Here is a 55,485-nt window from a genome sequence, read left to right as displayed (position 1 = left end):
CCAATGAACTGGATCACAAACTACGTCCGTCCGCGTATCAACTCGATCTTCTCGCGCCGCGAGACGCCGGACAACCTGTGGACCAAGTGTAACGAATGCGGCACCATGCTGTTTCACCGCGAGTTGGCGGACAATCTGAACGTCTGCACCAACTGCGGCCATCACATGCACATCAGCCCGCGTGAGCGGTTCAAGGCGCTGTTCGACGGTGGCATCTTTACCGAGGTGAAGGTTCCTGCGCCCACGCCAGACCCGCTGCATTTCAAGGATCAGAAGCGCTATCCCGACCGAATGAAGGCCGCGCAAAAGCAGACGGGTGAGCATGAAGCCATGCTCGTGGTTACGGGTGAGATTGGCCGCACGCCGATTGTGTCCTGTGCGCAGGATTTTTCGTTCATGGGCGGTTCCATGGGCATGTATGTGGGCAATGCGATCATTGCCGCCGCTGAAGAAGCCGTGAAGCTGAAGCGCCCTCTGGTGCTGTTCTCCGCCGCCGGTGGCGCGCGGATGCAAGAAGGTATCCTGAGCCTGATGCAGATGCCGCGCACCACGGTCGCCGTGCAGATGCTGAAAGAGGCAGGCCTGCCCTATATCGTCGTGTTAACCCATCCCACCACCGGCGGCGTCACTGCCTCCTATGCGATGTTGGGCGACGTGCAGATTGCCGAGCCGAACGCGCTGATCTGTTTTGCCGGGCCGCGCGTGATCGAACAGACCATCCGTGAAAAACTGCCCGAAGGCTTTCAGCGGGCGGAATATCTGCTCGACCATGGGATGCTCGACCGGGTGACCAAACGGACCGAGATGCGTGATGAGTTGATCACCATCACCCGCATGCTGATGGGCCTGCCGCCCGCCGTGCGGGGTGACCTGCCCGCGCCCGAAGAAGTGGAGGTGGCCGAGGCCGCCGCCGCCGTTCAGGCCGCAGCGGAGTTGCCCGTCGATACGCCTAAGAAGAAATGAGCACGCCTTCATCGGATGTCATCCTTGAACGGATGATGGCGCTGCATCCCAAAATCATCGATCTGACGCTCGACCGGATGTGGCGGCTGCTTGACGCTTTGGGCAACCCCCAAAACGGCCTGCCGCCGGTGATCCACATCGCGGGCACCAATGGCAAAGGGTCGACCCAAGCGATGATTCGCGCGGGGCTAGAGGCGGCGGGCAAGACGGTGCACGCCTATACCTCACCCCATCTGGCGCGGTTTCATGAGCGTATTCGCGTTGCAGGGCAGTTGATCTCAGAGCCCGATCTGGCGGCCGTGTTAGAAGAATGCCACGCCGCCAATGGCGGCGAAGAGATCACCTATTTCGAGATCACAACCTGCGCCGCCATTCTCGCTTTTTCGCGCAGCAGAGCCGATTACACGCTGCTGGAGGTGGGGCTAGGCGGGCGGCTGGACGCGACCAATGTCGTCGATCCCGTGCTGACGGTGATCACCCCGGTGTCGGTCGATCACCAGCAGTATCTGGGCGAAACGCTGGCCGAAATCGCGGGCGAGAAGGCTGGCATCATCAAGCGTCTTGTGCCCTGTGTGGTCGGCCCGCAGCAAGACCCCGCGCTTGAGGTGATCGAAAACCGCGCCGCGAAACTGGGCGCGCCGCTTTTGGCCTATGGCCAGCAATGGCATGTCGCGCCCGAAGCGGGGCGCATGGTCTATCAAGATGAGCGCGGCTTGCTTGATCTGCCGCGCCCCAATCTGCCCGGCGACCATCAGATCATGAACGCGGGGGCCGCGCTGGCGGCGCTGCGCCAGCTTGGGATCGATGCAGAGGCTTGCGAGGCTGCAGTGACGCAGGCGCAGTGGCCCGCGCGGATGCAGCGGCTGTCAGAGGGGCCGCTGGCCCGCATGGCGCCCGAGGGTGAGTTGTGGCTGGACGGCGGGCACAACCCCGCCGCAGGCGTGGCGCTGGCCGCGACGTTGGCCGCTTTGCCGAAACGCCCGACGCATTTAATCTGCGGCATGTTGAACACCAAAGACATCGCCGGATACTTGCGCCCCTTGGCGGCAGAGGCGGCAAGTCTGACCGCCGTGTCGATCCCCGGCGAGGCGGCGACCCTACCTGCCGAGGCGACGGCCAAAGCGGCGCGCGATGTCGGGCTCGAGACCGCCGAGGCCGATAATGTCACCGCGGCGCTCAAGGCGATCATCGCCCGCGAACCCCATGCGCGTGTGCTGATCTGCGGCTCACTCTACCTTGCCGGTAGCGTGTTGCGTGAAAACGTCTAGTTAACCATATTTGGGTGTACCGCTGCTGCGAACTGCAGATGTGGTGTATCTTGGTCTTAGGAAGTCTCCCCTTTCGAATTTGACCGAGGTGTCCCCATGCGCAATTTCAGCCAGTCCGCGCGTCACGATCAGGACGATGCACGGAAATATCAATTTATCTTCATGGCCATAGGTGTCGCCATCATCGCAGGCGGCCTGTGGTGGCTTTATGAAGTCGAGCGGCCTTATCACCCGATTTTGCAGGGCAATGACCTGCACATGCAGCCGGTAAGTGATTCCTGATTTGGCGGCAGGGGGCGGTCAGCGCCCCCAATCTTCCCCCTGCATTTCGCGCAGGCGGGAGGCTGTGCGCTCGAACTCAAAGGTGCCTTCGCCTTCGAGATAGAGCATTTCCGGCGCGGCGGCGGCAGAGCAGATCAGCCGCACCTTGGCCTCATAAAGCGCGTCGATGAGCGTGACAAAGCGCTTGGCCTCGTTAAAGTTCGAGCGGCCGAGGGTGGGGATGTTGTCCAGCAGTAGCACCCGCACGGCCTGCGCCAGCGCGAGGTAATCCGCGGCCCCCAAGGGCTGCCCGCAAAGCGCGTGGAAACCGGCGCGGGCCATGCCGTTGTGAAAGGCTGGGATCACCACTTCGCGGCCCTTCACGTGGAGGGTCAGCGGCTCGCCCTTTGTGCCTGCCAGATCGTCCCAAACCGCATCCATCGCGGCGCGGCTCTCGGCGTTGACGGGGGTGAAATAGACCTGCGACCCGGCCAGCCGATCTTGGCGGTAGTCGGTCGGGCTGGCAAGTTCATGCACCACCATGCGCTCTTTGATGAGGTCGATGAAAGGGACAAACACCTCGCGGTTGATGCCGTTTTTATACAGGTCATCGGGCAGGCGGTTGGAGGTGGTGACGACCACGACCCCGGCGGCAAAAAGCGCCTCGAACAGGCGGCCCACGATCATCGCGTCGGTGATGTCGGTGATCTGCATCTCGTCGAAAGCGAGCAGGCGCACGCTGTCGGCCACATCGCGGGCAACGGGCGCGATGGCGTCATCCACGCCGGTCTTGCGGACCTCATGCATGGCGTTGTGGATTTCCTGCATGAAGGCGTGGAAATGCACCCGGCGCGCGGGCACGTCGGGCAGATGCGCCACGAACATGTCCATCAGCATGGATTTGCCGCGCCCCACGCCACCCCAGAGGTACAGCCCCTTGGGCGGTTCGGGCGCCTTGCGAAAGAAGCTTTTCTTCGGCGGGTTGGCCAGCGCATCGCGGATGCGGTCAAACTCCGCCATGACGGTTTCTTGGGCCGGGTCGGCCTGTAGCTTGCCCTCGGCGACAAGCCGGGCATAGGTTTCGCGCATATTGCTCATGGCGGGAGAGATAGCGTGCTGGTGGGGGAGAGGAAAGGTGGTCTTGTGGAGAGGGCCAGCGCCTGCCCGTGGGTCGGCGATCCACGGCAGGTCGCTGCCACTTTATGGCTCAACCATGATGTGCGTTTGCCAAGTCCCACCCAGCCGTACTAAATCGCCTACCCGTCCGGGCGGGCAGGCGATGGCCCGGCGCCTGCGGCTTGATTCCGGGCCGAGTGTGTTTACCAGTCCGTCGGCCCCTTCTCGGCAAATTCATGCACGAGGAAGTCGATGAACGCCCGCACCTTGGGCTGGGTGAACCGGCCCGGAGGATAGACGGCGTAGATGCCCTGCGTCTCCAGCGGCAGTTCGGGGATGGCATCCTCGACCAACCCTTTCTCCATCGCATCGGCGTAAAGAAAGCTTGGCAGATAGGCGATCCCCAGTCCCGAAATCGCGGCGTTCAAAAGGCTCTGCCCGTCATTGACCGACAGCCAACCCGCCGTGCGGACCTGCCGCTTTTCACCCGAAGGTGCGGTCAACTTCCACACATTGCCAGACGACTGGTTCGAGTAATGCAGCAGCTTGTGATTGTTCAGATCGTCGATCTTTTCCGGCCGCCCGTATTGTTCGAAATATTTCGGGCTGGCGATCATGCGTTTGGTCGTCTCGGTCAGCTTGCGCGCGCGCAGGGTGCTGTCCTCCAACTCTCCGATGCGCACGGCCATGTCGAACCCTTCCGAGATCAGCTCAACGTAGCGGTTGTTCAGCACCATGTTCACCGTGATGTCGGGAAAGTCCTGCAAGAACTCCGACAAAGCGGGCGACAGGTGATTGACGCCGAAATCCGTCGCCACCGAAATCCGCAACAGCCCCGAGGGCGCGGATTGCATCGAGGTGACCAGCGCATCGGCCTCGCCTGCGTCGTTCAGCACGCGGCGGGCGCGGTCGTAATAGGCCAGCCCGATCTCCGTGGGCGACACGCGGCGGGTGGTACGGTTAAGCAACCGCGCCCCCAAGCGGGCCTCAAGTGAGGATACATGCTTTGAGACGGCGGATTTCGAGATCCCCATCTTCTTGGCAGCATCTGTAAAGCCGCCTTGATCCACCACTGTGGCAAACGCTTCCATTTCCGTAAGGCGGTCCATTGCCTGTCCCTTCGCATTGATCTTGTTGTCCTCAGGTATGGGCGGCAATTCAGGCAGGATCGGGGCAGAGGCAAGACAGTCCCGTGGTCTTTGCAGGGATCGTTCATGGCATGGAAACGGCAGAACAATCCGTTTCCGAGGGGCTTACAGCCAGCGCAGCCATTTCAGAACCGCCAGCATGAGCGCGGCGAGGCCCACCATGGCAAGGCAAAGGACGGCAAAGGCGCGCGGATCGTCCACGCCGGGCATCCCACCAACGTTCACGCCGAAAAGCCCGGTCAGAAACCCCAGCGGCAGGAACACGGCGGCGGCGATCGACAGCACATAGCCATGGCGCGCTTGGCGTTGGGCAACTTGGTTGTCGTGTTCGTCCTGTACCGTGACAATGCGTTCTTGCAGGGCGTCCAGTTCCTCCACCACGATGGCGGTGCGGTTGGCCAACTCGCGCAGCTTCATCGAATCGACATCCGGGACCAACGGCAGGTCTAGGTCCGCCAACCGCTCCAACGCACTGCGCTGCGGGGCGAGGTAGCGTTCGAGTTTGATCGTGCTGCGGCGGGTGACGGGCAGGTCTTTGGGCGGCGGGGTGCTGAGATCTTCGAGGTCGCTTTCGTAGAAAGCCGTGCGGTCCGCCAGCCGCGCCACTTCGATCTGCACCCGTGCGGTCAACCTTGAGACCAGCGCTTCGAGGAAGGCCGAAGGCCGGGCCGGGGCATTGCTCTGGGCGGCCAGCGCGCGCAACTCATCGATGGCAAAGACCCGGCGCATCCGCACAGTAATCACCACCGCATCCGTCACCCACATGCGGACCGAGACCATCTGGTCGGCCTGCTGCCCTTCGTTCAGGTTGATGCCGCGCAGATTGAGGATCAGACCGTCCTCATATTCATCGCAGCGCGGGCGCGTTTCGGGTTGCAGCAATGCGCCTGCCGGGATCTCGGGCAGGTGTTCGGCCAGCCATGGTGCCAACGCGGGATCGGCCATGTCGAAATGCCACCAACGGTAGCGCGCAGGCCCGGTCAGTTGGGTGTCTTCGGGCACCGTGGTGGTGCCGTCATCAGATATGTCAAAGACGCAGAGGGGCATGGTCACCTATTGGCTGGCAAAAGCGGTCAGGTGATTTAGCGGGTTGCGCGCGCCGGGTGCAAGGGCGCGCGCAGTGCGGGTGTTAAAGGGCAGCAGCCAGACGTGTGCCTTGATTGATCGCGCGTTTCGCGTCAAGCTCTGCGGCCACATCGGCGCCGCCGATCACATGACAGGCGGTGCCGCTGGCCTCTAGGGTGTCGGCAAGACTGCGCTCAGAGAGTTGCCCGGCGCAGAGCACGATGGTGTCGGCCTCGATCAGCGTGGGGTTCTCCCGCGCCTCGCCAAAGGAAATGTGCAGCCCCTGTTCGTCGATACTTTCGTAGTTCGCACCCGCGATCATCTTCACGTTGCGCATAGTGAGAGAGGCGCGGTGAATCCAGCCCGTGGTTTTGCCCAAGCCTTTGCCGGGTTTGCTGGTCTTGCGTTGCAGCATGGTGATCTGCCGCGCAGGTGCGGGGGGCTGTGGCCCTTCGGGGGCCAGCCCGCTGCGATGTTCGCCCGGATCGGTGACGCCCCATTCGCGCATCCATTCTGGCAGGTTCAGCGTGCTGCTCTCGCCGTCGTGGACAAGGTGTTCAGATACATCGAAACCGATCCCGCCCGCACCGATCACGGCGACCCGCTGGCCGACCTTTGCCGTGCCGTTCAGCACATCGATGTAGCTCACGACATTGCCGCCGTCTTGCCCCGGAATTTGTGGGTCACGCGGCACAACGCCGGTGGCGATGATGACCTCGTCGAAGCCGCGAAGCGCATCGGCGGTGGCTTCGGTCTCTAGCTGTACGGTCACGTCATGGACCTTGAGCATGGTACGATACCAGTCGACCAAGCCCCAAAACTCCTCTTTACCAGCGACCTGTTTGGCGAGGTTAAGTTGCCCGCCGATTTCGCTCGCGCGGTCTATCAAGGTGACCTTATGGCCGCGCTCGGCAGCAGTAATCGCGGCAGACAAGCCCGCAGGGCCAGCACCGACCACGGCCACGGATTTCGCCGCCGCTGCCGGTTCAATCCGCAACTCCGTCTCATAGCAGGCGCGTGGGTTCACAAGGCAGGTGGAGATCTTGCCGCCGAAAGTATGGTCGAGGCAAGCTTGGTTGCAGGCGATGCAAGGGGCGATCTGGTCGGCCTCGCCTGCCTTGGCTTTGGCGAGGAAGTCGGCATCTGCCAGCATCGGGCGGGCGAGGGAGACCATATCGGCGCAGCCTTCCGCCAGCATCTCTTCGGCGACCTCGGGTGTGTTGATCCGGTTGGAGGTAATGAGCGGGATGCCTACCTTGCCCATCAGCTTTTTCGTAACCCAAGCAAAGGCCGCGCGCGGGACCGAGGTGGCGATCGTGGGGATGCGCGCCTCGTGCCAGCCGATGCCGGTGTTAATGATATTAGCGCCCGCTTTCTCGACCTCTTGGGCCAGTTGCACGACCTCATCGAAGGTTGAGCCATTGGGGATGAGATCGATCATCGACAGGCGGTAGATCAGGATGAAATCATCGCCCACCGTTTCGCGCACCCGGCGCACCACCTCCAGCGGCAGGCGCATGCGGTTCTCATAGGATCCGCCCCAGCGGTCCTCGCGCTTGTTGGTATGGGTGACGAGGAACTGGTTCAGGAAATACCCCTCCGACCCCATGATCTCTACCCCATCATAGCCCGCCTCGCGGGCGCGCAGGGCGCAGGCGGCGATGTCGGCGATCTGCTTCTCGATGCCTTCCTCGTCGAGCTCCTTGGGCGCGAACATGGAGATGGGGGATTTGATCGCGCTTGGCGCCACGCATTGGGGGGTGAAGGCATAGCGGCCCGCATGGAGAATCTGCATGGCGATTTTGCCGCCCGCTTCATGCACCCGCTGAGTGATGATGCTGTGGTTGTCCACGTCCTTCTGGCTGACCATCATTGCCGCGCCATGGGCCACGGCACCTTCGCGGTTCGGCCCGATGCCGCCGGTGACCATCAAGCCCACATCGCCCCGCGCCCGTGCCGCATAGAACTCCGCCACGCGGTTCCAGTCGCCGGTTTCCTCCAGCCCGGTGTGCATCGACCCCATCAGCAACCGGTTCTTCAGCGTGGTAAAACCAAGGTCGAGCGGGGCAAGCAGGTGGGGGTAATCGGACATGGCTTTACCTTTCTGGGTGGGCTGGGTCACTGTGACACCATCGGAAACGGCAGGGCAAGTCACGCGAAACGCGGCGTCAACGATGCCGGTGCCGAAACGTCAAAGCCGCAATGTGACCGCTTTGAGCCGCGCCGTGGTCGTGCTAACTCCCTCGTGAACGCCATTCAGGAGACCTGCCCTCATGACCCCCGAAGAGATTGCCAAACTGCCCTACCGCCCTTGCGTCGGCGTGATGCTGGTGAATGCCGAGGGCGAGGTCTTTGTCGGCCAGCGGCGCGACCGGGATCAGGACGCTTGGCAGATGCCCCAAGGCGGGGTGGACAAGGGCGAGGGCGCGCCCGACGCAGCCCTGCGCGAGTTGGAGGAAGAGACCGGCATTCCCCGCGATCTGGTGCGGATCGAAGCCGAGACCTCAGGCTGGCTGCCCTATGATCTGCCGCATGAACTGGTGCCCAACATCTGGAAAGGGCGCTACCGGGGGCAGGAACAAAAATGGTTCCTCATGCGTTTTCTGGGGCAGGACGATCAGGTCAATATCCAGACGGCCGAACCTGAATTCTCGGAATGGCGTTGGATGCCCGCAGATCAACTGGTCGCGAATATCGTGCCGTTCAAACGCGCGGTATATACGGCAGTTCTTGAAGAGTTTGAGGAGAAGTTATGACACGGATCATCGCCTGCGCCCTCGCCACCTTGGCCCCGCTGCCTGCGCTTGCGCTCAGTTGTCTGCCCCATTCGGTTGAGGCGACCTATCAACGTGCGGCTAAGGCCGAGGAAAGCTATGTCGTGGTGCAGGGGCGTCTGACCTTTGACGCTGCCGCCTTGCCAAAGACCGGCAAAGTCGGGAGCAACCCGCCCGAAGAGACGCCGCTCCGGGCGCAAATCAGCGGCAAGGCGTTGTCGGAAGGGGGCTTTGACGTGCCCTTTGACCAGCCGTTGATGCTCAACGTCCTGTGTTTCGGTCCGTGGTGCGGCTCTGCCGAGGAAGGGGACGTTCTGGCCTTTCTCGAACGCAAACCGGATGGGGCCTATGCACTGGAAAGCAACCCCTGCGGCGGCGACCTCTTTGGTTCGCCGAAGCCTGCGATGGTCGACAAGGTGATCGCTTGTTTCCAAGGGGCAGAGTGCACGCCGGTTCGGTGATCCGGCTTCAGTTTTTACCCTTCGCCGTTCCTACCCTTCGATCAGCGGCACTTGCGGCGCCGCATCGCGCGGCAGCAGGCCGGTCAGGCGCGGATCATCGTCGATCTCGACCTGACGGCGAACGGGGGTGAAGCCTGAGCGCACATAAAACCCAAGCGCCTGCGGGCTGTCGTTAGTGCAGGTGTGCAGGTGCAGCCGGGTGATCGGCTGTTCCCATGCCAGGGTGATCGCTTGGTCCATCAGATACCGCCCTGATCCGCTGCCAATCAGCGCCGAGGTCAGCCCGAAGTAGGCCAGCTCGCAGCTGCCGTCTTCGGGGAAGTTCAGCTCTAGCAGCGCCTCGTCCTTGCCATCACGGGTCAGCGTATAGAAGGCCCGCGCCGGGTCTTGCAGCACCGCGGTGAGAGCTGCGTCATCCAGTTTGAGCCGCCCGTACCAGAGCCAATCCATCCCGACGCGCCGGAAAATGTCGCGAAACCAGTCGAGCGTCGGGGTGACCTTCCGAAAGGTGACTCCCTCTGGCAGGGGCACCTCCCGCAGGCTGGGTTTGGCGTCCATTTCCAAATGGGTCACCACCACCGCAAGTTTGCCGGGGGGAACATCGTGAAAGCCGCTTTCAATCATCAAACCAGCCCTTCGGCCTTGAACAGGGCCATGATGTCAGTCTGGGGGCGGGGGCCGATGTGGCGGATCACCTCGCCTGCGCAGATGTTGCCCATGCGGCCGCAGGTCTCAAGATCGCGGCTCGTGGCGAGACCATAGAGGAAGCCCGCCGCGAATTGGTCGCCCGCGCCCGTGGCATCCACCGGCACGACCTTTTCGACCGGCACGTCGACACGTTCCTCGCCCCGCACCAAGGTGACCCCGTCGCCCGACCGGGTGCAGACCACCAGAGGGCAAATCTCGGCGGTTTTGGCCAGCGCGGCTTCGGTGTCGTCGGTCTCCCAAAGGGCGCGAATCTCGGCTTCGTTGCCGATGACATAGCCCAGATCGTTTTCGATCAGCGCGAGGAAGTCGTCGCGGTGACGCTCCACGCAGAAGGGATCGGAGATGGCGATGCCCGCCATGCCGCCACCCGCCGTCGCCGCGCGCGCGGCCTCGCGAAAGGCGGTTTTGCCCGCCTCGTGGTCGAAGAGGTAGCCTTCGAGGAACATCAGCTTGGCCTTCTCCGTCACCGCCTGCGGCACGTCAGCCGAGGTCAGCCCGGTCGAGATGCCGAGATAGGTGTTCAGCGACCGTTCCCCATCCGGGGTGACGAAGATCATGCAGCGCGAGGTGGGGTTCTCCCCCTCGGTCACCGGGGCGTTGACGAAATCAATGCCGATATCGGTCATCGCCTTGGCATAGAATTGGCCCAACTCATCATCGCGCACCCGGCCGATGAAGGCGGTCTTGAGGCCCAGCGCGCCCGCGCCTGCGACCGTATTGGCGACCGAGCCGCCCGGCGTCTGCACCCGGTCTTGCATCGCGGTATAGAGGTCTTCGGCGCGGTCGCGTTCGATCAACTGCATGATGCCCTTTTCGATGCCGTTATCGGCAAGGAAAGTGTCATCGGCATGGGAGATCACGTCGACGACGGCGTTGCCGATGCCAACCACTTCGTATTGGGTCATTCTGTCTTGTCCTCGTATTGGCACAGGTCACGGATGATACAGGTGCGGCACAGCGGTTTGCGTGCCTTGCAATGATAGCGGCCATGCAGGATCAGCCAGTGATGGGCATGGCGCTGGAAATCAGCGGGGATGTTGTCTTCGATGGCGCGCTCGACTGTGTCGACCGTCTTGCCCGGTGCGATGCCGGTGCGGTTGCCAACGCGGAAGATATGCGTGTCCACCGCCTGCGCGGGCTGGCCCCACCACATATTGAGTACCACATTCGCCGTTTTGCGCCCCACCCCCGGCAGCGATTGCAGCGCCGCGCGAGAGTTCGGCACCTCACCGTCGTAATCGTTGACGAGGATTTGGCTCAGTTTGATGACGTTCTTGGCTTTCTGACGGTAGAGGCCGATGGTTTTGATATGGTCGATCAGCCCCTCAACCCCCAGATCCAGCATCTTCTGCGGGGTGTCGGCGATTTTGAAAAGCTCGCGCGTGGCTTTGTTGACGCCCGCATCGGTCGATTGCGCGCTCAACGCCACGGCCACAACCAGCGTATAGACGTTCACATGCTCCAACTCGCCCTCGGGCTCAGGCTCTGCCTGTTGGAAGCGTGCGAAGATCTCGCGGATGGTATGATAATCAAGTTGGCGGGCCATGGCTCTGGGTATGCGATGAATGACGCGGCAGGGCAAGCGGGGGCGGGCTGCGATACATTGGCGCAAGAAATGGGTCGCGCGGGGGCAGGGGCGTGGCTAATCTAGGGGCATGACACAGATCGCACAGATATCCCCCGCGCCCGAAGATCAGGGTTACCACTATCAAGTGATGCGCCGCGCCATCGCCCTGATCGACGAGGCCGAAGACCCCAAGCAACTGGACTGGATCGCCGGGGAAATGGGCATGTCCGCCGCGCATTTCCAGCGGCTGTTCTCGCGCTGGGTGGGGGTATCGCCCAAGCGCTACCAGCAATATCTGATGCTGGATCAGGCCAAGGTCATGCTGCGCGATCACTTCACCACATTGGCGGCGGCACATGAGTTGGGGCTATCAGGCAGCGGGCGGTTGCATGACTTGTTCCTGCGCTGGGAGGCGATGAGCCCCGGTGAGTTCGCCCGCAAAGGCGCAGGGCTGACGATCTATTGGGGGTGGTTTGACAGCCCCTTTGGCCCGACACTGGTGATGGGCACCGACAAAGGCATCTGCGGCTTGGCGTTGTCGTCGGAAGTAGGAGAGGACGCAGCGATGGAGGACCTTTGCAGCCGGTGGCCGCTGGCTGAGTTCGTCGAAGCACCCGACCGGCTGCGCCCATGGGTCGATACCGCGTTTGGGATGCAAAAAGACCCCGAAGCGAAGGCACCGCTCTATCTCATCGGTGCGCCGTTTCAGATCAAGGTTTGGGAGGCGCTGTTGAGCATCCCGTCGGGGCAGGTGACCACCTATTCCGAAATTGCGCAGACCGTCGGCAGCCCCCGTGCCGTGCGCGCCGTAGGCACGGCGGTGGGGCGCAATCCGGTGAGTTGGCTGATCCCCTGTCACCGCGCGCTGCGCAAAAGCGGGGGCTTGGGCGGCTATCACTGGGGGTTGCCGGTGAAACGGGCGATGCTGGCCTTTGAATCCGCGCGGGCAGAAGCGCAAACTCCCCCATCTGGGCGGGTTTCTGCCGAATAACGGTTATATGTAATGTTCGCGGGAACATTGAGTGCCTATATTGCGTTCACATCAAGATGCCCCGCCCGAACGGGGCCCGCAAACATGAAGGCAGTAGACATGATTTCTTCGAAGATGACTTTGGCCGCCGCTCTGGCCGGCGCGATGACACTGGGTGCGTGTACGCAGCCACTGCAGCCCGGCAATGGCGATCCCAACCAGCGGACCAAGAATGGCGCTTTGATCGGTGCGGGCGTCGGGGCCCTTGCCGGTGCGATTTCCGAAGGTGACGGCAAAGGCGCCCTGAAAGGCGCTTTGATCGGCGGCACGATCGGCGCGGGCGTGGGTTACTCGCTTGATAAGCAAGAGGCCGAGTTGCGCGCCGCGATGGACAGCCGTGTGGTCATTACCAACACCGGCGACCGTCTGATCGTGACCCTGCCGCAGGATATCCTGTTCGCGACCGACAGCACCAATGTATCGCCCGCCCTGCGTGACGATCTGGCCGCGCTGGCGCAGAACGTGAACGTTTATCAGAACTCCACCCTGCAGGTCGTCGGCCACACCGACAGCGATGGCGAAGCGGCGTATAACCAGCAGCTTTCCGAGCGTCGCGCACAGGCTGTGGGCAACATCCTGCTGTCCAACGGCGTGCCGCAGCAGCGTTTGCAGACATTCGGTCGCGGCGAAAGCCAGCCGGTGGCAAGCAACCTGAGTGCCGCAGGCAAGGCGCAGAACCGCCGGGTCGAGATCGTGATCCTGCCCAACGCGCGTTAAGCCGCGACCCTTTGGGAACGGTATTGAACCCCGGCCACTGGCCGGGGTTTTTCTTTGGCCTAGAGGTTGTCTTCGACCCTAAAACCCTCGGGGATGGCATCGCGCCCTTCGAGCAGCAGATCGGCCATCACCTCTGCCACTTTGGGGGCCATACCAAAGCCAATTTTGAACCCGCCATTGGCAATATACTGCCCCGGCCTGCCGGGCCATGCGCCCAGCATCGGCGCGCGGCTGCGGCTGCGGGGGCGTAGCCCGGCCCAGCGTTCGATCACCGGCGCGTCTTGCAAGGCGGGCACCGCCGCGCGGGCCTTGGCGATCACCGCGTCAAGCTGTGCATCGGTGCTGTCGGGGCTGTCATATTCGCGTTCTGTCGTGCCGCCGACTGCCACCGTGCCGTCTAGATGCGGGATGACATGCACCCCATCGGCAAAGAGTTGCGCCGCGCCGCCTCGGTCCAGTTGCAACAGCGCGGCTTGACCCTTGATCCCTGCGCCAACCAGACGCGGGTGGCCCGCGTTCAGCGTCTCCAAACCCGCGACGCCGGTGGCCCAGAGGGTCTGGCCCGCCTCGGGGGCCTCGGCCACAATCTCAACGCCTCTCACCGCCAAGGCAGCCACCAGCGCCGCGCAGGCTTGGCGTGGGTGGACGAGGGCGCTGAGGGTGTCGTGGATCAGCCAGCCGGTGGGGCTGTGCGGGGCCCAGTCGCTGCCCTCGGCGCGGATCAACTCCCACTGGGCGCGGCCTTGCCAAAGCTCGGCTGCCGTGTCCTCCCGCTGCCGCGCCAGCGCGAGCGCCGCGTCATCCGCCACCGGCTGCAAGCGCCCGCTGCGGATATAGCCGGGCGCGCGACCGCCCACGGCCTCCACCTCGGCCCAAAAGGCTTCGGCACTGAGCAGGCTCTCAAGCTGAAAGGCTTTCTTGGCGTTCCAATTCTCTGGCACATGCGGCGCCAGCGCGCCGACGATCCCGCCCGACGCGCCTGCCGCCGGCCCGGCAGGATCGACCACCCGCACCGATGCGCCGCGCAGGACGCAGGCCCAAGCCACCGACAGGCCAAAAATCCCGGCCCCTCTTACGGTTACATCCACCATTGCCATTCCCCGCCAGCTTGCGCAGTGTCTGCGCGACTTCACTCCCCCTCTAGCAGGACGTACCGTGCCAGACCAGAATGCCCAGATCACATGGCGCGAGGGCCAAGTGCCCGTCTCGACCCAGTTCGATGATCCCTACTTCAGCCTAGAGGACGGCGCGGCGGAAACGGCCTATGTCTTTCTGGCGGGCAATGACCTGCCAGAGCGGTTTCGCCCCGGTTTTCACATCGCCGAACTGGGCTTTGGCACCGGGCTGAACCTGCTGCTGGCGTGGGACGCGTGGATGCGCGCGGGCCTTGACGGGCCGCTGCATTTCACCAGTTTCGAAGCCTACCCAATGCGGCCCGAGGATATGGCGCAGGCCCATGCGGCCTTTCCCGCGCTTGACGGGCGGCGCGATGCGTTGATGGCGGCGTGGGATGGCACCGGCGGCGTGTTGGAACTGCCCGGTCTGCGCGCCGAGATCATCATCGGTGATGCGCGGCGGGCCCTTCCCGCGTGGCAGGGGCAGGCCGATGCTTGGTTCCTCGACGGGTTCTCGCCTGCCAAGAACCCTGAGTTGTGGGGCGATGCTCTGATGGCCGAAGTCGCGCGTCACACCGCGCCGGGCGGCACCGCCGCGACCTATACCGCAGCAGGCTTCGTCCGCCGCGCGCTTGGCGCAGGCGGATTCGAGGTCACCCGCATCCCCGGCTATGGCCGCAAGCGCCACATGACCCGCGCGCGGATGCCCGCATGAGCCAGTCCAACAATATCCCGCTCGGCATCATGCTGATGATTGCCACCACGATGGTCTTTGCCGTGCAAGACGGGCTGTCGCGCCATCTGGCTGAGAATTACAATGTGCTGATGGTGGTGATGATCCGCTACTGGTTCTTTGCTGCCTTCGTCATCGCGCTGGCTCTGCGCAAGGCGGGTGGCATCCGCAAGGCCGCCGCGACCACGCAGCCTGCGGTGCAGATCCTGCGTGGCGTGCTGCTGTCGGCGCAGATATGTACGATGGTGCTTGGCTTTACGATCCTTGGGCTGGTGGAAAGCCATGCTGTCTTCACCTGTTATCCACTGCTGGTGGCGGCGCTTTCTGGCCCAATATTGGGTGAAAAGGTCGGTTGGCGACGTTGGGCCGCGATTGGTGTGGGGTTCATCGGGGTGCTGGTGATCCTGCAGCCGGGGCTGCGGGTGGTGGACCCTGCCGCCGCGATCCCGCTGGCGGGGGCGGCGATGTTCGCGGTCTACGGGCTGCTCACCCGCTATGTTGCGCGGCGTGACAATACGGCCACGAGCTTCTTCTGGACCGGTGTGACTGGCGCGGTGGTGATGACCGCCGTAGGCGTCTGGTTTTGGGAGCCGATGACACCGGGCAACTGGCTGTTGATGGGCACGCTCTGCATCACCGGGGTGACGGGCCACTGGCTGCTGATCCGCTGTTATGAGGTTGCCGAGGCGAGCGCCGTGCAGCCCTTCGCCTATACGCAGCTGATCTTTACCGTGATCATCGGCCTGTCGGTCTTTAACGAAGTGCTGCGCCCGAGCGTGGTGCTGGGTGCAGGCATGATCGTGGCGGCGGGGCTGTTCACCCTATGGCGCGAACGCCTTCAGCGTCGACCCGGTTAACTCTTCGCTAAAGGGGATCGGCAGCGGGTCTTTCCCCAGGCGGGCGCGGTAGACGGGCAGGCTTTCGGTCACCCGCATCACGTAGTTCTGCGTCTCGCGGAAGGGGATCATCTCAATCCAATCGACAATGTTGATTTCACCTTTGCGCGGGTCGCCATAGGTCGACATCCAGCGGCGCGGGCGGCTTGGCCCGGCGTTATAGGCCGCCGACATCATGGATACGTTGCCGTCAAACTGCCCGGCCATTTGCGACAGGTAAGTCGCCCCAAGCCGTGCATTGTAGTCGGGGTCGGCGGTCAGGCGGTCTGTGGTGTGCTGGCTAGAGATGCCCAGATCGCGTGCCACGTCTTTCGCCGTGGCGGGCATGATCTGCATCAAGCCCCGCGCGCCGACGCCGCTTTGGACGTTCGGGTCAAACTCGCTTTCGCGGCGCGCGATGGCGAGGGTCATTTCGGTGGCCATCGGCAGGTCTTTCTCGACCAGACTGTGCAGCGCGTAATAGGGGGCGGGCACTTCCAACCCGCGCTGCGCCGCGCGTTTGCCAATCATCACCGCAAGATGCGGCTGGCCTGCGTCGATCGCCGCCTGCCCCAGCAGGGCGATGTCTTCGGGCACCAGTTGCTCTGCCAGATGGGTCCAGAACCGCTCTGCGGTGGACAGCTCACCCGAGGCTTGCAACAGCAGCCCGGCTTCGAACAAGGGCGCGCGGGCGAGCGGAGATGTTCGCCAGTCTTGGGCAGGGGCCGCGCCCGTCAGCTTTTCGTCGAAGGGAATGCCGCCACGCTCAGCGGCCAGCAGCCCGTAGAAGGATGTCTGATACTTCGCCCCCATAGCATAGGCTTTGGCAGCCCCTTCGGCATCGCCCATCGCCTCCAGCGCGCGGCCTTGCCAATAGCCTGCGCGGCCTTGGCTGATCGGGGATTCCACAGCGTTGTCGTGGTTCTGGAAATGGCCCAATGCTGTTGTTGGGTCGTTCAGGAAGCGCAAGGCGATATAGCCTGAAAGCCATTCGAGATCGGCAAAGTCTGACCCGCTGGTCAGAAAGTGCTGCGATGCAATCTGATAGGCGGTTTTCGGGTCGCCATTGCGCATTTCATCGCGCGCCATGGCACGGCGACGGTTAGACCATTTGGGCGGCTGACCGAGGGCTGCGGCAGAGGTAGAACGCTGTAGCAGCAAGGCTTTGGCATCATCGCCAAACCCTTTACGGATACGCCATTCAAAGCGGTCATGCGCCAGCCCCGGCGCATCGGCCTTTGATGCAGGCAGGGCGTCGATCTTGGTGTTTACATCGCTTTCCAGCTTTTGCAGTGCGATGCGCGTCTCGGCCAGTGCCTTGTCGGCGCTGGACACCAGATCGAACATCTGCCGCGCTTCGGAATGCTCGCGCTGCCAGAGCATCTCTTCGAGCCGCGCCGAGTGATGCGGGGCCAGAAGGCTGCCGTGTGCGTCGACGAACAATTCCTGACTGGTGGCGTTCATCGGCATGGTGCGCCACGCCAGAACGAGGTTCGCCTCGGCCTCGCCGCGCTGGCCGCTGTCGATCAGTGCCTTGGCATGGGCCAGCACCCCGCGCGGGGTCTGCGGGGCCATGGCCGAAAAGAAATCCAATATGTCGTCTTGGGACTGCTTGATCACCGCCTCTTCGGTCTGCCGACGCAGATATGCCTCACCGGGCCAATCGGGCCTGCGGTTCAGAAAATCGCGTGCCTCGGCATAGCTGCCCCGCCCGGCGCGGAGCCGGTGCCATTCGATCACGTCGACGGCGACCTGCCCATCGCGGGCGGCCAAGGCCGCAGCCGCGTCCCAATTGCCGCTGCGCATCGCGTCCATCGCCCAGCCCAAAGGGCGCGGGCGCTGCGCTTCCGCAGGCACGGTCAGGACAAAAATACTTATGAGGATCGCCATCAGGCGCGTCATCGCTTGCATTTCCTACGTCTCCGGGGCTAGAGCCTTGCAACATATGGCTCGGGCGACGTTTATCAAACATTACCGCCCGCGAAAGTCTTCATCCAGTCCGGTTTCCGCCGGCCAGCACTTAAGGAGCGTGCACATGTTCAAAGGCTCTCTGCCTGCCCTCGTCACGCCGTTTCGCAACGGCGTGCTGGATCTGGATACGCTCAAGAAACTTATCGAATGGCACATCGGCGAAGGGTCGAGCGGGCTTGTCCCCGTCGGCACCACCGGCGAATCCCCGACGCTGAGCCATGCCGAGCATGAGACCGTCGTCGAAGAGGTGGTCAAAGCCGTCGCTGGGCGCATCCCGGTGATTGCCGGTGCCGGGTCGAACAATACGGTCGAAAGCATCCGCCTTGCCCGCCACGCCGAAAAGGTCGGCGCGGATGCGCTGCTGGTGGTGACGCCCTATTACAACAAGCCCACGCAACGCGGCTTGGTGGCGCATTTCACCGCCGTGCATGACTGCTGTGACTTGCCGATCATCATCTACAACATCCCCGGCCGTTCGGTCGTGGATATGCTGCCCGAAACGATGGGCGAACTGGCCCAACTGCCGCGCATCGTCGGCGTCAAGGACGCCACCGGCGATCTGGCGCGCGTCTGCGATCAGCGCATCACCTGCGGCCCGGATTTCTGCCAGCTGTCCGGCGAAGACGCCACCGCGCATGGCTTCAACGCCCAAGGCGGCGTTGGCTGTATCTCGGTCACCGCCAATGTCGCACCGCGTCTTTCCGCGCAGATGCAGGCGGCCTGCCTTGAGGGCGATTACGCCAAAGCGTTGGAATTGCAGGACCGTCTGATGCCGCTGCACAAGGCGATCTTTACCGAGCCGGGGCTGGTTGGCGTGAAATACGCCATGTCGCGGTTGGATCTCTGCTCCGACGAGGTACGTCTGCCGCTGACAGAGCTGACGGACCCGACCAAAGAACTGGTCGATGCGGGTCTGCGCTACGCGGGTTTGATGAACTAAGCCTGCTTGTTAAGCTGTGAATTTGAATGCAAGAGGGGGTGGAGACACCCCCTCTTTTGCGTTCAGCGTTTGCCGTAGTAGATGCCGACCACATGTTCCGCCTGCGCAAAGAACAGCCAGCGTGAGGTCAGCACCCCCGCCGCGTGGCTGAGCACCGCGAGGGCGGCGGCAAGGTGGTGGAACACGGGCGAGAGGAGCAGCAGCAGCGGCAGCAGCACCATCAGCGCAATCGCGATCACCCGCAGCTTCAGCGCGTGTTTGCGCCCGATCTGATAAACGAACTCTCGCAGCAGATAGTTGCTGCCAGTATGCGGCGGTTCAAAGGCGCGGACGCTGCTCTTGTCCCCCAGCCGCGTCGCTGAGGCGATATCGCTGCCCGACGCCGCAAGTGCGCGATCCCCGTGCCACCAAGTGGCGATCTGCACCACGCCCGCCAGCACCAGAAGCACCATCGCCGTCGTCACCTGTCCGGCCAGCAATGCGCCGCCTGCGATGCTAAGCGACAGGAAATTCAGCGGCGTCATCACGCTGTGCCAGCGCGGCACGGTTTTCATCTGGGTATAGATCATCGCCGTGGTCAGCACCGTCAGCAGCGACAGCGCCGCGCCAAGCAACCCCAGCGGCCAAAGCCGCGTGTCATAGAACACCAGCCCCGCGCCATAGGCTGCCATGGTCAGCAGGGCCGCGACCGAGGCCCAAGCCTCCCGGCTGAGCCAACTGCTGCGCCACTGGCTGAAAGCCTTGAGCGCGCGTTCGGGATGGCCAAGGTGGAAGGTCGAAGCAATCAACCCGCCCACCGCCAGCAGATAGGCCAGCGCGAAGAAAACGAAGGCCACCCAGCCGGTCACGGCAGGCAGGCCGATGCCAAGCCACGCCAGCAGGCCAAACCCCATGCCCGACAGGCTGCTGAACAGAATAACAGACGGTGCCGGATGCATCAGAGCTTCTCCAAAGTGCGGTCAAGCCAACCGAGGAACCCTTTGGGGCCGCTGTCGATCGGGGCAAGGAAGGGGGCCAGCACGTCGATATCGCCGCTGTCCTCTGGGCCTTGCAACTGGTCGCGCGGGCGGGGCGGGAGGTATTTATTGACTGGCTTGGTGCCCTGCTCCGGCATGAGGTCCAGACCGCCGCGCTCGGCCACCAATTGGCTCACCGCGCTTTCGGGATCGCCAAGATCGCCAAAGTGCCGCGCGCCAGCGGGGCAGGTGCGCACGCAGACGGGCTGTCGGTCTTCTTCGGGCAAGTTCTCGTTATAGATACGGTCGACGCAGAGGGTGCATTTCTTCATCACGCCCGCGGCCTGATCCATCTCGCGCGCGCCGTAGGGACAGGCCCATGCGCAGAGGCCACAGCCGATACAGTCGCTCTCGTTGACCAGCACGATGCCGTCCTCGACGCGCTTGTAGCTCGCCCCTGTGGGGCAAACGGTGACGCAGGGCGCGTCATCGCAGTGCAGGCAGGATTTCGGGAAGTGGACGAGTTGCGCGGCACCGGCCTCGGGCTGCACTTCATAGCTGTGCACGCGGTTGAGAAAGGTGCCCGACGGGTCCGCGCCATAGGCGTCTTGGTCCGACAAGGGCGCGCCGTAGTTCTCGGTGTTCCAACCCTTGCAGGAGATCACGCATGCATGGCAGCCGACACAGGTATCAAGGTCGATCACAAGGCCGAGTTTGCGGTCGGTCTGTTGTGGGAGCGTGGTCATGGCTGGCGGTCCTGAGGGGTCTTGAGCGGTGCGGCGCGGAGGGAGGCGGTCATTTGCCCACCTTCCACGCAATGTCCTGCGGCGCGGGCGGAACGGGGGAGCGTTGCGGCGGAATTTCCGGCTGCGCCTCGGCGGGGGCGTCGGTCTTTTCGATATGCACTTTAAGGTCGAACCACGCGGCCTGTCCGGTGATCGGGTCGGAGTTCGACCACCGCAAACCGTCGCCTTTGGGTGGCAGCAATTCGTGGATCAGGTGGTTGAGCAAGAAGCCCTTGGTCGCCTCGGGCGCGTCGCGGTCCAGCGCCCATGCGCCTTTGCGTTTGCCGATGGCGTTCCATGTCCAGACCGTTTTGGGGTTCAGGGCCGCCATCTCCATCACCGGAACGGTAATCCCGCCGTGCGGAGAGGTCACGTGCGCCCAGTTGCCGTCCTGCAGCCCCTTGGCGCGCATGATCGCGGTGGGCAGGTAGAGCGGATTGTGCCCGTGCAATTGCCGCAGCCAAGCGTTCTGACTGCCCCATGAATGGTACATCGCCATGGGCCGTTGGGTGAGGGCGTGGACATCATAGCCCTGCGTGCCTTCAGGGTCGCTTTCATACCAGATTGGCAGGGGCGACATGGTCTGCTTAATCCGGTCGCGCAGATGGTCAGGGGGCTGGCGGTCGCCGTGGCCTTCGGCGGCAAGCTGAAAGCGGCGCAGCGGCTCGACATAGAGCGAAAACAGATAGGGCTGCGGCGCGTCATAGATGCCCATGCCGACGGCCCAATCTTGATAGGCGGCGTTCCACGGCTTGTAGTAATTCGCGCCCTCGGGGATGTGATTGACGAAGAAACCGCCGTTTTCGATATAGCGGTCGATCTGCTCGGGGTTCGGCGCCCCGCGTCCGGCGTCTTTGCCATCTTCACCGCGGAACCCGGCCAGCGGCCCAATGCCCGGACGGCGTTCGTGGCTGGTAATGTAGTCGGCGTAGTCTTTGTATTTCTGGCTGCCGTCCTCGTTCACGAACCCCGGCAGGCCAAGCTTCGCGCCCAGATCACAAAGCGCCGACTGAAAGCCGCGCACGTCGCGGTTGGGCTCTACCACGGGCCAACGGATCGCATCGGCGGCGGCGTCGGCCTCGCTGATCGGGCGGTCGAGCAGTGAGATACAGTCGTGCCGTTCAAGGTACGTCGTGTCGGGCAGGATCAGGTCCGCATAGGCCACCATCTCCGAGGAATAGGCATCGGAGTAGATGATCCGAGGGATGACGTAGTCGCCATTCTCGTCGGTATCGGTCAACATCTCCATCACCCCGCCGGGGTTCATCGAAGAGTTCCACGACATATTGGCCATATACATGAACAGCGTGTCGATCTTGTAGGGATCGCCTGCATGGGCGTTAGAGATCACCATATGCATCAGCCCATGGGCCGACATCGGGTTTTCCCATGTGAACGCCTTGTCGATCCGCGCCGGGCTGCCATCGGCGCATAGCGCCAGATCGTCGGGGCCATGCACGAAACCCAGATGCGGCCCGTCGAGCGGCCCGCCGGGCGTGGCTTTGCAATGTGGTTTGGGGTGCGCGGTGGCAGGTTTGGGGTAGGGCGGTTTAAAGCGGAAACCGCCCGGCACTTCGACGGTGCCAAGGATGATCTGCAACACATGCAGCGCCCGGCAGGTTTGGAACCCATTGGCATGGGCCGAGATGCCGCGCATGGCGTGGAAAGAGACCGGGCGGCCTGTCATCGTCTTGTGATGCTCGCCGCGGAAGTCGGTCCATGCGTGCTCAAGCTCGAACGCTTCGTCAAAGGCGACGCGCGCCAGTTCGGCTGCGATGGCGCGGATGCGCGGGGCGGGGATGCCACAGCGCTCAGCCACGGCTTCGGGCGTGTACTCTTCACCCAGATATTGCTCGGCCATCTGGTGAAAGACCGGGCGGTGCGTGATGCCTCCCGTGCGGTAGGTGGCGGCAAGGTCGGGGCGCACGCCGGGCTGGTCAAAGGGGGTCAGCTTGCCGGTCTTGCGGTCGACCACCAGCGCCTTGCCGTCCTCATCGCGCAGTTGCAGGCCATACTCCGGCGACTTCGGGTCGCTGTTCAGTAGCACCGGGGCGTCGGTGTAACGCGCAAGGTAATCCAAATCGATGCGCCCCGCCTTCATCAGGCAGTGGATCAGCGACAGGATGAACAGCCCATCGGTGCCGGGCGTGATGCCGACCCAATCGTCGGCAATGGCGTTATATCCGGTGCGGATCGGGTTCACCCCGATGACCCGCGCGCCGCGTTTCTTCAGCTTGCCCAGACCCATCTTGATCGGGTTGCTGTCATGGTCCTCGGCCACGCCAAACAGCATGAACAGCTTGGTGTGGTCCCAATCTGGCTGGCCAAACTCCCAGAACGCGCCGCCCATCGTGTAGATGCCCGCCGTGGCCATATTGACCGAGCAGAAACCGCCATGGGCCGCGTAGTTCGGCGTGCCGAAAGCCTGCGCCCAAAGGGACGTGAAGCTTTGCGACTGGTCGCGTCCAGTGAAGAACGCCAACTTTTCAGGCGCTTCGCGGCGTAGGGGCTCCAGCCAGTCGGTGGCGATCTGCAACGCCTCGGTCCAACTGATGCTCTCGAACTCGCCCGAGCCACGCGGGCCGACCCGTTTCATCGGATTGCGCAGGCGCGCGGGGGAGTTGTGTTGCATGATCCCGGCAGAGCCTTTGGCGCAGAGCACACCTTGGTTCACCGGATGGTCGCGGTTGCCCTCGATGTAGGCGACTTTGCCCTTTTTCATATGCACGTTAATGCCGCAGCGGCAGGCGCACATGTAGCAGGTGGTCTTGCGAACCTCGTCCGAGACCTTGGGCGACAGATCAAGCGGCGGCTGGGAATGCGTCATGGGCGGGCTGGGTCTTTCAGCAGGGCGAGCGCTTGGCGCGCGATATGTTTCTCTTCGGCGGCGGGGATGACCCAAGAGGGAATATTTCCCGCCCAGCGAAGGTTTGCAAGAACCTTTTCCCTCACCTCGGAATCGTTTTCGCCGATGCCCCCGGTGAAAGCGATGCCGTCGATCCCGCCCATGGCAGCGATCATCGACCCCGCCTGCCGGGTGATCCAGTAGCAAAAGTGGTCACGGGCGAAGCGGGCGGCATCGCTGTCTGTTTCCGCCAGTTGCCGCATGTCGGCAGTGAGGCCCGAAAGCCCCAGCAAACCGCTTTCGTGATGCAGCAGTGTCTGCGCCTCTTCCAACCCCATGTCGCGCACCAGATGCAGCACCGCGCCCGCGTCAATCTCACCCGCGCGGGTGCCCATGGTCAGCCCGCCGAGCGGCGAGAAACCCATCGTAGTGGCGACCGATTGCCCCTCTAGGATCGCGCAGAGTGATGCGCCATTGCCCAGATGCAGCGCCAGCAGGCGGCGGGGAAGGTCTGCGCCCGTGGTCTGGGGGAAATTCTGCACGAGGCTTTCATAGCTGATGCCGTGAAACCCATAGCGACGCAGGGCGGCCGTTTCGGCCCGGTCGGGCAAGGCGTAGCGGCGGGCGACATCGGGGTTGCTGCGGTGAAAGCCGGTATCAAAGGCGGCGACTTGCGGCAGGTCGGGCAGGAGCGCTGCCAGCGCGTCGATTGCGCCGAGGTGGTGCGGATTGTGCAGTGGCGCCAGCGGTTGAGCCTCGGCGATGGCGCTTCGGACGGCAGGCGTGATTGTCGTTGTCTCGGCCAGATCCGGGCCGCCATGCACGACACGGTGGGCGGCGGCCGTCAGGTCAGCGCCCGCAATCCCTTTTTGTTGCAGCCCGTTCAGAATGGCGCGGAAGGCGGTCTGGTGGTCAGGCAGATCAAGGCGCACCGGCGGAGCGTCTCCCAGACGCAGCGCGCCGGTCTGGCCGATGCCCTGCGCCTCAATCCGCAGACGCTCGGCCAACCCGCCGTCAAAGACCGCCGCCTTGATAGACGACGATCCCGCGTTGACGACAAGCACCAGCGCTTGGGTCACGCCTCAGACCTGTTGCGGGCGCATGTCATCCCGGCTGATTCCAGCGACAGAGACGGGTTTCTTCATCGCGTCCCGCCGGAAGGGCTCGCCCAACTCTTGGTTCAGCAGCACTTCGATGAAGGTCGTCTTGCCCTCGTCCATCTGCGCCTTGACCGCGCGGTCGAGTGCGTCGGTCAACTCATCCATCGACGACACTTGTACGCCCTCGACGCCGCAGGCTTTGGCCACCGCGGCATAGCTCACGTCCTGCGCCAATTCGGTGCCGACAAAATTGTCGTCGAACCACAGCGTCGTGTTCCGTTTCTCCGCGCCCCACTGGTAGTTGCGAAAGATCACCATGGTCACGGCGGGCCAGTCGTCGCGGCTGACGCTGACCATCTCGTTCATCGAAATGCCAAAAGCGCCATCCCCGGCAAAGCCCACCACAGGCACATCCGGGCAGGCAATCTTGGCCCCGCAGATCGCCGGGAAACCGTAGCCGCAGGGGCCGAAAAGGCCGGGGGCGAGGTATTTTCGGCCTGCCTCAAATGCCGGATAGGCGTTGCCGATGGCGCAGTTGTTGCCGATATCGGAGCTGATGATCGCCTCTTTCGGCAGGGTTTTCTGGATTGCGCGCCATGCCATGCGGGGGGACATCTTTTCCGGCTCGCGGTCGCGGGCGCGTTCGTTCCATGTGGTGCCGGGGTCGTCATCCTCATGATCCATTGAGGTGAGTTCCTGCGCCCATGCGGATTTGGTCTGGGCGATCAGGTTGCGCCGTTCCTCGCGGCCTGCGTCGCCCGCGCTGTCGCTCAGCCCGTCAAGGATCGTGCGCGCCACCTTACCCGCGTCGCCGACGATGCCGACGCTGACCTTCTTAGTCAGGCCGATGCGGTCGGGGTTGATGTCGACCTGAATGATTTTGGCGTCTTTGGGCCAATAATCGATGCCGTAGCCCGGAAGTGTGGAAAAGGGGTTGAGCCGCGTACCGAGCGCCAGCACCACATCGGCCTTGGCGATCAACTCCATCGCCGCTTTCGAGCCGTTGTAGCCCAGCGGCCCGACCGACAGCGGGTGCGAGCCGGGGAAGGCGTCATTGTGCTGGTAGCCGCAACAGACAGGCGCATCGAGCCGTTCGGCCAGTTTGCGTGCGTCGTCGATTGCGCCGCCGATGACCACACCCGCGCCATTCAAGATCACCGGGAACTTCGCGTTTGAAAGCAGTTCTGCCGCCTCGGCGATGGCCGTCTCGCCGCCGGAGGGCCGCTCGAACTCGACGATGGCGGGCAGGTCGATGTCGATCACTTGGGTCCAGAAATCGCGGGGAATGTTGATCTGCGCAGGGGCGGAGTGGCGTTTGGCTTGCAGGATCACCCGGTTCAGCGTCTCGGCGATGCGGGTCGGGTCGCGCACTTCTTCTTGATAGGCGACCATGTCGCGGAAGAGCGCCATCTGCTCGACCTCCTGAAAACCGCCCTGGCCAATGGTCTTGTTCGCCGCCTGCGGGGTCACCAGCAGCAGCGGGGTGTGGTTCCAATAGGCGGTTTTCACCGGCGTCACGAAATTGGTAATCCCCGGCCCGTTCTGCGCGACCATCATCGACATGCGCCCCGAGGCGCGGGTGAACCCATCCGCCATCATGCCGGAGTTACACTCATGCGCGCCGTCGTAGAAGGTGATCCCGGCGGCGGGGAACAGATCGGAGATCGGCATCATGGCCGAGCCGATAATGCCAAAGGCCGTGTCGATCCCATGCATCTGAAGGGTTTTGACGAAGGCTTCTTCGGTGGTCATTTTCATGGGTCGATCCTTTGGGCGTGGGGCAAAGCTTGGGGCAAATTACGGGTAGCCGCGGGCGGGGGTTAGGGCCAGAATTGGCCTAGCCCTAGGGCCAGATTAGCGCAGGCGGTCGATCTCTTCGGCGATCAGGCCAACCCCTTCGCCGATCCGTGCCGCGGGGATGGAGGAATAGGCCAGCCGGTAGTAATTCGTGGCCCTCTCTTCGCCCGCGAAAAAGGCGTGGCCGGGTTCAACCAGAACGTCCCGCGCGCGCAGGTTTTCGGCCAGTTGCGCGGTATCAACGCTTTCCGGCGCGCGCATCCAGAAGGACGATCCGCCATAGGCACCCCGGCCGGAGACGCGCAGGCCGTGCGTCTCAAGCGCTTCCTCCATGACGCGGCGACGCTCATGCAAGGCCAGCCCCATGCGACGGATCTGCGCGTCGTAATGGCCCAGAGACAGGAAATAGGCAGCAGTGCGCTGAATATGCCCCGGCGGGTGGCGCAGGACCGAGGCGCGCAGCGCGCGGGCCTCACGGATGAACGGCTCAGACCCCACCAGATACCCCAGCCGGAGCCCCGGAAAAAGCGATTTGGAGAAGCTGCCGACATAGATCACCCGCCCCTCATCATCGAGCGACTTCAGCGCGGGCGAGGCGGGTTTGAGGAAGGACATCTCAAACTCATAGTCATCCTCGACGATCAGCGCCTCAAGCGCGCGGGCGCGGGCCAAGAGCGCGCGGCGGCGGTCCATCGGCATGGTCGCATTGGTCGGGCATTGGTGGCTGGGCGTGGTGAAAATTACATCAGTGTCGGGGGGGATCGCCTCAGGCGGGAGGCCGTCTTGATCCACGCGCACCGGGGTGATGTGGCAGCGGGACTGGCTCAGGATACCGCTGAGCGCCGGATAGCACGGGTCTTCCAAAACGGCGCGGCGGCGTTGGGTCAGCAGCACCTGCGCGGTCAGCCAAAGCGCGTTCTGCGCGCCAAGCGTGATGAGGATTTGCTCGGGCCGTGCCGAGACGCCGCGCCGGGGCAGGATGTGGCGGGCAATGAACTCAATCAGTTGCGGGTCGTCTTGGTCGTAGTAATCGGTCGTCATCGAGGTGAAGTCGCGTTGGCCCAAGGCTTGCAACGCGCAGAGCCGCCAGTTCGCGTGGTCGAACAGCGTCGGGTCGGCTTGGCCGTAGATGAAAGGGTAGCGGTAGCTGGCCCAGTCCTGCGGTTTGGCGGCCAGCCCATTGGCGCTGAAGCGTTGGCCGATGGCGCGGGTCCAATCGATGGCGTCATCGGCCTCGGCCCGGGGCGCAAAGGCTGGGGGCGCGGGGGCGTTGTCGGAAACGAAATACCCCGACCGCCCGCGCGAGGTGAGGTAGTCATTCGCCAAAAGCTCGGTATAGGCGATGGTGACCGTGATCCGGCTGACGCGAAGATGCGCTGCGAGCTTGCGGGTGGAGGGCAGCTTCTCACCCCGCTGAAACCGACCCGAGAGGACGCCTTGAGCGATCATCTGTTGGATCTGCTGTTGCAGGGTGCCTTGCGCATCGGGGCGCAGGAAAAAGGTTTCGACGGGCAGGGCCATGGGGCGAAGGTTAGGCTGGCCTTAGGGGGAGTTCAATCTGGCATTACGGCCTGTCGAATTTACTTCGGCGCGTTGCCCGCACTTCCGTTCACCCTGCACCTCGCCTAAAAGTGTCGCATGAGCATCTCCGCCCCTCTTTTGATCGCCGTTGACGGCGGTGGCACCGGCTGCCGCGCCGCCATCGGCACGCAGCGTGATGGCATTCTTGGCCGTGCAACTGGGGGGCGCGCCAATATCGGCAATGACCCGGACAGAGCGCTCGCAAACCTGCGCGGCGCGGTGGAGGCGGCAGCGGCCGAGGCGGGGCTGCCCCTCACGGCACTTAAGGACGCCACGGCGTTCATCGGGCTCGCGGGAATGAACGTCGCGCAAGACGAAGCGCGGCTGCGCGCGGCGCTGCCCTATGCCCGGATCCACGCCGACGATGACCGCCCCGCCTGCGTGGTCGGCGCGCTTGGCGAAGGCGTGGCAGGCTGGCTGCTGGCCATCGGCACGGGTACGATTGTGGCCGCGACCGACGGCACGGCGTATCGCTATGTCGGAAGCTGGGGGTTTCATCTGGCCGATCAAGGATCAGGCGCATGGCTGGGGCGCGGCGCGTTGGATTTTGCGTTGCAATGCCATGACAGGGTGCTGCCGCACAGCGACCTGACCCGCGCTTTGTTGGCGGATTTCGGCGATGATCCAGAGGCTCTCGTTTCCTTCAGCCTGACAGCTCAGCCCGGAGACTATGCGGCATTCGCGCCCAAGGTCATCGCGGCTGCCGAGGCTGGGGACCGCCACGCGCAGGCACTGATGCAAGAGGGGGCGGCCTATTACCTCCGCGCGTTGAAGGCGCTGGATTTCGCGCCCGGCGACCCGCTCTGCCTGCTGGGCGGGATTGGCCCGCATTACGCGCGTTGCCTGCCAGAAGACCATCTGTCGGGGCTGATCGCGGCGCGCGGCACGGCGCTTGATGGGGCGTTTCATCTGGTCTGCAAGGCCGCAGCGGAAGAGGTTTTGCCATGAGCGAGATCGCGAGGGTTTTCACCGGGGCGGATATTCACGATGGAAAGCATCTGCACCACGGCAAGGTGCTGGCGCAGATGCAAGACGGCAGCCGCCGCATCCTTGCCTTTGAAGATGTGCCGCAGGGCATGCCGACAGAGCGGCTGCAGGCGGGGGTGCTCTGTCCCGGTTTCGTCGATCTTCAGGTCAATGGCGGCGGCGGGGTGATGTTCAACGATAGCCCCGATGCGGCCACCCTGCGGCGCATGGCCAAGGCGCACCGCAGCACGGGTGTCGTGGCGCTTTTGCCCACCTTGATCACCGACACGCCCGATAAAACCGAAGCGGCGATTGAGGCTGTCGCGGCTGCTATCGCCGAGGGGGTGCCGGGCATTATCGGGCTGCATCTGGAAGGCCCGCATCTGGCGCTATCGCGCAAGGGCGCGCATGACGGGGCGTTGATCCGCCCGATGGAGGCGGCGGATCTTGCCCTGATCCTGCGCGCCGCCGCGCTGCTGCCGAACCTTATGGTGACGGTCGCGCCGGAAAACACCAGCGCCGCGCAGATCGCCGCGATGGCCGAGGCCGGGGTCATCGTTTCGCTTGGCCATAGCGACGCGGATTACGAGACCTCTATGGCTGCTTTTGATGCGGGCGCGCGCTGCGTCACGCATCTGTTCAACGCGATGAGCCAGATGGGCAACCGCGCGCCGGGATTGGTCGGGGCGGCGCTGGCGCGAGACGGGGTTCACGCGGGGCTGATTGCCGATGGCATCCATGTGCATCCCGCCAGCATGCGCAACGCGCTGGCGGCCAAGGGCGAGGGGATTTTCCTCGTCAGTGATGCCATGGCGACGGCGGGCTCTGATATCGCGGGCTTCACGCTCAACGGGCGCGAGGTTTATCGCGCGGACGGGCGGTTGGCCTTGGCGGATGGTACCCTGGCGGGGGCGCACCTAGCGTTGGGCCGCGCGGTCCGCACGCTGATCCATGCGGTGGGAGAGCCGTTGGAAACCGCCTTGGCGCGGGCGATTTCGGGGCCGCTGGCACTGTTGCGCGATGACATGGGTCTGGGCCGGATCGAAAGCGCGGGCCAACCTTTGCTGCTGTTCGACCCCGAAAGCGGTGCGGTGGACCTGCTCGCCTAGCCTGCGACAAGCCGCCAGAAGAACACCGCGCTCATCCCAAAGCCGATGGCGGCGATCAGCCAGCGCACGGTTTGTTTCGGCAAGGCCCGCGCCAGCGGCGCTCCGGCATAGCCCCCTGCCGTGGCGGCCAGCATCATCAGCAACGCCTGCGGCCATGCGACCAGCCCGGCCAAGGCAAAAACCGCCACGGAAATCGATGAGAGCACGAAGCTCAGCCCGTTCTTGAGCCCGTTCATCCCGTGCAGGTCAGTCATCCCCCAAAGCGCGAAGAGGGCCAGCAGAACGATGCCCAAGCCCCCGTTAAAATAGCCGCCATAGACGCTGACCGCGAACAGGCCGAGCGCGCCTTCGGGTGTGACGCCGCGGGCATGGGATGCGGCAAAGGCGCGGATGCGGTCGCCCAGCAGGAAGGCCAGCGTCGCCGCGAGGAGCAAGAAGGGCACGACAACCGAAAAGGCCGCGTTGGACGAGACCAGCAGCAGGCCCGAGCCAACCACACCGCCCGCCAGCGTGATGAGGCTAAGCCGCAGCAACCGCTTGCGGTCAAAACCGCCCAATTCATCGCGAAAGCCGAAAGCCCCGGCAAGGTAGCCGGGAAACACCGCCACGGCACTGGTGGCATTGGCCGCCACAGGCGGCATCCCGGTAAAGACCAGCGCCGGAAAGGTCAGAAAGGTGCCGCCCCCGGCGATGGTGTTCAACACGCCCGCGCCAAAGGCCGCGATCAGCAAGATCGCGATATCGCTTAATGTGGTCATTGTCCCTCCCCACGCCATGCGGCGCTTGGAACCCTGTTAGGATCAAATCACGGCGATGCCAAGATGGGGGGGAGGCACGAAAAAGGGCTCCGACCGATGGTCGAAGCCCCAATAGCGCGAAATCGCGCGATGTCAGCCGTTTATGGGCAAGCTGCGACGTAGCGCTGGCCGTTGGAGTTCTGGTACACACATTTGCCGGACTGAGTCTGGCCGATGTAGTTGCCAGCCGCCGCACCAGCGAGACCGCCGATGATTGCGCCTTGAACCTTGTCGTCACCGCCTGAAACAGCAGCACCTGTGGCTGCGCCGAGGGCTGCACCTGTCAGGGCGCCTTGGCTGGGCGTGGTGCCGTTACAAGCGGCAAGAGTGGCGACCAGCGGAACGGCGATAAGGAATTTCTTCATGTCTTTCTCCCAAGTTACTCATTTGCCAACGCGGGGGGATTGGAAGAGGTTCCCGCGAAAGCGATGGATGTTAAGAAAAATTTTCAACGCGGGTGTGCGCGGCAATTTTCCATCTGTTGTCATGTTCGGGCAAGACAGAGGTTTAGATAGACGAAGGCGGCACCGGGTCAACCGATGCCGCCTGTCGCAGGCCTGAAAGCGCGGTTTTACGCCGAAGCGAAAACCCGGCCCAACGCGCCATCCACTGCGGTGATAATCTCATCAATATCATCGCGCGAGGCGATTAGCGCGGGCGAGAAACACAGCGTGTTGTTCTTGCCGGGCAGGGAGCGGTTGGTGGCCCCGATGATCACCCCTTGGGCCATGCAGTCCCCAACGACGGCCTGAATACGCTTTTCCTCGACGGGGTCGCGGCTGTCGCGGTCAGTGACCAGTTCGGCGCCCAAGAACAGCCCCTTGCCGCGCACATCGCCGATCACCTTGTGTTTGTCGGCCAGCGCATGAAGCTGCTCCAGCATGTAGTGGCCCATGTTGGTGGTGTTCTCCAACAGGTTCTCGCGTTCGATGATGTTCATGTTCTCGATGCCCGCGGTCGGCCCCGCGGTGCAGCCACCAAAGGTCGAGATGTCGCGGAAGTAGTTCAGCGGATCGCTGGCATCGTCCTTGAACATGTCAAACACGGCATCGGTCGTGACCAGACAGGCGATGGCGGCATAGCCTGAGGCGACGCCCTTGGCCATGGTCACCATGTCTGGCTGGATGCCGTAGTGCTGATAACCGAACCATGTGCCGGTGCGCCCGACGCCGCAGACGACCTCATCGATATGCAGCAGGATGTCGTATTTGCGGCAAATCTCTTGCACGCGCTCCCAATAGCCCTCGGGCGGGCAGATCACGCCGCCGCCTGCGGTCACCGGCTCTAGGCAAAGCGCGCCAACGGTTTCCGGCCCTTCGGCGAGGATCACCTTCTCGATCTGGTCGGCAGCCCAGACACCGTAGTTTTCCTGTGGCGCGCCGTCCTGCTCAAAACTGCGGTATTCAAGGCAGTGCGGCACCCGCACAAACCCCGGCGCGAAGGGGCCGTATTGTGCGTTGCGCTCGTCCTGCCCACCCGCCGAGAGGCAGCCGATGGTGGTGCCGTGGTAGTCGCGGTCGCGGTAGAGGATCTTGTGCTTCTTGCCGCCATAACGTTTGTGCGCGATCTGGCGGACCATTTTGAAGGCTTTCTCATTCGCCTCGGAGCCCGAGTTGCAGTAATAGACGCGATCAAGGCCGGGCATCTTGTCCAGCAGTTTCTCGGCGAAATGAGAACCGGGGATCGAGCCTGCGGAACCGGCGAAATAGTTCAGCTTGATCAGCTGGTCGCGCACGGCATTGGCGATGCTTTCACGGCCATAGCCTACGTTGACCGTCCAGACACCACCGGACACGGCATCAAGGTGCTCTTTGCCCTTTTGGTCCCAGACCCGCATGCCCTTGCCTTCGACAATGATGCGCGGGTCGGTCGTTTCATAGGGTTTGTGCTGGCTCAGGTGGTGCCAGATATGCGCGCGGTCGGCTTCGACAACGCGGGAGATGTCGTTCTCGTTGAAATTGCCGTCCATGGGGCAAACCTTTCTGTGCGAGTGGGCGAACCCACGAATGAAGCCCGCGCAGAGGCGGGGAATGTGCCTATCACATCACCGCGAAAGTTGCGCCACAAGTAGTGCCAGTTAGGTTTGTTCCTTAAGGCCAGCCGCCGGCGCAGATTTCTTTTAAAGAAATCGGGGCGGACTTTTTTAAAAAGTCCGGGGCCTTAAACGAAAACGCCGGGGTGGTGCCCCGGCGTTCAAGTTTACTTCGATTTCGGGCCGCTCTTGCCGCCCTGCTTGCCGATCTTATTCGGCGGGGTGAAGCGTTTGGACGGGTCGGACGCCCGTTTGTAGGACTTCTCACCGCCCGGCGTGGTGGCCGAGGTTGTCGGCTTGCCCTTGCCTTTGCGCGGTGCATCGCCTGCGGGCTTTTCCTTTTTCCAAACGGCTTTCGCCTTGGGCTTGCCGGTTGTTTCGCCGCCAGACTTAGGCTTGGGCGTCGCACCGGGCTTCATCGGACTGCGCTCGGTCTTGTGCGACTTTGGCGGGCGTTCGCCCTTGGGCGCGCGCGGTTTGTCGAACTTGGCCTTGTCGTATTTCGGCTTGTCGAACGACGCCGCACCGGGGCCATCCGCCGCTTTGGCGCGGGGTTTGCGCGGGGCGGGGGCGGCATCGGGATCGTAGTTATCACGCGGCGGGCGCGGGCCACGGTCGCGATCACCCTTGTAGCCGCCACCCGGCTTGGGGCCACGGTTGCCGCCGGGTTTCGGACCACGGGCCAGATCGGGGGCTTTGTCGAGCTGCGTCAGCACCGCGCCTTCTTCCAGCTTCATGTCGCCGCCAAGTGCGCTCAGCAGACCGGGAACCGAGGTTTCCAGCACTTCGACAAAGCTATGGCTGCCCTGCACACGGATCGCGCCGATATCGTCTTTGGTCAGATCACCGCGCCGGCAAAGCATTGGCAGCAGCGTGCGCGGCTCGGCCCCGTCGTTGCGACCGGTCGAGATCGAGAACCAGACCGATTTGCCAAAGGCCGGGCGCGGTTTGTCGTCGCCGGGCGCACCGGGTTCTGCCAGTTCTTCCGGCGCGGATTGGCGCGCGCGGTAGAGGTTGACGAAAGCAGTGGCCAGTTGCTCGGCCGAGAATTGCTCGACCAGATTGGCGACAAACCCTTCGGCATCTTCCGGGATCGGGTCGGACCATGCGGAATCGGCCAGCAGGCGGGCTTCGTCTGCGGCGTTGACTTCGGCGGCGGAGGGCGGTGCCGCCCATTCCACTTTTAGCTTCGCGCCACCGATCAGACGGTTCGCCTTGCTGCGCAGTTTCGCAGGCACGATCAGGGCGGAAACACCCTTGCGCCCGGCGCGGCCTGTGCGGCCCGAACGGTGCAGCAGCGTGTCGGAGTTGCTGGGCAGATCGGCGTGGATCACCAGTTCAAGGTTCGGCAAGTCGATGCCGCGTGCGGCGACATCCGTCGCAATACAAACGCGGGCCCGCCCGTCGCGCAGCGCTTGCAGGGCGTTGGTCCGCTCAGACTGCGTCAACTCACCCGACAGCGCCACGACCGAGAACCCCCGGTTGGTAAAGCGCGTGGTCAGACGCGCCACGGCGGCGCGGGTGTTGCAGAACACGATGGCGTTTTTGGCCTCGTAAAAGCGCAGCACGTTGATGATCGCGTTTTCAGTGTCACGCGGGTGCACATTCAGCGCGCGGTATTCGATATCGCTGTGCTGTTTGGCTTCGCTCACAGTGGTGATGCGCTGCGCGTCGCGCTGGTAGGATTTCGCCAGTTTGGCAATCGCCGCAGGCACGGTGGCCGAGAACAGCAGCGTGCGGCGCTCTTCGGGGGATTCGGAGAGGATGAACTCAAGGTCTTCGCGAAAACCGAGGTCGAGCATCTCATCCGCTTCGTCCAGCACCACGGCGCGGATCGCGTCGAGGTTGATATTGTTGCGTTTGATGTGGTCACACAGACGGCCCGGCGTGGCGACGACGATATGTGCGCCCCGGTCCAGCGCGCGGCGCTCGGTCCGGGTGTCCATGCCGCCGACACAGGTGGTAACCACTGCGCCCGCTTTGCCATAAAGCCAGGTCAGTTCGCGGCTGACCTGCATCGCCAATTCGCGTGTGGGCGCGATAATCAGCGCCAGCGGTGCGCCTGCTTGGCCGAAATGGGTATCGTCCCCCAAGAGTGTCGGCGCGATGGCGAGGCCAAAGCCCACCGTCTTGCCCGACCCGGTTTGGGCGGAAACCAGAAGGTCTTGATCGTTCAGCGCGGGGTCTGTGACGGCCTCCTGTACGGCGGTAAGTGTTTCATAGCCCTGTTGGGCAAGGGCATCGGCAATAGTCTGGATCACGAAGGCTGTCCTGTCTTGAACGTTTGTGCGGGGGGCGGGCACGTGGGGTGCTACCAGCCACGGCAAAGGAATCCGACCGTCGGTAGAGGGTCGGGGATGGAATGTACATGGGGGTTTTTGGGCGAATTGTCACCCTTTTTACCTGTTTGGCGGGTTTGGAGGCCGGAATGGGCGGGGAAGTGCCATTTTAGTTCTGGTCCGATCCGCTCACATCTCGGTCAGGCCAATGGCGCGGCCGGGCGGCTTCGGTTAGCTATAACCAAAGCTGAAAGAGAGAGTGAGGCAATCTGGTGCAAAGCGATCTGCCCCTGACGCGAGATCTGGTGCTGGTTGGCGGTGGCCATGCCCATGCTCTCGTGCTGCGCAAATGGGGGATGGACCCGCTGCCCGGTGCGCGGCTGACGGTCATCAACCCCGGTCCCACCGCGCCCTATACCGGCATGCTGCCCGGTCATATCGCCGGGCACTACGGGCGGGATGAATTGGAGATCGACCTGATGCGCCTGTGCCGCCACGCCGGGGCGCGGCTGATCCTTGGGGCGGCGACGGGGATTGACCGGGCGGCACGCGAGATCACGGTCGAAGGGCACGGGGCCGTGGCCTATGACGTGGCCTCGATCGACATAGGGATCACGGCCAAGATGGACCTGCCGGGGTATGCGCAATACGCGGTCGGGGCCAAGCCACTTGATGTCTACGCAGCGCGCTGGCGTGAGTTTCTGGCAGCGGTGAAGGCGGGCGAACAGCCGCCCGAGGTGGCGGTGATTGGCGGCGGTGTGGCGGGCTGTGAGCTTGCCATGGCGATGGCTTTTGCGCTGCGTCAGGCGGGTGTGCAGCCTGCCGTGACGGTGGTGGAACATGGGCCAGACCTCTCTGGCATGGCGCCCCGGACCGCGGCCATGGTGCGGCGGCAGATGGCGAATTTGAGGGTGGCCCTTGCGCTTGATGCCAAGGTCACGCGCATCACCGATCGGCAGGTGATCCTGGCGGGTGGCCCGCCGATTTCGGCTGCGCTTTGTGTGGGCGCTGCGGGGGCGGTGCCGCATGGATGGCTCGGGCAAACCGATTTGCCGCTGCACGCCGGGTTTATCCGTGTCGGCGCGGATCTGGGGGTTGTGGATGATGCGGCACTCTTTGCCGTGGGCGATTGCGCGCATATGGAGGCCACGCCGCGCCCCAAAGCCGGGGTTTTTGCCGTGCGGGCAGCGCCGGTGCTGCATGACAACCTGCGCGCGGCGCTGAGTGGTGGTGCGCGGCGGGCGTTCAAACCGCAGAAACATTACCTCAAACTGGTCTCGCTCGGGGGGAAATCCGCCGTGGCTGAGCGGAACGGGCTGGCCCTTGGCGGGGCGCTGCTTTGGCAGTGGAAGGACCGCATTGATCGCAAGTTCATGGATCAGCTTGATGACCTGCCCGAAATGAAGGGCAATGCGCTGTCGGTTCCGACGGCCTCGGGCGTGGAGGAGGCGCTGGCGGGCAAGCCGCTTTGTGGCGGTTGCGGCGCAAAGGTGGGCGGCGCGGTGCTGGGCGATCTTTTGGCAAAGGTGCAGGGGCCAATCTCCAGCGATGTCGTTACCGGGGCGGGGGATGATGCGGCGGTGCTGCGCCAACCGGGCGGTGGTTTTCAGGTGATGAGCACGGACCACCTGCGCGGCTTCATCGAAGACCCGGCGCTGATGACGCGAATCGCAGCGGTCCACGCCTTGGGCGATGTCTGGGCCATGGGGGCCAAGCCGCAGGTGGCGCTGAGTTCAATCATCATGCCGCGCATGTCGCCCGCATTGCAGGCCCGCACGTTACGAGAGATCGCGGCGGCCGCGCAAGATGTAATGGCGGCGGCAGGGGCGCAGATTGTGGGTGGCCACACCACCATGGGCGCGGAACTGACCATTGGCTTCACGGTCACCGGCACGCGGGCGGAGATGCCCATCGGTGTCGGCGGCGCGCAGCCGGGGGATGTGTTGATGCTGACCCGGCCAATCGGATCGGGCGTAATTCTTGCAGGTCATATGGCGGGCAGCGCGCCGGGGCGGGTGGTGGCCGACGCGCTTGGCGCGATGGCCAGGCCGCAGGCGCGGGAGGCAGAGATTTTGGCAAACGCTCGTGCGATGACAGATGTGACAGGCTTTGGCTTGGCAGGCCATGTGCAGGCGATTTGCCGCGCCTCGGGGCTGGCGGCCGAGCTTTGGGGTGCGGCGGTCCCGCTCTATCCCGGCGCACAGGCGCTGTCGGATCGGGGGGTGGCATCGTCGCTTTTACCGGTCAATCAGGCGGATGCTCCGATAGAGGCCGCAGGCCCGGTGAACCCACTTTTTCACGACCCACAGACCGCTGGGGGGCTGCTGGCGGCCTTGCCAGAGGCGGCGGCGGAAGCAGCGCAGGCACGGCTAGAGGCTGCGGGTCTGACAGGCCATATCATCGGACGGCTGGAGGTCGGTGCCCCCTCTATGCGCCTGACGTAAACCGGGCGTTCAGCGCGGTGGCGGTCTCGGCCAAGGTGGTTTCGTTGAGGTCATCTAGCAGCAGCCGCTCTACCGGCGCGGGATTGCGGCTGGCGGCCTTGGCATAGCGCGGGTCGTAGTGTTGGCCGATCAGCCCTTCGGCAAGGGTGGCCCAATCGCCCGCGTGGGCTTGGGTCTGCCATTGGGTGATGGTCTCTGCGCTGTGATAGGGGCGCAGCTTGTCGATACGATCTTCAAGCAAGTCAGGGTCCGTCGTCAGGTCGTCATAGGCCCGACAGAGAAAACCCGCCCGCGCGGCCAAGGGTGCGGCGATCTCGACCCGAGGTGCGGCGAGCATCGCAGCCCAGAGCGCGGGAGGCAGGGTGATGCCACCGATTTTGCTGCTTTCCGCCTCGACCCAAGTTACCCGCGCGGGATCGAGCGGGGCTAGCGCTTGAGCCAAACGTGTCTCAAACATCTTTTGATGCGGCTGGCCGCCATCCACCGCGCCAAACAAAGAGCCGCGATGCTGCGCCAGCCCTTCAAGATCCAGCACCTGCGCGCCTGTCTGAGCCAGATGATGCAGCAGCCGCGTCTTGGCCGTGCCGGTGCCGCCTTCGATCAACATCAGCCGGTGTGGCAGGGGCGTGTCGTAAAGCGCTGCGACCACCAGACGGCGGTAGCTGCGATAGCCGCCGCGCAGAAGTTGCACACGCCAGCCGACCTGATCGAGAATTGTCGAGAACGCACCCGACCGCTGCCCACCGCGCCAGCAATAGACCAGCGGTTGCCAGCCGCCGTTTTTATCTGCCAGTGCCGTTTGTAAATGCCGCGCCGTGTTCTGCGCCACCAGCGCGCCGCCGATCTTGCGGGCGTCAAAGGGGCTGACACGTTTGTAAATTGTGCCGACCTCGGCCCGCTCTGCATCCGACAGCACGGGCAGATTGATTGCGCCGGGCAGGTGATCTTCGGCAAACTCCGCAGGGGCGCGCACGTCGATGATCGTGTCGACGTTGAGCGTGGCGAGGTCCGACAGGGCGGTGAGGGTGCAGGGGGTCATCTGGAGTTCCGGCAAAGCCCCGCGCCCCGTGATAGGGCGCGGGGGCAATGGCTCAGGCCTTGGCCGCGATCACCAGCACTTCAACCAGATACTCCGGCGTGGCGAGCTTGGATTCGCCGCAGGCGCGGGCGGGGGCGTTGCCCTCGGGCACCCAGGCGTCCCAGACGGCGTTCATCGCCGCGAAATCGGCCATGTCGGCCAGCCAGATGGTCGATTGCAGGATGCGGGTCTTGTCGCTGCCGACCTCGGCCAGCAGGGCGTCGACCTTATCAAGGCAATCTTGGGTTTGCTGGGCCACATCCGCACCTGCCGTGCCGACCTGACCGGCAAGGTAGATCACTTCGCCATGCTCGACGATTTGGCTCATGCGGGTGTTGGTGTGATGGCGTTTGATCTCGGTCATTCTGTCTCTCCTTTGACGTTGCAAAACTTGTGGCAGCTTTGCGTAGGAGAGGCCAGATCAAAGCCTGCGGGTCAGGCCTTCTCAGCCTTTCCGCCTGCTTCTGGGCCGCCCTCTTTTGGGCCGCCTGCTTTTTCCCAACCGCCAAAACCGTCCTTTAGGTGCGCCGCGTCAAAGCCCATGTCTTGCAGTGTCGCGACCGAGATGGCCGAGCGCCAGCCCGAGGCGCAGTGAAAGACGAATTTCTTGTCTTGGGCAAAGACCTCTTTGAAGTAGGGGCTGTCGGGGTCGACCCAAAACTCCAACATGCCGCGTGGGCAGTGGAACGCACCGGGGATGAACCCGGTACGCTCGCGTTCGCGGGGATCACGCAGGTCGACAAATTGCAAATTTTTGTCGTCCAGCATGGCGATGGCCTCAATGCTGTCGATCTCTTCGATCCGGGCACGGGCCTCAGAGACCATTTGGGCGGCGGTTTTCTTGAGGGCCATCGGGGTCTTCTCCTTACAGTTGGTTCAGCAGTGCTGGCGTGGGCCAGCCATCGACGGGGAGGCCGAGACGGGCCTGTTCCGCGCGGACGGCGGCACGGGTGCCGGAGCCGAGGATGCCATCTACATCGCCCACATCATAGCCCTTGGCTTGCAGTTTGCGTTGCAGCGTTTTCATCGCGTCGCCGCTAAGCCCCGGTTGCGGATTGCCTGCGTCGAAAACCTGTGCGCCTTCCAGCCGTGTGGCGAAATAGGCGGCGGTCATGACGTAGGTAAAGCTTTGGTTCCATTCGAAATAGACCCTAAAATTCGGGTAGGCGATGAAGGCTGGCCCGCCGCGCCCTTGTGGCAGCAGGACCGAGGCGGTCAGCCCCTCGGCCAGCGGCCCGTTGCGGGGGGACACGCCCATCGCTTGCCATTCGCTAACGGATTTGGTGGTCTCCAGCCCGCTTTGCGACCAGTCGAAGTCTTGCGGGAGGGTGACTTCGGCCAGCCAAGGCTCACCCGCCCGCCAGCCGAGGCTTTGTAGCATTTTGGCGCCCGACAGCAGCGCATCAGGGGCAGAGGTTTTCAGCGAGACTTCGCCATCGCCGTCGCCGTCCACGCCGTTTTCGATGATGTCGCGCGGCAGCATTTGCACCATGCCGATCTCACCCGCCCAAGCGCCGGTGGTGGTGGCGGGGTCGAATTCACCGCGCTCGAAAAGCTCCAATGCCGCGAAAAGCTGTGGGCGGAACAACTCGGGGCGGCGGCAGTCATGCGCCAGCGTGGCCAGCGCGTTGGCAGTGTTAAAGTCGCCTTGGATCGCGCCGTAATCCGTCTCAAACGCCCAGAAGGCCAGTAGCACGCCACGGCTGACGCCATACTCGGATTCAACCCGGTCAAAGACCGCGTCGTATTTTTCGCCATTGGCACGGCCTCGGTTGATCCGGTCGTTGGAGATCAGGTGCCGCGAAAATTCGATGAAGGGTTTTTGGAACACCCCTTGCGCCTGATCCGCGCGCAGCACGGCGGGGTCTTGGCGCAGGCCAGCAAAAAACCGATCGGCGGTGGCAGGGTCAGCCCCATTGGCCACGGCCTCAGATTTGGCATCCGCGATGAAGCTGGAGAAATCACCGCCACAGGCCGTTTGCGCAAAGGCGGTGGCGGGAAGGGTGAGAGCCGCAAGGGCGGCGGCTAGGAAATAGGGGCGCATAGGTATCCTTTTGGTCACAGACAGGCCAGAACTAGGGCGATTGCCCACATCACCAACCATGCCTGCCAGAGGCGGGTGATGGCCGCATCGATCTCCTGAGGTCCGATGACGCGCGCCCCCGCGCCGTGCACCCAAGGAAACTGCTGCACCTGCCCATCATAGCTGCGCGGACCGGCGAGGGCCACACCTATGGCCCGCGCCATGGCGGCTTCCGGCCAACCGGCGTTGGGCGAGCGGTGCAGCGCCGCGTCGGCCTTGATGTCGCGCCAGTGGTGCAGCACCCCGCTGGGCAGGGCGATCAGCAGCGCGGTGAGCCGTGCGGGGGCGAGGTTCAGCAGGTCATCCATCCGCGCCGCGGCCCAGCCAAAATCGGCGTAGCGCGGGGTGCGGTAGCCGATCATACTGTCGGCGGTGTTGACGATCTTATAGACCAGCAACCCCGGCAGCCCACCCAGCAAGAACCAAAAGGCAGGGGCGATGATGCCGTCGCTAAGGTTTTCCGCGCCGCTTTCGATGGCCGAGCGTGCCACGGCGTCTGGGGGCATCTCGGCAGTGTCGCGGCTGACGATCATCGCCACCGCGCGGCGGCCTGCGGGCAGCGATTGGCGAAGCCCATCAGCCACAGCGCGGAGGTGTTCGACGAGGGAGCGTTGCGCCAGCAGAATGGCGGCGATGATGATCTCGGCCAGTGGGCCAAGAAGGCTCAGCACCCAGCCAAGGCACGCCATCCCGATCATCAGCGCCAGCAGCAGCGCCACGCCCTTGGCACGCCGCGAATGGCCGTGGTTCAACCGACGATCCCCCCAGCCGATCAATCGCCCCATCAGCACCGCCGGATGCGGCAAGCGCCGCCAGAGCCATGCCGGTTCTCCAAGAGCCGCGTCGAGCAGCATGGCCAGCACGAGGATCGCGGCCGTGCTCATGCCAGCGCCTGCTCCAGCCGTGCCCAACCGTCGGCGGGCGGCAGGCCAAGGCGCAGCCAGCGTGGGTTATAGGGGAAGACGCGGGTCCAGATGTGATGCTGGGCGAGGCGTTCCTGCCAAGCTAGCGCGTTGTCGACCTCATAAAGCCGGAAAAGCGGGGTGCCGCCGAAGATCTGCGCCCCCGCTTCGGTCATCATTGTGTCGAGACGGGTGGCGTCAGTCGCCAACCGGGCCCGCATCGCTTCGGCCCAAGCGCCATCCCGCAAAGCCGCCGCGCCGATATGCAAAGCCGGGCCGCTTACCGGCCAAGGGCCGAGCATCTGGCCAAGCCGTGCCACCAAAGCCGGATCGCCGATGACAAAACCCAGCCGCAGCCCGGCCAGCCCCCAGAACTTGCCAAAGCTTTTGAGGATCAGCGTGCCGGGTGTCGTGGCCTGCGCCATGAGGGTGGCGTCAGGCGTGATGTCGCAAAAGCTCTCGTCGATAATGCTGAGGGGGGCGGGGGTCTCTGACGCTTGCCAAAGCCGCCCGTCGGGGTTGTTGGGGTGCACATGGACGGCGGCATCGGTGTTGCCCTCTTCGACCACCTGCCAGCCGCTCTCGGCAAAGCTTGCGGCATGTTCATTGTAGGTCGGGCCGGGGATGCGCACGCGGCCTTTCGGGGCGAGCGCCGGGATGCGCGCAATGGCCGAGGATGCGCCCGGCACGGTTAGCAGCGCAGCATCCGGTGGCACCTTCCAGAAGGCGCGGGCGGCCTCCACAAGCGCGGTTTGCGCTGCGGCATCGGGAAGCGCGTTCCACGCCTCAGCAGGCAGGGCGGGGATCGGATAGGGCTGCGGATTGATCCCGGTCGACAGGTCGATCCACTCCGCCCGCTGCCCGCCGAAACGCGCCGCTGCCGCATCGACACCGCCGCCGTGGTCGCGCTGATCTGGCTGTTGCATCCTCGTCCCCCTGCCGTTCTTGCTGCGGTGAAAGCGCAAAAGCGCTGCGCGATCAAGCGCCTTCCGCAAGGCAGGCAGGGGGAGGAGGGATCAGCCGCGCCCGTGCGGCGCGTCGAAATCCAGCACCGGGTTGATCGGGATGATCCGATGCGGGTTAATCGTGTCGTGGCTGTAGTGGTAGTGCCGCACGATATGGTCGAAGTTCACCGTCTCGGCCACGCCCGGCACCTGATAGAGTTCGCGCGTATAGGCCCAGATGTTCGGGTAATCGACGATCCGGTTGCGGTTACACTTGAAGTGCAGGTGATAGACCTTGTCGAAGCGCACCAGTGTGGTGAAAAGCCGCCAGTCGGCCTCGGTCATCTTGTCGCCCGCGAGGTAGCGATTCTGTGACAGGATGTCTTCGATCCAATCCAATGTGTCAAAGAGCGGATGCACGGCAGCGTCATAGGCCTCCTGCGTGGTGGCGAAACCGGCTTTGTAGACGCCGTTGTTGAGCGTGTCATAGACGCGGGCGTTCACCTCTTCGATGCGGTCGTGGAGGGGGGCGGGGTCGTAGTCATCGCTGTTGCCGGTCAGCTCATCAAAGGCGCTGTTGAACATGCGGATGATCTCGGCGCTCTCGTTGCTGACGATGGTCTCGCGCTCTTTGTCCCAGAGGATCGGCACGGTGACGCGGCCCGTGAAATTGGGATCGGCACGGGTATAGATGTCGCGGGCATAGGGCAGGCCAAAGAGGGTATCGCCAGTGGCGCCGGGGAAATCCGTGTCAAAGGTCCAGCCTTCGCCCAACATGTCGGGGTGTACGACCGACACGCCGATGTGATCCTCCAAGCCCTTCAACTGGCGGAAGATCAGCGCGCGATGTGCCCATGGGCAGGCATAGCTGACATAGAGGTGATAGCGCCCCGATTCTGCTTTGAACCCGCCGTCGCCGCTGGGGCCGGCGCTGCCATCGGCGGTTACCCAGTTGCGAAACTTCGCTGCGGCGCGCTCAAACTTGCCGCCTGAGGATTTGGTGTCATACCATTTGTCTTGCCATTTTCCGTCAACCAAAAGGCCCATCTTGTTCTCCTTTGCGCATTTGAGGGTATATCTAGGGCAGGACGCGCGGACTGCACATCTTCATGGGCGCGCAGCCGCCCTGCGCTGGCGCAGGCTGCCGAAACGTCATCAATTCTTAACTTGAATTTCCTACGTTTTAGCCCAGCTTAGAAGGCATCAGCGGGGGGAAGATCATGGAAGAATTTCTGACCAAGGAAATACAAGCGGGGCTAGATGCCGCGCGCATGGAAAGCCTGCGCAAAGGGTCTCGCCTGCGGCTTGAGGTGGGCGGTGATGTCTACCGGGTGCTGCGTATGTGGAAGACCGGTTTTTCCATCGATGCGGCAGATGCGCCCAAGCTGCGCGGGCTGGTCGATCTTTATGATGGCAGCCTGCATCTGTTCCAATGTTTGATCGTGGCGAGCGAGGAAGAAGCGGGCGAAATGCGTTATGAGTTCAAACGCGCGACCGCCGTGGCAGACCGTCCGCCGCTTGATTTCGAGCGTCCCGCCGATGCGCCACTGGGGCTGATCGAAGATGGCCGCGCCTGAAAGGGCGGCACGGCGGGCCAGTCCCGCCGCGCCATTTTCCGATTATTGTAGATCGCTGAAAGCTTTTACGAGCCGGTCGCAAGCTTCCTCGACCCGCGCGCGCGGGGTGGCGAGGTTGAAACGCATGAAGCTTTCGCCCCCCGTGCCGAAGGTGGCGCCGTGGTTGGCTGCGATGGCGGCGCTTTTCTCGACACGTTTCTGAAACTCCCCCGGGTCCATCCCGGTGCCCGAAAAGTCCACCCAAGCCAGATAGGTCGATTCCAGCGGCATCGAGCGTAGCCCCGGAATCGCGTTCACCGCGTCATCGAAGAGCTGCCGGTTTCCGTCCAGATAGGCGGTCAGTTCATCCACCCAAGCGGCCCCCTCGGGGGAATAGGCCGCCGTTGCCATGATCAGCCCGAAGGAGTTCGCCGAGACGCCCAAAGCCGCCATGCGCTGGGCGAAGCGTTGGCGCAGCTTGGGGTCGTGAATGATGACGTTCCCGGTATGGCCGCCGGCGATGTTGAAAGTCTTGGTCGTGGCGGTCATCATCACCAGACGGTCTTCGATTCCGCCGATATGCGCCATGGGGATGTGCTTGTGCCCCGGCATCACCAGATCGTGGTGGATTTCATCCGAGACCAGCACCAGATCGTGCCGCTTGGCGAAATCGGCCACGCCTTGCAGTTCCTCGCGGCTCCAGACGCGCCCGCCGGGGTTATGCGGCGAGCAGAGGATCACCATTTTCTCATCCCCGGTCATCAGGGCGTCATAGGCGTCGAAATCCATCTCGTAGCGGCCCGAGGCATTGGTCAGCGGGCATTCCACCACGCGCCGCTCGGCGGCGTTAATCACGCGGGCGAAGGCGTGATAGACCGGGGTGAACAGCACCACGCCATCACCGGGCTGGGTGAAGGCATCGACGCACATCGCGGTGCCGTTCACCAGACCGTGGGTGGTAAAGATCGCATCGGCGTCGACCTTCCAGCCGTGACGGTTTTCCATCCACCATTGGATCGCGGCAAGGTATTCGCTGTCGTCGCCGAAATACCCGTGCACCCCGTGGTCGATCTGGGCCTGAAGCGCGTCCTGCACCACCTGCGGGGGGCGGAAATCCATGTCGGCCACCCACATGGCGATGCCCGTGTCTGCAGGCACGCCATAGATCGCTTCCATCTTGTCCCATTTCGAACAATGGGTGCCGCGCCGGTCGATGATGTCGTCAAAGCTCATGCTGGTCTCTCCTGATATTGCGGCCAAGCTAACGGCTGCCACAGGCGCTGCAAGCCCCCGGTTGCGCGATGCCCGGGCATGGCCTAAATGAGCGGGATGAAACGCCCGATCCTTTTGCACCCCGATCCACGGCTCAAGAAAGCCGCAGCCCCTGTCGCCGACCTCAGCGACGAGCTGCGCGTGCTGGGCGATGATATGTTGACCACCATGTATGATGCGCCGGGCATCGGCCTTGCCGCGCCGCAGATCGGCGTGCTGAGCCGTGTCATCGTGCTCGATTGCGTCAAGGAAGAGGGCGAAGCGCCGCGCCCGCTGTTGATGTTCAACCCTGAGATCGTGGCTTCTTCGGATGACCTCAGCACCTATGAAGAAGGCTGCCTGAGCATTCCTGAGCAATACGCCGATGTGACCCGCCCGGCTGAGGTTGAGGTCCGCTGGCTCGACCGTGACGGCAAAGAGCAGCAGGAGGCGTTTGACGGCCTCTGGGCGACCTGTGTGCAGCATGAGATCGACCACCTTGATGGGAAACTGTTCATCGATTACCTCAAACCGTTGAAGCGCCAGATGATCACCCGCAAGATGGTGAAACTGAAGCGCGAGTTGGCACGCGGATGAGCGTGCAGGAGGTACTTCGCTGGCCCGATCCGCGACTGGCCGAGACCTGCGCGCCGATCGAAGAGATCACGCCAGAGATCGAAACGCTGGCCGCCGATATGTTGGAGACGATGTATGCCGCGCCGGGGCGGGGCCTTGCCGGGCCGCAGGTCGGCGCGATGCTGCGGATTTTCGTGATGGATGCGGGCTGGAAAGAGGATAAGTCCGACCCGCTGGTCTGCATCAACCCGATGTTTCAAGAGATCGGCGAAGAGCGCGTGACCAATACCGAAGGCTGCCTAAGCATTCCGGGCATCAGCACCGACATCTCGCGCCCGTCGCAGGTGCAGATGGTTTGGACCGGGCTGAACGGTGGCCGCTATGTGCAAAGCCTTGAGGGTGCCGCCGCGCTGATCGCGCAGCATGAGATGGATCACCTTGACGGTGTGGTGACCTTCGATCACCTCGACGCGGAGACCCGCGCGGCTAAGATTGCGGAGTTCAACGCACAATGACCCTACGCCGCTACGTTGCATGGCCCGACAAACGCCTGCGCAGCCCCGCCGCGCCGATTGAGGCGGTGACGGATGAAATCCGCACCCTTTGGGACGACATGATCGAGACGATGGACGCGATGCCGGGCGTCGGCCTTGCCGCGCCGCAGATCGGGGTGATGTTGCAAGTCGCCGTCGTCGATGCCTCCGAGGCGCGCAACAAGCGCATCCGGCTGGCAAACCCGGTGATTATAGACGCCTCTGCCGTGCTGCACCCTTATGAGGAAGCCAGCCCGAACCTGCCCGGTTTCAGTGCCGTGATCCGCCGCCCCCGCGGCGTGAAGGTGCGGTTCCTTGACGAGACGGGTGCCGAGGTTGAGCGTGATTTCGTCGGGCTTGAGGCCGTCAGCGTGCAACACCAGATCGACCATCTGGCGGGCAAGATGTATTTCGACAACCTCAGCAAAACCAAGCGTGACATGCTGTTGCGCAAGGCACGCAAACAGAACGGCTGACGGCTCCCCCAAGGCGCTGTCCGGCAGGAGTTAACAGATGCGACTGATCTTCATGGGCACGCCCGATTTCTCAGTGCCGATCCTCGATGCGCTGGTGCAGGCCGGGCATGACATCTGCGCCGTCTATTGCCAGCCACCACGCCCTGCGGGCCGGGGCAAGAAACCCCGCCCCAGCCCGGTGCAGCAACGCGCCGAAGAGATTGGCCTGCTGGTGCGGCATCCGGCATCGCTTAAACATCCCGAGCCGCAAGAAGAATTCTCTGAACTCGACGCTGACGCGGCGGTGGTCGTGGCTTACGGTCTGATCCTCCCGCAGGTCATTCTGGATGCGCCGAAACAGGGCTGCCTGAACATCCACGCGAGCCTGCTGCCGCGCTGGCGCGGGGCGGCCCCTATCCACCGTGCGATCATGGCGGGCGATGAAAAGACCGGCGTTTGTATCATGCAGATGGAAGCGGGGTTGGACACCGGGCCGGTGCTGCTCTGCGAAGAGACCGAGATCGGTGCGGCGGAGACCACAGCGGAACTGCACGACCGTCTGAGCGCCATGGGCGCGGTGGCGATCAACAAGGCGCTGTCGCAATTGTTGCAGCTTACCCCGCAGCCCCAACCCGAAGAAGGCGTCACCTATGCCGCCAAGATCGACAAGGCCGAGGCCAAGATCGACTGGACCCGCCCCGCGGTTGAGGTGGATCGTATGATCCGTGGCCTTTCACCCTTTCCCGGGGCGTGGTTCGAGATTGACGGACAAAGGGTCAAAGTGCTGGGATCGGTGCTGGATGAAGGCACAGGTGCTGCGGGTGAGGTCTTGTCGGATGATCTGCGTATTGCCTGCGGCGAGGGTGCCGTGCGACTAACGCGCTTGCAGCGCGCGGGCAAGGGAGCACAGGACGCGGATGTGTTTCAGCGCGGCGCACAAATCGCGGTGGGGCGGCGCTTGGGCTAAGGCTGAGGCGTCAGCTTTTCGGCGGGGTGCTTTTGTAGACTGGCAAGTGCCAGCCGAAATACAGCGATCCGGCCCGAAGCACCCAAGTCGTCACGGCACAGGCCAGCAGCGGATAGAGCCTCCCGTCGAAATAGGGCGACAGCAGCACCGCCACCGCAGCGCCAGACAGAGCCGCCGTGGCGTAGAGTTCGCCTTGCGTCAGCACCAGTGGCAATTGGCCCACCACCACATCGCGCATCAGCCCGCCCATACAGCCGGTGATCATGCCCATGACGATGATGATCGGCGCGGATTGCTCTTGGGACATCGCCACACCGACCCCCGCCGCGACGGCAACGGCCAGTGCCAGACTGTCGAGCCAGATCAACGTGCGAAAGCGGCTTTCCAGAAGGTGCGCGGTGAAAAACACCACCAGCGCCGCCACGATGGCCACGCCGAGCATACTGGGCGTTTCTATCCAAAAGATCGGGTTGCGGTCGAGCAGGAGGTCACGGATCGTGCCGCCGCCCACGGCGGTCAGGCAGGCGATAAAGGCAAAGCCCACGATATCGAGTTGCGCACGGCTGGCGACCAGCGCGCCGGTGATGGCAAAGACCAGCACGGCGGCATAGTCCAGCAGGGCCAGCAGGGTCACTTCTTGCCGCCCGGTTTGAAGGGGGCCATGCCAGCGCGGGCCAGTTCATCGGCGCGTTCGTTTTCGGGGTGGCCGGCGTGGCCCTTGACCCATTTCCACGTCACATTATGCCGCGCGTTCGCCGCATCCAGCCGCTGCCAAAGCTCGGCGTTTTTGACGGGCTTCTTGGCGGCATTTTTCCAGCCGTTTTTCTTCCAGCCGAAGATCCAGCCTGTAATGCCGTTTTTGACGTAGTTGCTGTCGGTTACGATAGTGATTTCTGTCGTACGGCTGAGCGATTCCAGCGCCGAGATCGCGGCCATCAGTTCCATGCGGTTGTTGGTGGTTTGCGCCTCGCCGCCCTTCAACTCGCGTTCCTTAACGATCTTGTCACCGTCCATCGCGCGCATCAGCACGCCCCAGCCGCCGGGGCCGGGATTGCCTGAGCAGGCTCCGTCTGTGTAGGCGTAAAGGTCTGGCATGTCGGCTCCCGTCGCGGTTTCAACGCGGTTTAGGCGGCTGGCGCGTGGCGGTCAATCAGGCGGGTTGGCGCAAGACGCGGGGCACCTTGAACTCAACGTTTTCCTGCGCGGTTTCGACCAGTTCGGTGGTCACGTCATAGCGCGATTTGAAGGCGTCGATCACTTCGTTGATCAGCACTTCGGGGGCCGATGCGCCCGCCGTGATACCGATGCTGCCGATCCCATCAAGCGCGCGCCAATCGATGTCATCAGCGCGTTGCACCAGTTGCGCATAGGCGCAGCCCGCGCGGGCGCCGACTTCGACCAGACGTTTAGAGTTCGACGAATTTGGCGCGCCGACCACCAGCATCGCGTCGCATTTGGGCGCCATGGCTTTGACGGCTTCCTGACGGTTGGTGGTGGCGTAGCAGATGTCTTCTTTATGCGGGCCGATGATGGCTGGGAACCGCGCCTGAAGGGCTGCGACGATATCGGCGGTGTCATCGACGCTGAGCGTGGTCTGGGTGACATAGGCCAGCTGCGCCTCATCACGCACGGCGACACCGGCCACATCGTCGGGCGTTTCGACCAGCAGCACATCGCCATCGGGCAATTGGCCCATGGTGCCGACCGTTTCGGGGTGGCCTGCGTGGCCGATCATGATGATCTGCAGGCCTGCATCGGCATGGCGCTGCGCCTCGATATGGACCTTGGAGACCAGTGGGCAGGTGGCATCGACATAGATCATATTGCGCGCCTGCGCCGCCGAGGGCACGGATTTCGGCACGCCATGGGCGGAAAAGATCACCGGACGGTCGTCGGGGCATTCGGAGAGTTCCTCGACAAAGACCGCGCCCTTGTCGCGCAGCCCGTCGACGACGAATTTATTGTGTACGATCTCATGGCGCACATAGACTGGGGCGCCCCATTTCTCGAGCGCCATTTCGACGATCTTGATCGCCCGGTCCACGCCCGCGCAGAATCCGCGCGGCGCGGCGAGGTAGAGGGTCAGGGGCGTGTTGGTCATGCGAAGTCTCCGAACGGCTTGGCGCAGAGGTAAGGGCTTGGGCGCGCTTCGTCCAGCCCGTCAGCCTTTCTTGGGCGCAGCCTCGCCCGCGGTGCCGTGAACGAGGGCGGCGGCCTGCGCCCGGTTGCGGATGCCCAATTTGCGGTAGCCCGATTTCGCATAGTCCGAGACGGTGTGGATCGAGAGGTTGCAGCGATGCGCGGTTTGCTGGCGGGTGTAGCCATGGGCCAGCAGGTTCACCACTTCGGCTTCGCGCGGGCTGAGTTTGCCAAAGGCCGATGGGGTCTCGGGCAGGGGCAACGGGGCGGTGCCGGTCAGGTCTTCGATGCGGCGGTGCATCAGCAGGCAAAAGAGGCGAAGATCCTCGGCCACGTCGCTAAAGCTCCGTACAAAGTCATCGGCTTCCATCCAATTGCCGATGATGAAGCCACCGAAACGTTCTGATCCTTTCAGCCGCATGGGCACCGCAAAGGCGGCGTGCAAACCTTCCCGTCCTGCGCGTGCGATCAGCGAATGCTCAGAGGGGGTAACATCGGGGTAAAGGTGCACGAAGGCCTGACCGATTGTCAGGACTTCATAGCTGGTGCACGAATGGTGGAGAAAGGGGTCATCCTCGGGGGGGAGATCATCGTAAAGGTCGGGGATGGTGGATAAAAACTGGGCATCTTTGAAATCTGCCCCGACGCTGATGTGAATGGCGTGGGTGAAACCGATCTGTCGCAGCGCCTCTACAATGCCGTCCCAGAGCCTGCCGACATCCTGTAGCTTTTCCAGCCGCGCCGCATCATCGAAAAGCATCGTCCCTCACTTTAACCCCCCTTTTTCGGGGGGTCGTCTACTCCTACGGGAACGGGTACTGTGGGATCAAGGGGAACGCATGGGTTCATGTGCTGTATTGTATCTTCCCTGGGGTATTTTAGAAATTTCACAGGCCAGTGACGCCATTGTCACTGGTCTGTTATTCGTCTGCCTGCCCCCTCGGAGGCAGGCACAAGAAAGCCACTGCTGCGGCTAGCAACATGGTTTTGGGCGGAAATAAGGCGGTTTGCGCTTAGTCTTGCGAGGTCGAGATCGGATCGCGCGGCGGACGGCCAATGACATCACGCAGATCGTCAAGCTCGATAAAGTTGTCGGCTTGGCGACGCAGATCGTCAGAGATCATCGGCGGCTGGCTGCGAATCGTCGACACGACAGAAACGCGCACGCCTTGGCGTTGCAGGCTTTCGACCAGCGGGCGGAAATCGCCGTCGCCGGAAAAGATCACGATATGGTCGACACGCGGTGCCAGTTCCATCGCATCAACGGCCAGTTCGATGTCCATGTCGCCTTTGACTTTGCGCCGGCCCATGCTGTCGGTGTATTCCTTGGCCGGTTTGGTGACCATGGAAAAGCCGTTGTAGTTCAGCCAGTCAACAAGCGGGCGGATGGGTGAATATTCATCGTTCTCCAAAAGTGCGGTATAGTAGAAGGCGCGCAGCAGCTTGCCGCGGCGCATGAACTCTTGCCGCAGCAGCTTGTAGTCGATGTCGAAGCCCAGCGTCTTTGCCGCGGCATAGAGGTTGGAGCCATCTATAAAAAGCGCCAACCGCTCATCTTTGTAGAACATTAATCTATCCTTTCGGCAGGCTTCGCCGTATTCCCGGTTTGAACTGTAATCGCCACGGATTAATAAATCCGTGACCTCTGGCGATGCCCCCACATCAGGGTGCATAACTAAGGCTTTTTAACGATGTCGCAAGACCCCGTGGGTATGGAATTAAGCAGTAGAGAGCCTATACGAAAGTATAGTCTCCTGATCGCGCTTGGCGGGAACCTCGGCTCTTCTGTCGGTGCGCCGCAGGAAACCCTGAAGTCGGCTTTGAAGCTGTTGCAAACCTCCGGCGCGGTGATTCGCGCGACCAGTGCATTCTATCATACTCCGGCTTTTCCCGCAGGAGCGGGGCCCGATTATGTGAATGCTGCAGCACGTCTGGAGGCACCTTGGGATCCGGCCAAAGCGCTTGGCGTCCTGCATCGGATCGAGGCACAGTTGGGTCGGGAGCGGGTGCAGCGTTGGGGCCAGCGCACATTGGATTTGGATTTGCTGGCCTGTGATGATATCGTGTTGCCAGACCGTAACACCCACAAGATGTGGCGTGATTTGCCGCTTGAGGCGCAGATTGGCCGCACGCCAGAGCAGTTGATCCTGCCGCATCCGCGCCTGCAAGACCGCGCTTTTGTGCTGGTGCCCTTGGCCGATGTGGCCCCCGATTGGGTGCATCCGCTGCTTGGGAAACCGGTGCGCACCTTGCTTGAGGCTCTGCCTGAGCGGGATCGTGCCGAGGTGCGGCGCCTGTAATAACGGCTTGTAAATCTGCCCGAGGCGGCCTAAATACCGCACTTCTGGCAGCAAATGAGATATTGGAGGCTTCATGGCCCGCGTCACCGTCGAAGATTGTGTGGATAAGGTTCCGAACCGTTTCGAACTCGTTATGCTGGCCGCGCATCGCGCCCGTGAGATCTCTGCCGGATCGCAGCTGACCGTTGACCGCGATAACGACAAGAACCCCGTCGTGTCCCTGCGCGAAATCGCCGAAGAAACACAGTCGGCTGATGACCTGCGCGAGCGTCTGATCGAAAGCAACCAGAGCCAGATCGAAGTCGACGAACCCGAAGAAGACGCCATGGCGCTTTTGATGGGTGCCGAAGAGGACAAGCCCGAAGAAGACAGCATGTCCGAAGAAATGTTGCTGCGCCAGTTGATGGCCGCACAGGGGCAGGGCTAACCCCCGCGCCCCGGCCGGGGCTATGAGGCAGATGGCATGAACAGCGCCGACATCACTGCCGATGACCTGATCGCTCTTGTTCAAGGCTACAATCCGCGTACCAACGAACCCCTGATCCGCGCCGCTTTTGACTACGGGGCGCGGATGCATGAGGGGCAGTTTCGCCATTCCGGTGAACCCTATTTCACCCACCCCGTCGCTGTCGCTGCGATCCTCACGGAACAGCAGCTTGACGATGCGACGATCATCACCGCCCTTTTGCACGACACCATCGAAGACACCAAAGCGTCTTATGCCGAGGTGCAGAGCCTCTTTGGCGGCGAAGTGGCGGAATTGGTCGATGGTGTCACCAAGCTGACCAACCTTCAGCTCAACTCGACCGAGACCAAGCAGGCCGAGAATTTCCGCAAGCTCTTTATGGCGATGTCCAAGGACCTGCGCGTCATCCTTGTTAAGCTCGCCGACCGTCTGCACAACATGCGCACGATCAAATCCATGCGCCCGGACAAGCAGGTCAAAAAGGCGCGGGAGACGATGGACATCTACGCGCCGCTGGCGGGGCGCATGGGCATGCAGTGGATGCGCGAAGAGTTGGAAGACCTCGCCTTCCGCGTGCTCAACCCCGAGGCGCGCGCCTCGATCATTCGCCGCTTTATCACCCTGCAACGCGACACCGGCGACGTGATCCAGCGGATCACCGGCGACATGCGGGTGGAGTTGGAAAAAGCGGATATCGACGCCGAGGTTTTTGGCCGGGCCAAGAAGCCCTATTCGATCTGGCGCAAGATGGAGGAGAAGGAGCAAAGCTTCTCCCGTCTGTCCGACATTTACGGCTTTCGCGTGATCACCGCCTCTGACGAGGATTGCTACCGCACACTCGGCGCGATCCATCGCCGCTGGCGGGCGGTGCCGGGGCGGTTCAAGGATTACATCAGCCAGCCCAAGACCAACGGCTACCGCTCGATCCATACCACCGTCTCGGGCCGCGATGGCAAGCGGGTGGAAGTGCAGATCCGCACCCGGCAGATGCATGACGTGGCCGAGACCGGCGTCGCCGCGCATTGGTCCTACCGCGACGGTGTGCGCAGCCGAAACCCCTTTGCCGTCGATCCCGCCAAATGGATCAGCCAGCTGACCGAGCAGTTCGACGCCGAGACCGACCACGAGGATTTCCTCGAAGCGGTGAAGCTTGAGATGTACGCGGATCAGGTCTTCTGCTTCACGCCCAAAGGCGATGTGGTGAAACTGCCGCGCGGGGCGACGCCGATTGATTTCGCCTATGCGATCCACACCCGGATCGGCAACGCTTGCGTTGGGGCCAAAGTCGACGGGATGCGTGTGCCGCTCTGGACGCGGATCAAAAACGGCCAGTCGATTGAGATCACCACCGCGCAGGGGCAAACACCGCAGGTCACATGGCTTGATATCGCCACCACCGGCAAGGCCAAGTCGGCAATCCGGCGGTCCCTGCGGGAGGTCGACCGCGAGCGCTTTATCAAACTGGGCCGCGAATTGGCGCGCTCGGCCTTCGCGCAGGTCGGCAAGAAGGCCACCGATAAGGTGCTGCATACCGTCGCCAAGAACATGCGGCTCAACGGCCCCGATGAGGTGCTCGCCCGGCTTGGCAGTTCCGAACTCACAGGCCGCGAAGTGGTGGAATGCGTCTATCCTGACCTTGCCCCGCAAAAGGGCGAGCAGATCGACGTGCGCCGCGCCGTCGTGGGGCTGGAGCCGGGCCAGAGCTTTGACCGCGCGCCCTGCTGCACGCCGCTGCCCGGTGAGCGGATCGTCGGCATCACCTTCCGTGGCAAGGGCGTGACCGTCCACTCAATCGACTGCGACCGCCTGTCGGAATACGAAGACCAGCCCGAGCGTTGGCTGGATCTGCGCTGGCACGATGGCAGCCACCCGGCGGTCTATACCTGCGCGTTGGACATCACCATCGGCAACGGCGCGGGCGTACTGGGGCGGGTCTGCACCTTGATCGGCGAAGCCTCGGCCAATATCTCTGATTTGGAGTTTGTGGAGCGCAAGCCTGACTTTTACCGGTTGGTGGTCTATGTGGATCTCAGAGACGTAAGTCACCTGCATTCGTTGATGTCCACGATCGAAGCCGAAAGTGAAGTCGCCGATGTCAGCAGGCACCGCAATATGAGCATGGGAAAGACTGTCGAAAAGACCGACTGACCCCGCGCAGACGAAACGCCGATACTGGACCTGAGACTTGATTTTCAAACGCCGCGATCCGAAACCGACCCTGCGCGCGCTGGCCGAGTTTCTGTGGCCGCGGGGTGGTTGGACACGTGCGTTTCACTACGTCAAACACCGGATGCGGCGGCTGCCTGACAGCCCCGAGCGTATCGCGCGCGGCATCTGGGCCGGGGTCTTTACCACCTTCACGCCCTTCTATGGTCTGCACTTCATCGTGGCGGCACTGATCGGGCGGGTGATGCGGGCCAATATCCTTGCCGCCCTTATGGCGACCTTTTTTGGTAACCCGCTGACCTATGTCCCCATCGGCATCGCGGCTCTGCAGACCGGGCATTGGATCCTTGGCGCGCCCGTGGCTCCGAAAGAGCATCGCTCCTTCGGGGGGAAGTTTCTGGATGCGGGCCGCGATCTGCAAGAGAACTTTGTCGCGATTTTTACCGATAGCCAGATGGATTGGACGGGGCTGACCGCCTTTTTCCATCAGGTCTTCTACCCCTATCTGATCGGGGGCATCCTGCCGGGAATGATCTGCGCCTCTATCGCCTATTATATCTCGGTACCGGTGCTGCGGGCTTACCAAAAGCGGCGGCGCGGGATGATCAAAGCCAAGTTCGAGGCGCTCAAGCATAAGGCGGCGCAAAAGGCCGAGGCCAAGCGCCA

General features: G+C 63.3%; 54 protein-coding genes. 22 read left to right on the top strand and 32 right to left on the bottom strand.

Features of this window, described 5'->3' with window-relative positions; all coding sequences use genetic code 11:
* The first annotated feature begins 3 nt into the window (after positions 1-3).
* The 3 genes from accD (at position 4) to A3722_RS05440 (ending at position 2,513) form a co-directional block, all read left to right on the top strand.
* A complete protein-coding gene (gene accD / locus A3722_RS05450; protein WP_067629300.1) occupies positions 4-963 on the top strand; it encodes an acetyl-CoA carboxylase, carboxyltransferase subunit beta in 960 nt (319 codons plus the stop codon).
* Positions 960-2,231: a bifunctional folylpolyglutamate synthase/dihydrofolate synthase gene (locus A3722_RS05445; RefSeq protein ID WP_067629298.1), complete on the top strand. Its 1,272-nt coding sequence runs from the start codon at positions 960-962 to the stop codon at positions 2,229-2,231. Before accD ends, A3722_RS05445 begins: the two co-directional genes overlap by 4 nt.
* Before the next feature lie 96 nt (positions 2,232-2,327).
* Positions 2,328-2,513, top strand: coding sequence for a hypothetical protein (locus A3722_RS05440; protein ID WP_067629297.1), 186 nt, complete (start codon positions 2,328-2,330; stop codon positions 2,511-2,513).
* Between the two features lie 18 nt (positions 2,514-2,531).
* Here A3722_RS05440 and zapE read toward each other — a convergent pair whose 3' ends face one another.
* The 4 genes from zapE to A3722_RS05420 all read right to left on the bottom strand — a co-directional run bounded on the left by zapE (position 2,532) and on the right by A3722_RS05420 (position 7,913).
* Positions 2,532-3,590 (bottom strand): cell division protein ZapE, encoded by a 1,059-nt coding sequence (zapE, locus tag A3722_RS05435; RefSeq protein ID WP_067629296.1) that lies wholly within the window; start codon positions 3,588-3,590, stop codon positions 2,532-2,534.
* A 221-nt stretch (positions 3,591-3,811) separates the two neighbouring features.
* Positions 3,812-4,717, bottom strand: a complete 906-nt coding sequence (locus A3722_RS05430; RefSeq protein ID WP_067629295.1) for a LysR family transcriptional regulator — start codon at positions 4,715-4,717, stop codon at positions 3,812-3,814.
* Positions 4,718-4,861: 144 nt separating this feature from the next.
* Complete coding sequence (locus A3722_RS05425; protein ID WP_067629293.1) at positions 4,862-5,803, bottom strand: zinc transporter ZntB; 942 nt, start codon at positions 5,801-5,803, stop codon at positions 4,862-4,864.
* 82 nt (positions 5,804-5,885) lie between these two features.
* Positions 5,886-7,913 (bottom strand): NADPH-dependent 2,4-dienoyl-CoA reductase, encoded by a 2,028-nt coding sequence (locus A3722_RS05420; RefSeq protein WP_067629291.1) that lies wholly within the window; start codon positions 7,911-7,913, stop codon positions 5,886-5,888.
* A 181-nt stretch (positions 7,914-8,094) separates the two neighbouring features.
* On the opposite strand from A3722_RS05420, the gene A3722_RS05415 reads away from it, so the two are divergent.
* Both A3722_RS05415 and A3722_RS05410 read left to right on the top strand, forming a co-directional pair.
* Positions 8,095-8,577 carry an RNA pyrophosphohydrolase gene (locus tag A3722_RS05415; protein ID WP_067629289.1) on the top strand — a complete coding sequence of 161 codons (483 nt, stop codon included), beginning with the start codon at positions 8,095-8,097 and terminating at the stop codon, positions 8,575-8,577.
* Positions 8,574-9,056: a hypothetical protein gene (locus A3722_RS05410; RefSeq protein ID WP_067629283.1), complete on the top strand. Its 483-nt coding sequence runs from the start codon at positions 8,574-8,576 to the stop codon at positions 9,054-9,056. The genes A3722_RS05415 and A3722_RS05410 overlap by 4 nt, the downstream gene beginning before the upstream one ends.
* Positions 9,057-9,086: 30 nt before the next feature.
* On the opposite strand, the gene A3722_RS05405 is transcribed toward A3722_RS05410, so the two are convergent.
* Genes A3722_RS05405 through nth form a run of 3 tightly spaced genes read right to left on the bottom strand, consistent with a single transcriptional unit; the run spans position 9,087 to position 11,310 of the window.
* Positions 9,087-9,680 (bottom strand): GNAT family N-acetyltransferase, encoded by a 594-nt coding sequence (locus A3722_RS05405; protein WP_067629281.1) that lies wholly within the window; start codon positions 9,678-9,680, stop codon positions 9,087-9,089.
* Complete coding sequence (locus A3722_RS05400; protein ID WP_067629279.1) at positions 9,680-10,669, bottom strand: adenosine kinase; 990 nt, start codon at positions 10,667-10,669, stop codon at positions 9,680-9,682. The genes A3722_RS05405 and A3722_RS05400 overlap by 1 nt, the downstream gene beginning before the upstream one ends.
* Positions 10,666-11,310: an endonuclease III gene (gene nth, locus A3722_RS05395; protein ID WP_067629277.1), complete on the bottom strand. Its 645-nt coding sequence runs from the start codon at positions 11,308-11,310 to the stop codon at positions 10,666-10,668. Before nth ends, A3722_RS05400 begins: the two co-directional genes overlap by 4 nt.
* 109 nt (positions 11,311-11,419) lie before the next feature.
* Here nth and A3722_RS05390 point away from each other — a divergent pair, with 109 nt between their 5' ends.
* Both A3722_RS05390 and A3722_RS05385 read left to right on the top strand, forming a co-directional pair.
* Positions 11,420-12,322 (top strand): methylated-DNA--[protein]-cysteine S-methyltransferase, encoded by a 903-nt coding sequence (locus A3722_RS05390; protein WP_067629274.1) that lies wholly within the window; start codon positions 11,420-11,422, stop codon positions 12,320-12,322.
* Between the two features lie 99 nt (positions 12,323-12,421).
* On the top strand, positions 12,422-13,078 hold the full coding sequence (locus A3722_RS05385; RefSeq protein WP_067629273.1) for an OmpA family protein: 657 nt from the start codon (positions 12,422-12,424) through the stop codon (positions 13,076-13,078).
* A 59-nt stretch (positions 13,079-13,137) separates the two neighbouring features.
* On the opposite strand, the gene A3722_RS05380 is transcribed toward A3722_RS05385, so the two are convergent.
* A complete protein-coding gene (locus tag A3722_RS05380) occupies positions 13,138-14,175 on the bottom strand; it encodes an NAD(P)/FAD-dependent oxidoreductase (protein ID WP_201721971.1) in 1,038 nt (345 codons plus the stop codon).
* 58 nt (positions 14,176-14,233) lie between these two features.
* On the opposite strand from A3722_RS05380, the gene mnmD reads away from it, so the two are divergent.
* Together mnmD and A3722_RS05370 are read left to right on the top strand one after the other, a co-directional pair.
* Positions 14,234-14,908, top strand: a complete 675-nt coding sequence (gene mnmD / locus A3722_RS05375; RefSeq protein WP_067629270.1) for a tRNA (5-methylaminomethyl-2-thiouridine)(34)-methyltransferase MnmD — start codon at positions 14,234-14,236, stop codon at positions 14,906-14,908.
* Entirely contained in the window at positions 14,905-15,783 is an 879-nt protein-coding gene (locus tag A3722_RS05370; RefSeq protein ID WP_067629268.1) for a DMT family transporter, read from the top strand. The genes mnmD and A3722_RS05370 overlap by 4 nt, the downstream gene beginning before the upstream one ends.
* Here the strand turns inward: A3722_RS05370 and A3722_RS05365 are convergent.
* A complete protein-coding gene (locus tag A3722_RS05365) occupies positions 15,748-17,712 on the bottom strand; it encodes a transglycosylase SLT domain-containing protein (RefSeq protein ID WP_201721970.1) in 1,965 nt (654 codons plus the stop codon). The two genes, A3722_RS05370 and A3722_RS05365, sit on opposite strands and share 36 nt — an antisense overlap.
* Positions 17,713-17,836: 124 nt before the next feature.
* Here A3722_RS05365 and dapA point away from each other — a divergent pair, with 124 nt between their 5' ends.
* On the top strand, positions 17,837-18,712 hold the full coding sequence (gene dapA / locus A3722_RS05360) for a 4-hydroxy-tetrahydrodipicolinate synthase (RefSeq protein WP_067631039.1): 876 nt from the start codon (positions 17,837-17,839) through the stop codon (positions 18,710-18,712).
* A gap of 62 nt (positions 18,713-18,774) precedes the next feature.
* Here the strand turns inward: dapA and A3722_RS05355 are convergent, their stop codons facing one another.
* From A3722_RS05355 to pdxR, 6 genes are all read right to left on the bottom strand, one after another.
* Entirely contained in the window at positions 18,775-19,650 is an 876-nt protein-coding gene (locus A3722_RS05355) for a dimethyl sulfoxide reductase anchor subunit family protein (protein WP_067631040.1), read from the bottom strand.
* Positions 19,650-20,414 (bottom strand): 4Fe-4S dicluster domain-containing protein, encoded by a 765-nt coding sequence (locus A3722_RS05350; RefSeq protein WP_067631050.1) that lies wholly within the window; start codon positions 20,412-20,414, stop codon positions 19,650-19,652. The genes A3722_RS05355 and A3722_RS05350 overlap by 1 nt, the downstream gene beginning before the upstream one ends.
* 49 nt (positions 20,415-20,463) lie before the next feature.
* On the bottom strand, positions 20,464-23,280 hold the full coding sequence (locus A3722_RS05345) for a molybdopterin oxidoreductase family protein (protein ID WP_067631051.1): 2,817 nt from the start codon (positions 23,278-23,280) through the stop codon (positions 20,464-20,466).
* On the bottom strand, positions 23,277-24,377 hold the full coding sequence (locus A3722_RS05340) for an acetate/propionate family kinase (RefSeq protein ID WP_067631052.1): 1,101 nt from the start codon (positions 24,375-24,377) through the stop codon (positions 23,277-23,279). Before A3722_RS05340 ends, A3722_RS05345 begins: the two co-directional genes overlap by 4 nt.
* Before the next feature lie 3 nt (positions 24,378-24,380).
* Entirely contained in the window at positions 24,381-26,156 is a 1,776-nt protein-coding gene (gene xsc / locus A3722_RS05335) for a sulfoacetaldehyde acetyltransferase (protein WP_067631053.1), read from the bottom strand.
* A 96-nt stretch (positions 26,157-26,252) separates the two neighbouring features.
* Complete coding sequence (pdxR, locus tag A3722_RS05330) at positions 26,253-27,716, bottom strand: MocR-like pyridoxine biosynthesis transcription factor PdxR (protein WP_067631056.1); 1,464 nt, start codon at positions 27,714-27,716, stop codon at positions 26,253-26,255.
* 117 nt (positions 27,717-27,833) lie between these two features.
* Between pdxR and A3722_RS05325 the strand changes: the two genes are divergently transcribed.
* Both A3722_RS05325 and nagA read left to right on the top strand, forming a co-directional pair.
* The gene (locus A3722_RS05325) at positions 27,834-28,724 is read left to right on the top strand and encodes a BadF/BadG/BcrA/BcrD ATPase family protein (RefSeq protein WP_067631061.1); all 891 of its coding nucleotides are present in this window, start codon (positions 27,834-27,836) and stop codon (positions 28,722-28,724) included.
* On the top strand, positions 28,721-29,851 hold the full coding sequence (nagA, locus tag A3722_RS05320) for an N-acetylglucosamine-6-phosphate deacetylase (RefSeq protein WP_067631063.1): 1,131 nt from the start codon (positions 28,721-28,723) through the stop codon (positions 29,849-29,851). The genes A3722_RS05325 and nagA overlap by 4 nt, the downstream gene beginning before the upstream one ends.
* Here the strand turns inward: nagA and A3722_RS05315 are convergent.
* The 4 genes from A3722_RS05315 to A3722_RS05300 all read right to left on the bottom strand — a co-directional run bounded on the left by A3722_RS05315 (position 29,848) and on the right by A3722_RS05300 (position 34,941).
* Positions 29,848-30,609 (bottom strand): sulfite exporter TauE/SafE family protein, encoded by a 762-nt coding sequence (locus tag A3722_RS05315; RefSeq protein WP_067631064.1) that lies wholly within the window; start codon positions 30,607-30,609, stop codon positions 29,848-29,850. The genes nagA and A3722_RS05315 overlap by 4 nt on opposite strands.
* A 140-nt stretch (positions 30,610-30,749) precedes the next feature.
* Positions 30,750-31,013, bottom strand: a complete 264-nt coding sequence (locus A3722_RS05310) for a glycine zipper 2TM domain-containing protein (protein WP_067631066.1) — start codon at positions 31,011-31,013, stop codon at positions 30,750-30,752.
* Positions 31,014-31,219: 206 nt separating this feature from the next.
* Positions 31,220-32,617, bottom strand: a complete 1,398-nt coding sequence (locus tag A3722_RS05305) for an aminotransferase family protein (protein ID WP_067631069.1) — start codon at positions 32,615-32,617, stop codon at positions 31,220-31,222.
* Between the two features lie 230 nt (positions 32,618-32,847).
* Entirely contained in the window at positions 32,848-34,941 is a 2,094-nt protein-coding gene (locus A3722_RS05300; RefSeq protein WP_067631072.1) for a DEAD/DEAH box helicase, read from the bottom strand.
* Between the two features lie 290 nt (positions 34,942-35,231).
* Here A3722_RS05300 and selD point away from each other — a divergent pair, with 290 nt between their 5' ends.
* Complete coding sequence (selD, locus tag A3722_RS05295; protein ID WP_067915975.1) at positions 35,232-37,403, top strand: selenide, water dikinase SelD; 2,172 nt, start codon at positions 35,232-35,234, stop codon at positions 37,401-37,403.
* On the opposite strand, the gene mnmH is transcribed toward selD, so the two are convergent.
* The 7 genes from mnmH to A3722_RS05260 form a co-directional block, all read right to left on the bottom strand.
* The gene (gene mnmH, locus A3722_RS05290; protein WP_067627632.1) at positions 37,387-38,442 is read right to left on the bottom strand and encodes a tRNA 2-selenouridine(34) synthase MnmH; all 1,056 of its coding nucleotides are present in this window, start codon (positions 38,440-38,442) and stop codon (positions 37,387-37,389) included. The genes selD and mnmH overlap by 17 nt on opposite strands.
* A gap of 52 nt (positions 38,443-38,494) precedes the next feature.
* Entirely contained in the window at positions 38,495-38,845 is a 351-nt protein-coding gene (locus A3722_RS05285; RefSeq protein WP_067627636.1) for a RidA family protein, read from the bottom strand.
* 71 nt (positions 38,846-38,916) lie between these two features.
* Complete coding sequence (locus A3722_RS05280; protein ID WP_067627639.1) at positions 38,917-39,333, bottom strand: rhodanese-like domain-containing protein; 417 nt, start codon at positions 39,331-39,333, stop codon at positions 38,917-38,919.
* A gap of 13 nt (positions 39,334-39,346) precedes the next feature.
* Positions 39,347-40,525 (bottom strand): lytic murein transglycosylase, encoded by a 1,179-nt coding sequence (locus A3722_RS05275; protein ID WP_067627642.1) that lies wholly within the window; start codon positions 40,523-40,525, stop codon positions 39,347-39,349.
* 14 nt (positions 40,526-40,539) lie between these two features.
* Positions 40,540-41,448, bottom strand: a complete 909-nt coding sequence (cbiB, locus tag A3722_RS05270) for an adenosylcobinamide-phosphate synthase CbiB (protein WP_067627644.1) — start codon at positions 41,446-41,448, stop codon at positions 40,540-40,542.
* Complete coding sequence (cobD, locus tag A3722_RS05265; protein WP_067627649.1) at positions 41,445-42,392, bottom strand: threonine-phosphate decarboxylase CobD; 948 nt, start codon at positions 42,390-42,392, stop codon at positions 41,445-41,447. Before cobD ends, cbiB begins: the two co-directional genes overlap by 4 nt.
* A 90-nt stretch (positions 42,393-42,482) precedes the next feature.
* Positions 42,483-43,457 (bottom strand): glutathione S-transferase family protein, encoded by a 975-nt coding sequence (locus A3722_RS05260; protein ID WP_067627651.1) that lies wholly within the window; start codon positions 43,455-43,457, stop codon positions 42,483-42,485.
* A 173-nt stretch (positions 43,458-43,630) separates the two neighbouring features.
* Between A3722_RS05260 and A3722_RS05255 the strand changes: the two genes are divergently transcribed.
* Positions 43,631-43,987: a hypothetical protein gene (locus A3722_RS05255; protein ID WP_067627663.1), complete on the top strand. Its 357-nt coding sequence runs from the start codon at positions 43,631-43,633 to the stop codon at positions 43,985-43,987.
* A gap of 42 nt (positions 43,988-44,029) precedes the next feature.
* On the opposite strand, the gene A3722_RS05250 is transcribed toward A3722_RS05255, so the two are convergent.
* Positions 44,030-45,199, bottom strand: a complete 1,170-nt coding sequence (locus A3722_RS05250; RefSeq protein WP_067627665.1) for a MalY/PatB family protein — start codon at positions 45,197-45,199, stop codon at positions 44,030-44,032.
* A 96-nt stretch (positions 45,200-45,295) separates the two neighbouring features.
* On the opposite strand from A3722_RS05250, the gene def (A3722_RS05245) reads away from it, so the two are divergent.
* Genes def (A3722_RS05245) through fmt form a run of 4 tightly spaced genes read left to right on the top strand, consistent with a single transcriptional unit; the run spans position 45,296 to position 47,748 of the window.
* Positions 45,296-45,814: a peptide deformylase gene (gene def / locus A3722_RS05245; protein ID WP_067627668.1), complete on the top strand. Its 519-nt coding sequence runs from the start codon at positions 45,296-45,298 to the stop codon at positions 45,812-45,814.
* Entirely contained in the window at positions 45,811-46,308 is a 498-nt protein-coding gene (gene def, locus A3722_RS05240; RefSeq protein WP_067627671.1) for a peptide deformylase, read from the top strand. Before def (A3722_RS05245) ends, def (A3722_RS05240) begins: the two co-directional genes overlap by 4 nt.
* Positions 46,305-46,802 carry a peptide deformylase gene (gene def / locus A3722_RS05235; protein ID WP_067627673.1) on the top strand — a complete coding sequence of 166 codons (498 nt, stop codon included), beginning with the start codon at positions 46,305-46,307 and terminating at the stop codon, positions 46,800-46,802. The genes def (A3722_RS05240) and def (A3722_RS05235) overlap by 4 nt, the downstream gene beginning before the upstream one ends.
* A gap of 37 nt (positions 46,803-46,839) precedes the next feature.
* A complete protein-coding gene (gene fmt, locus A3722_RS05230) occupies positions 46,840-47,748 on the top strand; it encodes a methionyl-tRNA formyltransferase (protein WP_067627678.1) in 909 nt (302 codons plus the stop codon).
* A 10-nt stretch (positions 47,749-47,758) separates the two neighbouring features.
* Here fmt and A3722_RS05225 read toward each other — a convergent pair whose 3' ends face one another.
* The 5 genes from A3722_RS05225 to A3722_RS05205 form a co-directional block, all read right to left on the bottom strand.
* Entirely contained in the window at positions 47,759-48,382 is a 624-nt protein-coding gene (locus A3722_RS05225; RefSeq protein ID WP_067627681.1) for a trimeric intracellular cation channel family protein, read from the bottom strand.
* The gene (gene rnhA / locus A3722_RS05220) at positions 48,379-48,843 is read right to left on the bottom strand and encodes a ribonuclease HI (protein WP_067627684.1); all 465 of its coding nucleotides are present in this window, start codon (positions 48,841-48,843) and stop codon (positions 48,379-48,381) included. The genes A3722_RS05225 and rnhA overlap by 4 nt, the downstream gene beginning before the upstream one ends.
* Before the next feature lie 55 nt (positions 48,844-48,898).
* A complete protein-coding gene (gene ispH / locus A3722_RS05215; RefSeq protein ID WP_067627687.1) occupies positions 48,899-49,849 on the bottom strand; it encodes a 4-hydroxy-3-methylbut-2-enyl diphosphate reductase in 951 nt (316 codons plus the stop codon).
* A 60-nt stretch (positions 49,850-49,909) separates the two neighbouring features.
* On the bottom strand, positions 49,910-50,647 hold the full coding sequence (locus tag A3722_RS05210) for a helix-turn-helix transcriptional regulator (RefSeq protein ID WP_067627690.1): 738 nt from the start codon (positions 50,645-50,647) through the stop codon (positions 49,910-49,912).
* Positions 50,648-50,900: 253 nt separating this feature from the next.
* Positions 50,901-51,455 (bottom strand): LabA-like NYN domain-containing protein, encoded by a 555-nt coding sequence (locus A3722_RS05205; RefSeq protein ID WP_067627693.1) that lies wholly within the window; start codon positions 51,453-51,455, stop codon positions 50,901-50,903.
* A 123-nt stretch (positions 51,456-51,578) separates the two neighbouring features.
* On the opposite strand from A3722_RS05205, the gene folK reads away from it, so the two are divergent.
* From folK to A3722_RS05185, 4 genes are all read left to right on the top strand, one after another.
* On the top strand, positions 51,579-52,187 hold the full coding sequence (folK, locus tag A3722_RS05200; protein ID WP_236627349.1) for a 2-amino-4-hydroxy-6-hydroxymethyldihydropteridine diphosphokinase: 609 nt from the start codon (positions 51,579-51,581) through the stop codon (positions 52,185-52,187).
* A 73-nt stretch (positions 52,188-52,260) separates the two neighbouring features.
* Positions 52,261-52,614: a DNA-directed RNA polymerase subunit omega gene (gene rpoZ, locus A3722_RS05195; protein ID WP_067264606.1), complete on the top strand. Its 354-nt coding sequence runs from the start codon at positions 52,261-52,263 to the stop codon at positions 52,612-52,614.
* A 36-nt stretch (positions 52,615-52,650) separates the two neighbouring features.
* Positions 52,651-54,801 carry a RelA/SpoT family protein gene (locus tag A3722_RS05190; protein WP_067627699.1) on the top strand — a complete coding sequence of 717 codons (2,151 nt, stop codon included), beginning with the start codon at positions 52,651-52,653 and terminating at the stop codon, positions 54,799-54,801.
* A 37-nt stretch (positions 54,802-54,838) separates the two neighbouring features.
* Positions 54,839-55,485, top strand: a 647-nt coding sequence (locus A3722_RS05185) for a DUF2062 domain-containing protein (protein WP_067915971.1), incomplete at its 3' end; no start/stop codon positions are given.

This window comes from Sulfitobacter sp. HI0027 (genome assembly GCF_001634775.1).
Classification (GTDB): domain Bacteria; phylum Pseudomonadota; class Alphaproteobacteria; order Rhodobacterales; family Rhodobacteraceae; genus Sulfitobacter.
The sequence above is the reverse complement of the archived record's forward strand: the minus strand, read 5'-3'. Positions and strand labels throughout refer to the sequence as shown.

What these genes read in the sequence shown, in the direction of transcription:
- accD (WP_067629300.1), top strand. Translation starts at nt 4, where the DNA reads ATGAACTGGATCACAAACTACGTCCGTCCGCGTATCAACTCGATCTTC.
- A3722_RS05445 (WP_067629298.1), top strand. Translation starts at nt 960, where the DNA reads ATGAGCACGCCTTCATCGGATGTCATCCTTGAACGGATGATGGCGCTG.
- A3722_RS05440 (WP_067629297.1), top strand. Translation starts at nt 2,328, where the DNA reads ATGCGCAATTTCAGCCAGTCCGCGCGTCACGATCAGGACGATGCACGG.
- zapE (WP_067629296.1), bottom strand. Translation starts at nt 3,590, where the DNA reads ATGAGCAATATGCGCGAAACCTATGCCCGGCTTGTCGCCGAGGGCAAG.
- A3722_RS05430 (WP_067629295.1), bottom strand. Translation starts at nt 4,717, where the DNA reads ATGGACCGCCTTACGGAAATGGAAGCGTTTGCCACAGTGGTGGATCAA.
- A3722_RS05425 (WP_067629293.1), bottom strand. Translation starts at nt 5,803, where the DNA reads ATGCCCCTCTGCGTCTTTGACATATCTGATGACGGCACCACCACGGTG.
- A3722_RS05420 (WP_067629291.1), bottom strand. Translation starts at nt 7,913, where the DNA reads ATGTCCGATTACCCCCACCTGCTTGCCCCGCTCGACCTTGGTTTTACC.
- A3722_RS05415 (WP_067629289.1), top strand. Translation starts at nt 8,095, where the DNA reads ATGACCCCCGAAGAGATTGCCAAACTGCCCTACCGCCCTTGCGTCGGC.
- A3722_RS05410 (WP_067629283.1), top strand. Translation starts at nt 8,574, where the DNA reads ATGACACGGATCATCGCCTGCGCCCTCGCCACCTTGGCCCCGCTGCCT.
- A3722_RS05405 (WP_067629281.1), bottom strand. Translation starts at nt 9,680, where the DNA reads ATGATTGAAAGCGGCTTTCACGATGTTCCCCCCGGCAAACTTGCGGTG.
- A3722_RS05400 (WP_067629279.1), bottom strand. Translation starts at nt 10,669, where the DNA reads ATGACCCAATACGAAGTGGTTGGCATCGGCAACGCCGTCGTCGACGTG.
- nth (WP_067629277.1), bottom strand. Translation starts at nt 11,310, where the DNA reads ATGGCCCGCCAACTTGATTATCATACCATCCGCGAGATCTTCGCACGC.
- A3722_RS05390 (WP_067629274.1), top strand. Translation starts at nt 11,420, where the DNA reads ATGACACAGATCGCACAGATATCCCCCGCGCCCGAAGATCAGGGTTAC.
- A3722_RS05385 (WP_067629273.1), top strand. Translation starts at nt 12,422, where the DNA reads ATGATTTCTTCGAAGATGACTTTGGCCGCCGCTCTGGCCGGCGCGATG.
- A3722_RS05380 (WP_201721971.1), bottom strand. Translation starts at nt 14,175, where the DNA reads ATGGCAATGGTGGATGTAACCGTAAGAGGGGCCGGGATTTTTGGCCTG.
- A3722_RS05370 (WP_067629268.1), top strand. Translation starts at nt 14,905, where the DNA reads ATGAGCCAGTCCAACAATATCCCGCTCGGCATCATGCTGATGATTGCC.
- A3722_RS05365 (WP_201721970.1), bottom strand. Translation starts at nt 17,712, where the DNA reads ATGCAAGCGATGACGCGCCTGATGGCGATCCTCATAAGTATTTTTGTC.
- dapA (WP_067631039.1), top strand. Translation starts at nt 17,837, where the DNA reads ATGTTCAAAGGCTCTCTGCCTGCCCTCGTCACGCCGTTTCGCAACGGC.
- A3722_RS05355 (WP_067631040.1), bottom strand. Translation starts at nt 19,650, where the DNA reads ATGCATCCGGCACCGTCTGTTATTCTGTTCAGCAGCCTGTCGGGCATG.
- A3722_RS05350 (WP_067631050.1), bottom strand. Translation starts at nt 20,414, where the DNA reads ATGACCACGCTCCCACAACAGACCGACCGCAAACTCGGCCTTGTGATC.
- A3722_RS05345 (WP_067631051.1), bottom strand. Translation starts at nt 23,280, where the DNA reads ATGACGCATTCCCAGCCGCCGCTTGATCTGTCGCCCAAGGTCTCGGAC.
- xsc (WP_067631053.1), bottom strand. Translation starts at nt 26,156, where the DNA reads ATGAAAATGACCACCGAAGAAGCCTTCGTCAAAACCCTTCAGATGCAT.
- pdxR (WP_067631056.1), bottom strand. Translation starts at nt 27,716, where the DNA reads ATGGCCCTGCCCGTCGAAACCTTTTTCCTGCGCCCCGATGCGCAAGGC.
- A3722_RS05325 (WP_067631061.1), top strand. Translation starts at nt 27,834, where the DNA reads ATGAGCATCTCCGCCCCTCTTTTGATCGCCGTTGACGGCGGTGGCACC.
- nagA (WP_067631063.1), top strand. Translation starts at nt 28,721, where the DNA reads ATGAGCGAGATCGCGAGGGTTTTCACCGGGGCGGATATTCACGATGGA.
- A3722_RS05315 (WP_067631064.1), bottom strand. Translation starts at nt 30,609, where the DNA reads ATGACCACATTAAGCGATATCGCGATCTTGCTGATCGCGGCCTTTGGC.
- A3722_RS05310 (WP_067631066.1), bottom strand. Translation starts at nt 31,013, where the DNA reads ATGAAGAAATTCCTTATCGCCGTTCCGCTGGTCGCCACTCTTGCCGCT.
- A3722_RS05305 (WP_067631069.1), bottom strand. Translation starts at nt 32,617, where the DNA reads ATGGACGGCAATTTCAACGAGAACGACATCTCCCGCGTTGTCGAAGCC.
- mnmH (WP_067627632.1), bottom strand. Translation starts at nt 38,442, where the DNA reads ATGACCCCCTGCACCCTCACCGCCCTGTCGGACCTCGCCACGCTCAAC.
- A3722_RS05285 (WP_067627636.1), bottom strand. Translation starts at nt 38,845, where the DNA reads ATGACCGAGATCAAACGCCATCACACCAACACCCGCATGAGCCAAATC.
- A3722_RS05280 (WP_067627639.1), bottom strand. Translation starts at nt 39,333, where the DNA reads ATGGCCCTCAAGAAAACCGCCGCCCAAATGGTCTCTGAGGCCCGTGCC.
- A3722_RS05275 (WP_067627642.1), bottom strand. Translation starts at nt 40,525, where the DNA reads ATGCGCCCCTATTTCCTAGCCGCCGCCCTTGCGGCTCTCACCCTTCCC.
- cbiB (WP_067627644.1), bottom strand. Translation starts at nt 41,448, where the DNA reads ATGAGCACGGCCGCGATCCTCGTGCTGGCCATGCTGCTCGACGCGGCT.
- cobD (WP_067627649.1), bottom strand. Translation starts at nt 42,392, where the DNA reads ATGCAACAGCCAGATCAGCGCGACCACGGCGGCGGTGTCGATGCGGCA.
- A3722_RS05260 (WP_067627651.1), bottom strand. Translation starts at nt 43,457, where the DNA reads ATGGGCCTTTTGGTTGACGGAAAATGGCAAGACAAATGGTATGACACC.
- A3722_RS05255 (WP_067627663.1), top strand. Translation starts at nt 43,631, where the DNA reads ATGGAAGAATTTCTGACCAAGGAAATACAAGCGGGGCTAGATGCCGCG.
- A3722_RS05250 (WP_067627665.1), bottom strand. Translation starts at nt 45,199, where the DNA reads ATGAGCTTTGACGACATCATCGACCGGCGCGGCACCCATTGTTCGAAA.
- def (WP_067627668.1), top strand. Translation starts at nt 45,296, where the DNA reads ATGAAACGCCCGATCCTTTTGCACCCCGATCCACGGCTCAAGAAAGCC.
- def (WP_067627671.1), top strand. Translation starts at nt 45,811, where the DNA reads ATGAGCGTGCAGGAGGTACTTCGCTGGCCCGATCCGCGACTGGCCGAG.
- def (WP_067627673.1), top strand. Translation starts at nt 46,305, where the DNA reads ATGACCCTACGCCGCTACGTTGCATGGCCCGACAAACGCCTGCGCAGC.
- fmt (WP_067627678.1), top strand. Translation starts at nt 46,840, where the DNA reads ATGCGACTGATCTTCATGGGCACGCCCGATTTCTCAGTGCCGATCCTC.
- rnhA (WP_067627684.1), bottom strand. Translation starts at nt 48,843, where the DNA reads ATGCCAGACCTTTACGCCTACACAGACGGAGCCTGCTCAGGCAATCCC.
- ispH (WP_067627687.1), bottom strand. Translation starts at nt 49,849, where the DNA reads ATGACCAACACGCCCCTGACCCTCTACCTCGCCGCGCCGCGCGGATTC.
- A3722_RS05210 (WP_067627690.1), bottom strand. Translation starts at nt 50,647, where the DNA reads ATGCTTTTCGATGATGCGGCGCGGCTGGAAAAGCTACAGGATGTCGGC.
- A3722_RS05205 (WP_067627693.1), bottom strand. Translation starts at nt 51,455, where the DNA reads ATGTTCTACAAAGATGAGCGGTTGGCGCTTTTTATAGATGGCTCCAAC.
- folK (WP_236627349.1), top strand. Translation starts at nt 51,579, where the DNA reads ATGTCGCAAGACCCCGTGGGTATGGAATTAAGCAGTAGAGAGCCTATA.
- rpoZ (WP_067264606.1), top strand. Translation starts at nt 52,261, where the DNA reads ATGGCCCGCGTCACCGTCGAAGATTGTGTGGATAAGGTTCCGAACCGT.
- A3722_RS05190 (WP_067627699.1), top strand. Translation starts at nt 52,651, where the DNA reads ATGAACAGCGCCGACATCACTGCCGATGACCTGATCGCTCTTGTTCAA.